Annotated in this window: 41 protein-coding genes and 1 other RNA gene; 23 read left to right on the top strand and 19 right to left on the bottom strand. The window is 55.5% G+C overall.

What is annotated here, in order from left to right; genetic code table 11:
- Positions 1 to 864: 864 nt before the first annotated feature.
- The 4 genes from AB7E06_RS18665 (at position 865) to AB7E06_RS18650 (ending at position 4333) form a co-directional block, all read left to right on the top strand.
- Positions 865 to 1830 (top strand): sulfurtransferase, encoded by a 966-nt coding sequence (locus AB7E06_RS18665; protein ID WP_094197538.1) that lies wholly within the window; start codon positions 865 to 867, stop codon positions 1828 to 1830.
- Between the two features lie 11 nt (positions 1831 to 1841).
- Positions 1842 to 2948: a YeeE/YedE family protein gene (locus AB7E06_RS18660; RefSeq protein ID WP_094197539.1), complete on the top strand. Its 1107-nt coding sequence runs from the start codon at positions 1842 to 1844 to the stop codon at positions 2946 to 2948.
- Between the two features lie 11 nt (positions 2949 to 2959).
- Positions 2960 to 3124: a hypothetical protein gene (locus AB7E06_RS18655; protein WP_162988183.1), complete on the top strand. Its 165-nt coding sequence runs from the start codon at positions 2960 to 2962 to the stop codon at positions 3122 to 3124.
- Between the two features lie 228 nt (positions 3125 to 3352).
- Complete coding sequence (locus tag AB7E06_RS18650) at positions 3353 to 4333, top strand: hypothetical protein (RefSeq protein WP_427958037.1); 981 nt, start codon at positions 3353 to 3355, stop codon at positions 4331 to 4333.
- Here the strand turns inward: AB7E06_RS18650 and msrA are convergent.
- Positions 4330 to 4860, bottom strand: a complete 531-nt coding sequence (gene msrA, locus AB7E06_RS18645; RefSeq protein WP_042489352.1) for a peptide-methionine (S)-S-oxide reductase MsrA — start codon at positions 4858 to 4860, stop codon at positions 4330 to 4332. The two genes, AB7E06_RS18650 and msrA, sit on opposite strands and share 4 nt — an antisense overlap.
- 324 nt (positions 4861 to 5184) lie before the next feature.
- Here msrA and lgt point away from each other — a divergent pair, with 324 nt between their 5' ends.
- Positions 5185 to 5982, top strand: coding sequence for a prolipoprotein diacylglyceryl transferase (gene lgt / locus AB7E06_RS18640; protein ID WP_094197541.1), 798 nt, complete (start codon positions 5185 to 5187; stop codon positions 5980 to 5982).
- A 53-nt stretch (positions 5983 to 6035) separates the two neighbouring features.
- Here the strand turns inward: lgt and ssrS are convergent.
- The 3 genes from ssrS to AB7E06_RS18625 form a co-directional block, all read right to left on the bottom strand.
- Positions 6036 to 6219, bottom strand: a non-coding RNA gene (gene ssrS, locus AB7E06_RS18635) — 6S RNA.
- A gap of 53 nt (positions 6220 to 6272) precedes the next feature.
- On the bottom strand, positions 6273 to 6584 hold the full coding sequence (locus tag AB7E06_RS18630) for a cell division protein ZapA (protein WP_094197542.1): 312 nt from the start codon (positions 6582 to 6584) through the stop codon (positions 6273 to 6275).
- A 3-nt stretch (positions 6585 to 6587) separates the two neighbouring features.
- Positions 6588 to 6992, bottom strand: coding sequence for a hypothetical protein (locus tag AB7E06_RS18625; RefSeq protein ID WP_035273300.1), 405 nt, complete (start codon positions 6990 to 6992; stop codon positions 6588 to 6590).
- Between the two features lie 340 nt (positions 6993 to 7332).
- Between AB7E06_RS18625 and AB7E06_RS18620 the strand changes: the two genes are divergently transcribed.
- The gene (locus AB7E06_RS18620; RefSeq protein WP_094197543.1) at positions 7333 to 7791 is read left to right on the top strand and encodes a tripartite tricarboxylate transporter TctB family protein; all 459 of its coding nucleotides are present in this window, start codon (positions 7333 to 7335) and stop codon (positions 7789 to 7791) included.
- Positions 7792 to 7808: 17 nt separating this feature from the next.
- Entirely contained in the window at positions 7809 to 9314 is a 1506-nt protein-coding gene (locus AB7E06_RS18615) for a tripartite tricarboxylate transporter permease (RefSeq protein WP_094197544.1), read from the top strand.
- A gap of 573 nt (positions 9315 to 9887) precedes the next feature.
- Here AB7E06_RS18615 and AB7E06_RS18610 read toward each other — a convergent pair.
- The 3 genes from AB7E06_RS18610 to AB7E06_RS18600 form a co-directional block, all read right to left on the bottom strand.
- Complete coding sequence (locus tag AB7E06_RS18610; protein ID WP_108728653.1) at positions 9888 to 11573, bottom strand: ABC transporter permease; 1686 nt, start codon at positions 11571 to 11573, stop codon at positions 9888 to 9890.
- 12 nt (positions 11574 to 11585) lie between these two features.
- The gene (locus AB7E06_RS18605; RefSeq protein WP_094197546.1) at positions 11586 to 12671 is read right to left on the bottom strand and encodes an ABC transporter ATP-binding protein; all 1086 of its coding nucleotides are present in this window, start codon (positions 12669 to 12671) and stop codon (positions 11586 to 11588) included.
- An 82-nt stretch (positions 12672 to 12753) separates the two neighbouring features.
- Positions 12754 to 13791 (bottom strand): ABC transporter substrate-binding protein, encoded by a 1038-nt coding sequence (locus tag AB7E06_RS18600; protein WP_108728807.1) that lies wholly within the window; start codon positions 13789 to 13791, stop codon positions 12754 to 12756.
- Between the two features lie 225 nt (positions 13792 to 14016).
- On the opposite strand from AB7E06_RS18600, the gene AB7E06_RS18595 reads away from it, so the two are divergent.
- Entirely contained in the window at positions 14017 to 14940 is a 924-nt protein-coding gene (locus AB7E06_RS18595; RefSeq protein WP_230019197.1) for an NAD(P)-dependent oxidoreductase, read from the top strand.
- A 1-nt stretch (position 14941) separates the two neighbouring features.
- Here the strand turns inward: AB7E06_RS18595 and AB7E06_RS18590 are convergent, their stop codons facing one another.
- From AB7E06_RS18590 to AB7E06_RS18580, 3 genes are read right to left on the bottom strand one after another with little or no spacing between them, the layout of a single operon-like run.
- Positions 14942 to 16465 carry a sensor histidine kinase gene (locus tag AB7E06_RS18590; protein WP_094197547.1) on the bottom strand — a complete coding sequence of 508 codons (1524 nt, stop codon included), beginning with the start codon at positions 16463 to 16465 and terminating at the stop codon, positions 14942 to 14944.
- A complete protein-coding gene (locus tag AB7E06_RS18585; protein WP_094197548.1) occupies positions 16462 to 17148 on the bottom strand; it encodes a response regulator in 687 nt (228 codons plus the stop codon). Before AB7E06_RS18585 ends, AB7E06_RS18590 begins: the two co-directional genes overlap by 4 nt.
- Complete coding sequence (locus AB7E06_RS18580) at positions 17129 to 17695, bottom strand: RNA pyrophosphohydrolase (RefSeq protein ID WP_094197549.1); 567 nt, start codon at positions 17693 to 17695, stop codon at positions 17129 to 17131. Before AB7E06_RS18580 ends, AB7E06_RS18585 begins: the two co-directional genes overlap by 20 nt.
- A 64-nt stretch (positions 17696 to 17759) precedes the next feature.
- Between AB7E06_RS18580 and AB7E06_RS18575 the strand changes: the two genes are divergently transcribed.
- The 9 genes from AB7E06_RS18575 (at position 17760) to AB7E06_RS18535 (ending at position 25946) form a co-directional block, all read left to right on the top strand.
- Positions 17760 to 19496 (top strand): proline--tRNA ligase, encoded by a 1737-nt coding sequence (locus tag AB7E06_RS18575; protein ID WP_108728651.1) that lies wholly within the window; start codon positions 17760 to 17762, stop codon positions 19494 to 19496.
- Between the two features lie 66 nt (positions 19497 to 19562).
- Positions 19563 to 19988 carry a tol-pal system-associated acyl-CoA thioesterase gene (gene ybgC / locus AB7E06_RS18570; protein WP_094197551.1) on the top strand — a complete coding sequence of 142 codons (426 nt, stop codon included), beginning with the start codon at positions 19563 to 19565 and terminating at the stop codon, positions 19986 to 19988.
- 2 nt (positions 19989 to 19990) lie between these two features.
- Positions 19991 to 20665 (top strand): protein TolQ, encoded by a 675-nt coding sequence (tolQ, locus tag AB7E06_RS18565; protein ID WP_009454887.1) that lies wholly within the window; start codon positions 19991 to 19993, stop codon positions 20663 to 20665.
- Positions 20665 to 21111, top strand: coding sequence for a protein TolR (tolR, locus tag AB7E06_RS18560; RefSeq protein WP_108728650.1), 447 nt, complete (start codon positions 20665 to 20667; stop codon positions 21109 to 21111). The genes tolQ and tolR overlap by 1 nt, the downstream gene beginning before the upstream one ends.
- A gap of 50 nt (positions 21112 to 21161) precedes the next feature.
- Positions 21162 to 22283, top strand: coding sequence for a cell envelope integrity protein TolA (gene tolA, locus AB7E06_RS18555; RefSeq protein WP_094197553.1), 1122 nt, complete (start codon positions 21162 to 21164; stop codon positions 22281 to 22283).
- A 15-nt stretch (positions 22284 to 22298) separates the two neighbouring features.
- Positions 22299 to 23609, top strand: a complete 1311-nt coding sequence (tolB, locus tag AB7E06_RS18550; protein ID WP_094197554.1) for a Tol-Pal system beta propeller repeat protein TolB — start codon at positions 22299 to 22301, stop codon at positions 23607 to 23609.
- Positions 23610 to 23643: 34 nt separating this feature from the next.
- Positions 23644 to 24147 (top strand): peptidoglycan-associated lipoprotein Pal, encoded by a 504-nt coding sequence (gene pal, locus AB7E06_RS18545; RefSeq protein ID WP_094197555.1) that lies wholly within the window; start codon positions 23644 to 23646, stop codon positions 24145 to 24147.
- A gap of 216 nt (positions 24148 to 24363) precedes the next feature.
- Positions 24364 to 25050 (top strand): tol-pal system protein YbgF, encoded by a 687-nt coding sequence (ybgF, locus tag AB7E06_RS18540; RefSeq protein WP_094197556.1) that lies wholly within the window; start codon positions 24364 to 24366, stop codon positions 25048 to 25050.
- Positions 25051 to 25139: 89 nt separating this feature from the next.
- A complete protein-coding gene (locus AB7E06_RS18535) occupies positions 25140 to 25946 on the top strand; it encodes an alpha/beta fold hydrolase (protein WP_427958029.1) in 807 nt (268 codons plus the stop codon).
- Between the two features lie 116 nt (positions 25947 to 26062).
- On the opposite strand, the gene AB7E06_RS18530 is transcribed toward AB7E06_RS18535, so the two are convergent.
- Positions 26063 to 26548 (bottom strand): copper chaperone PCu(A)C, encoded by a 486-nt coding sequence (locus tag AB7E06_RS18530; RefSeq protein ID WP_427958027.1) that lies wholly within the window; start codon positions 26546 to 26548, stop codon positions 26063 to 26065.
- A gap of 145 nt (positions 26549 to 26693) precedes the next feature.
- Here AB7E06_RS18530 and AB7E06_RS18525 point away from each other — a divergent pair, with 145 nt between their 5' ends.
- Positions 26694 to 27131: a PaaI family thioesterase gene (locus AB7E06_RS18525; protein WP_094197559.1), complete on the top strand. Its 438-nt coding sequence runs from the start codon at positions 26694 to 26696 to the stop codon at positions 27129 to 27131.
- A 3-nt stretch (positions 27132 to 27134) separates the two neighbouring features.
- On the top strand, positions 27135 to 28541 hold the full coding sequence (locus AB7E06_RS18520; RefSeq protein ID WP_108728646.1) for an MATE family efflux transporter: 1407 nt from the start codon (positions 27135 to 27137) through the stop codon (positions 28539 to 28541).
- Between the two features lie 189 nt (positions 28542 to 28730).
- Here the strand turns inward: AB7E06_RS18520 and AB7E06_RS18515 are convergent, their stop codons facing one another.
- The 8 genes from AB7E06_RS18515 to AB7E06_RS18480 form a co-directional block, all read right to left on the bottom strand.
- Positions 28731 to 29810: a BMP family ABC transporter substrate-binding protein gene (locus AB7E06_RS18515; protein ID WP_094197561.1), complete on the bottom strand. Its 1080-nt coding sequence runs from the start codon at positions 29808 to 29810 to the stop codon at positions 28731 to 28733.
- Between the two features lie 24 nt (positions 29811 to 29834).
- The gene (locus AB7E06_RS18510) at positions 29835 to 30752 is read right to left on the bottom strand and encodes an ABC transporter permease (RefSeq protein WP_042489288.1); all 918 of its coding nucleotides are present in this window, start codon (positions 30750 to 30752) and stop codon (positions 29835 to 29837) included.
- Entirely contained in the window at positions 30752 to 31813 is a 1062-nt protein-coding gene (locus tag AB7E06_RS18505; protein ID WP_094197562.1) for an ABC transporter permease, read from the bottom strand. Before AB7E06_RS18505 ends, AB7E06_RS18510 begins: the two co-directional genes overlap by 1 nt.
- On the bottom strand, positions 31800 to 33386 hold the full coding sequence (locus AB7E06_RS18500; protein WP_230019202.1) for an ABC transporter ATP-binding protein: 1587 nt from the start codon (positions 33384 to 33386) through the stop codon (positions 31800 to 31802). Before AB7E06_RS18500 ends, AB7E06_RS18505 begins: the two co-directional genes overlap by 14 nt.
- Positions 33387 to 33468: 82 nt before the next feature.
- Positions 33469 to 33660: a YqaE/Pmp3 family membrane protein gene (locus AB7E06_RS18495; RefSeq protein WP_003802304.1), complete on the bottom strand. Its 192-nt coding sequence runs from the start codon at positions 33658 to 33660 to the stop codon at positions 33469 to 33471.
- 134 nt (positions 33661 to 33794) lie between these two features.
- A complete protein-coding gene (locus tag AB7E06_RS18490; protein WP_094197563.1) occupies positions 33795 to 34781 on the bottom strand; it encodes a diaminopimelate dehydrogenase in 987 nt (328 codons plus the stop codon).
- 64 nt (positions 34782 to 34845) lie between these two features.
- Positions 34846 to 35481: a leucine efflux protein LeuE gene (gene leuE / locus AB7E06_RS18485; RefSeq protein ID WP_094197564.1), complete on the bottom strand. Its 636-nt coding sequence runs from the start codon at positions 35479 to 35481 to the stop codon at positions 34846 to 34848.
- 146 nt (positions 35482 to 35627) lie between these two features.
- Positions 35628 to 37151 carry an acetyl-CoA hydrolase/transferase family protein gene (locus AB7E06_RS18480; RefSeq protein ID WP_094197565.1) on the bottom strand — a complete coding sequence of 508 codons (1524 nt, stop codon included), beginning with the start codon at positions 37149 to 37151 and terminating at the stop codon, positions 35628 to 35630.
- A gap of 262 nt (positions 37152 to 37413) precedes the next feature.
- Between AB7E06_RS18480 and AB7E06_RS18475 the strand changes: the two genes are divergently transcribed.
- The 4 genes from AB7E06_RS18475 (at position 37414) to AB7E06_RS18460 (ending at position 41135) form a co-directional block, all read left to right on the top strand.
- A complete protein-coding gene (locus AB7E06_RS18475) occupies positions 37414 to 38322 on the top strand; it encodes a LysR family transcriptional regulator (protein ID WP_121739485.1) in 909 nt (302 codons plus the stop codon).
- A 399-nt stretch (positions 38323 to 38721) separates the two neighbouring features.
- Positions 38722 to 39240, top strand: a complete 519-nt coding sequence (locus tag AB7E06_RS18470; RefSeq protein ID WP_240632098.1) for a MarR family winged helix-turn-helix transcriptional regulator — start codon at positions 38722 to 38724, stop codon at positions 39238 to 39240.
- A 62-nt stretch (positions 39241 to 39302) separates the two neighbouring features.
- Positions 39303 to 40469: an MFS transporter gene (locus AB7E06_RS18465; RefSeq protein ID WP_427958021.1), complete on the top strand. Its 1167-nt coding sequence runs from the start codon at positions 39303 to 39305 to the stop codon at positions 40467 to 40469.
- A 129-nt stretch (positions 40470 to 40598) separates the two neighbouring features.
- Positions 40599 to 41135 (top strand): hypothetical protein, encoded by a 537-nt coding sequence (locus AB7E06_RS18460; RefSeq protein WP_427958019.1) that lies wholly within the window; start codon positions 40599 to 40601, stop codon positions 41133 to 41135.
- Positions 41136 to 41647 lie beyond the last annotated feature (512 nt).

Raw genomic sequence — 41647 nt, 5'->3', positions numbered from 1 at the left:
GGCGGCATCAATTTCCTGACTGTCTGTTCTTTGAATTCTGCGCTGTAGCTGGGCACTTCTTCACTCCGATCGCTCCCTCAAATATTAACGAAAAACGAGCGGACATCTATTGTGACTGAGGGGGAGAGCGGCTGGAACAACGAACGCCACCCTCTATATAGCCAGGCCTTTCATCACTGCGACTCTACTCTCTATATATAGATAGGAGACGGGCCTCTCCAAGAGGTAAACCAATCCTCTCCCCCTCTATACCTCTATACCTCTATACCTCTATACCTCTATACCTCTATACCTCTATACCTCTATACCTCTATACCTCTATACCTCTATACCTCTATGCCCTTCACTATCCCTCCGAGTCTCAGTCTCTTTGCCTTTGATACGTCGAATCTTAGAACCTTTGAGCCTCTGAACCTTTGAGCCTCTGAACCTTTGGGTCTCTAAGTCTCTAAGTCTCTAAGTCTCTAAGTCTCTAAGTCTCTAAGTCTCTAAGTCTCTAAGTCTCTAAGTCTCTAAGTCTGCATCCATGAGAGCACCAAACACATCATCCCATCCTCTCTTGTAAAGACAGCTCTGCCTTCTCTCACCTATACAACCGCCTCTCTACAGATACGCTCTTGTTATATAGAAAGCAAAAACACACTTGCCTGAGAGATAGACACAACCACAGAGACACAAGCCCACCTAACGCAGAGCGGCAAGCAAAGCCTTCCTCCTCTCTCCTCTATATATAGAGACACCCTCTTACACCCACAAGCAATAAGCTAATCCCCAATTCATTGTTATTTTCTGTTCCCGTGTTCATTACCATTCCTTATGCACTTAAACCTCTAAGCAGGACCCTGCTTACTCAAGAGAGTAATAATGATCAAACCTATCCTCATCTCCCTGGCATTTGCATTCAGCACGGTTCTGGCACCGACTGCCAGCGCAGAGCCAAGCACACCCGAAACGGCAGCCAAACCAGCCGCCTTGATCTCGGCTGCCGACCTGGCCACCAAACTGGATCAAAACAATCTGCGCGTTCTAGATATCCGCACAGACAAAGAATATGCAGCGGGCCACGTGCCTGGTGCCGTTCACACCCCTTATGGCGCCTATCGCGGCCCAGCAGATAACGCAGGTGCCTTGCGCTCCGAAGCCGACCTGTCCGCCTTGTTCAGCAAAGCCGGTATTTCCAAAGACAGCTACGTTGTCGTCACCTACGCAGGCGCCAACCCCACAGACTTTGGCGCCGCTGCGCGCGTATATTGGACATTGAAAGCGGGTGGTCTGACTCAGTTATCCGTTCTTGATGGCGGCTTGCAAGCCTGGGAAGCAGAAGGCAAGCCCCTGAGCAAAGACACTCCCACTGTCACCCCTACCGAATTTAGCTACCACTACAACAAAGACATGGTAGTCAGCACGCAAGAAGTCGCGGACTACATCAAGAATGGCCAAGCCCCCATTTTGCTGGACGCGCGCCCAACTGAATTCTTCAAAGGCGAAAAGCGCGTTGACGCCGCCGCCCGCTACGGCACCTTGCCCGGTGCACGTGAACTGGACTTCAACAGCTTCTTTCGCAGCGACAAACCTGTCTTGAAAGACACCGGTGAGCTCGTCAAGATCGTCAAAGAACAAGGTCTGGATAACAAACCCACCGTTTCGTTCTGCAATACCGGTCACTGGGCTGCTACGAACTGGTTTGTATTGTCCGAACTGGCAGGTAACCCAAACGTGAAGCTTTACCCCGAATCCGTCGTGGAATGGAGCCGCAGCAGCTTGCCCATGGACAACCAGCCCTCCCGCTTCGAGGTTCTGAAACTCGATGCCAAGCGCGCCGTTAACTAAAGAAATCGATCATGCTTTATCTGACTAGACTGGGCTTTATCCTGGCCAGCCTGGCCCTCATTGTCGGGGTCGCTCTGGTAGGTGGACTGCGCCAAGGCTTGCTTGCCTTATTAGGGATTGGCTTTGGCGCCGTGCTGCAAGGAGCCCGTTTCGGTTTCACGACCGGCTGGCGCAACTATATCGAGCGTCGCGACCCTCAGGGTATCTGGGCACAAATGCTCCTGTTGGTATTGGCTGCTGCCTTCACCCTGCCGCTGATCGCTGACAGCGGCGGCGAGTTGGTCGGTGCCATTGCCCCACTGACCATCAGCCTGGTGCTGGGTGCCTTCCTGTTTGGTGCCGCTATGCAACTGGCTGACGGTTGCGGCTCCGGCACACTTTATAAAGCAGGCGCTGGCGCACCGATTTCCTTTGCCGTGCTGCCCACCTTTGCCATCGGCAGTTTTCTGGGCGCATCGCACCAACCCGGCTGGATTGCCTTGGGTGGTTTGCCCGCTATCGACCTGACTGTATCCCTGGGCTGGCCTACCGCCTTGCTGATTACCGTCCTAGGCTGCGCAGCGGTATCCTGGTTCGTCGGCCGGGGCGCACGCCGCCATCAAAAAGAACACAACAGCGCACCCGCCAAATGGGAAATGCGCTGGTGGATGGGCGCCTTGCTGCTGGCCGTGCTGTACGCCATTCACATGATTGTTGCTGGCCAACCTTGGGGCATCGTCTACGGTATTGGCCTGTGGGGTGCAAAAGTATTCTCGGCTCTGGGCTGGACACCCGTTGGCGACGCATTCTGGGGCGTGGCTCCCCATGCTCAACGTCTGGCAGAGCCTGTTCTGGCTGACGTTACCTCCGTCACCAACTTTGGTTTGATTCTGGGCGCAATGGCCGCTTCGCGCTGGAACCATCCTGCCAATTTCAAATCGCCCAATGCCCGTACCTTGTGGGTAGGCGCGATTGCCGGTTTGGTCATGGGCTACAGTGCCCGTATGGCCTTCGGATGTAATGTGGGCGCATTCCTGGGAGGCATCGCCTCGGCCAGCATACATGGCTGGGTCTGGTTTGCACTGGCCTTTGCCGGGTCCATCATAGGCGTGCGCATTCGTCGTCGCGTTAATCCTTGAGTCGCACCACCATGAGCAAAACTACTTTCCGCCTTATCACCACTACCTTCTGGCTGGTCGTTGTCTTGTTAGTTGTCATGGACAGCCTGCAGGACTACCCCTACCGTCCCGAACCCGCTCCCATTGCCTGGGGTAGCGGACAAGCCGCCAGTGGCGGTCACTGCTCGGGTCGATAGCTAGGGCCTACTCAGTCTGCAACGCCCCTGATGGGAGAAAACCAGGCAGCCTCACTTGGCTGCACCAGGTTTCACCGTCAGGGGTTTTCTGTTGAATGAGGGAACACACATCCGCTTGTAGCGGCAAACCGACAGCCCACATCGCCCACCCCACGCAAGCGCCAGGGCACGACAAAGCAAGCACTGGGCCATGCTAGCATCAGTCAGACTTCTCAACCTTCTGCTGTCATGCTGAACTTTCTTCGCACCACACTTAGCCGCAGCCTGCGCATGTTTTATACCGTTGCACGCATCATGGTTCCCATCATGATTGCGGTGCGTATTGCGGCGCAGTTGGGCTTGATCGAACAAGTAGGCACACTGATCGGCCCCGTCATGGCGCTGGTCGGCTTGCCGCCTGAAGCCGGTATTGTATGGGCTACCACTGCCCTGGCCGGTATTTACGCAGGCATAGGATCGATGGCTGCGTTGGGCGACAGCTTGAGTTTCAACGTGGCCCAGATCAGCGTTCTGGGCACCATGATGCTGTTTGCTCACAGCCTCCCCATGGAACAAGCAATTGTGCGTCGGGCCGGGGCCAGTTTCTGGTTTACGGCCACGCTACGAGTAGTCTGCGCCCTGCTCTACGGCAGCCTGCTAGCCTGGGGTTTGAACAGCGCCGGGCTGTTGCAGGAACCTGTTTCGCTGGCCTGGCTTTACGGGCAGTCCAATGCGACACAAGGCGGTTGGCAAGGCTGGATAGATTGGTTATGGGGAACGGCCAGTTCACTGTTCATGACCTGGCTGATTATTCTTGGCCTGCTGTTAACCCTGTCAGCCCTGGAGAAAATCGGCTTCACCCGTTTGCTAACCCGACTTCTGCTTCCCTTGCTACGTTTTTCAGGACTGGAAGAACGAGTCGCCCCCACAACCACCATTGGCGTATTGCTGGGCTTGAGCTATGGCGGCGCCTTGATTATTGACGAGTCCCGTCAGCAAAACTACAGTCCCAGAACGCGCTTGCTGGCCTTGTCCTGGCTGTCGTTAAGTCACTCCCTGATTGAAGACACCATTCTTATTCTGGCTCTGGGTGCCAACATCTGGGTGGCCCTGGTTGGCCGGCTTGTCTTGACCTTGCTCATTATTGGCCTGATGGCCCGCCTGACATTACCAGGTAGCGCCCTGTACAGACGCTACCTTGCTTCTGCTTCGCACCCTCAGGATGCTTAGCTTTTGACCAGCAGATCCTGAAAACGCTGGTAGAACTTCTTGAGCTTGGGCGCAATCACCATCTGGCAATAGGCCTGCTCGGGGTTCAAGGCAAAATAATCGTGGTGATAGTCCTCGGCTTCCCAGAACGTGGAGCTGTCGAGCACATGCGTCACGATAGGCGCATCAAACTGCGATTTGATTTCTTCGATGACTTCGAAAGCCTGACGGCGCTGTTCTTCGTTTTGGCAAAAAATAGCCGAGGCATACTGCGGCCCCTGGTCAGCGCCCTGACGATCCGGCGTGGTAGGGTCGTGGGTCAGGAAAAATACCTCCAGCAAATCCCGATAGGAAATGACTGAAGGGTCAAACTCCACTTTGACCACTTCAATATGGCCGGTCTGCTTGCCACAAACCTGTTCATAGGTGGGATTTTCCACATGGCCGCCACAGTATCCGGGCACCACCGACTGCACACCTCGCAGGGCCTTGAACACCCCTTCAGTGCACCAAAAGCATCCGCCACCCAATATGGCTGTTTCCTTCATGAGTTCTCCTTTGTTGACGAATTGGCTAGACCCAGCAACCAGGCTGCAATCGCTTGCGCTTATAAGGCGCTGAGCCGGTTTTGGGTGGGTATGGGAATAGCACCCCCGTTCCCCCGACTATCTTGTTGAGCACGATATCCATCAACGCTACCGTATCAGCCTTTGTCATTGGATTAAAGATCATCAATCCACAAAAAACTACTAATGGTAAACGGCGGGCCAAGACACTGAATGCAGCACGATCCTTCCCTTACAATTTACCCAGTCCTGGTCTGGGCTCGTAGTCACGCTATTATCTGATATTCATCTCTGTAATGGGCACGCATGTTAATTCACCCGCAGTTTGATCCCATCGCCATACAACTTGGACCCCTTGCCATTCATTGGTATGGCTTGATGTATTTAGTGGGCTTTGGCCTGGTTTGGCTGGCTGGCATGGCGCGTATCCGCGCGGGCTATGCCTTGCTGACCCGCAAAGACCTGGAAGACCTGATCTTTTACTGTGTTCTGGGCGTAGTAGTGGGCGGACGTCTGGGCTTTACCCTGTTATATCAACCCTCCTACTACCTGTCGCATCCGCTGGAGATTCTGTATGTCTGGCAAGGTGGCATGTCCTTTCATGGCGGTCTGATCGGGGTGCTGGTGACGATTGCACTGTTTGCTCGTAACCGCCAACGCCGTTTTCTGGAAATCAGTGATTTCCTGGCCCCCTTGATCCCACTGGGGCTGGCGGTAGGCCGCTTGGGTAACTTTATCAACGGAGAACTGTGGGGTCGTCCTAGCGATGTGCCGTGGGCAATGGTGTTCCCGCAGATGGATGCAAACCCTCGCCACCCTTCGCAGTTGTATGAGATGGCCCTGGAGGGCATTGCCCTGTTCATCTTGCTGTGGTGGTTTACGCGCCGCCCACGCGCCGTGGGCCAGGCTAGCGCCCTGTTCCTGATCGGCTACGGTTTTTTCCGCTTCATGGTGGAGTACACCCGCGAACCTGACAGCTACCTGGGTCTGCTCAGTGCTGGCTTGTCAATGGGACAGTGGTTGTCCTTGCCCATGATTGTGGCTGGGCTGGCTCTGTTTGTTTATGCCAGCAAGCGTGGCGTTACGCCTGGTAGTCAGAAATAAACAAAGCAGCAGAAAAGGAAAAAGCCCGTCCAGATCTGGACGGGCTTTTTTGTAGGTGCCCCACCATTGCCGTCAAGACCGGCATCCTGGAACCGAAGGTCCAAGATCGGCTGTCATCAAGCCAGCTTCGGGTTCGTCGACGAGGACGATCGCTCCTACTGGCTAATCCAACAACCTGTATGCCAAAAGCATTGGTTCAAGGAATGTATGGTCGTGTCACGAACACGGCAGGGACTTACTGGGATGAAGCAGCCCGCAAGGGACAACAAGGAGCTGCTTTCAAATTTGGTTTAGCGCGATGTGCCCGAAGGCTCAATAACATCATCCATCATCGCGTGCATGTCTTCAATTTTACGCTTGAAATCGCCAAAAGCAACATTAGCCAGTGGACCATCAGGTGCTTTAGCCGATAAAAACTCGCTGGCGATCTGAATAGCAGCCATAACGGCGATACGTTCGTTGCCAGAAACGCGCCCCGAACCCTTGATAGCCTGCATACGCTGGTCTACCAGTTTGACCGCTTCCAACAAGCGGGCTTTTTCAGATGGAGGACATGCCAGGGAATAATCGCGGCCCAGTAGGGAAATATCAACTCGTTCCATGACTTACTCCTGTACGGCACCGGGTAAACGCATGAGGATCGAACCGATCTGGTCACGAGCCTGCCCTGCCACATCACGCAATACGCCCATTCCTGCACGAGCACTGTCTAGCTCACGACGCAAGGCGACCACCTGGGCCTGTTCCTGCTCAAGCAGTTTTTTCAGTTCAGCCTGATCCGCTTGTGCTTGTTGCTGCACCACATCCAACTGACGCTGATGCGAAGCAACACCGGTGGACAGGGACTCAAACTCGTCCTGTTGACGCCGATTTTGCTGGCGCAAGGCGTCCAGCTCGGCATCTTGAGTTTTCAGACGAGCTAATAATTGAGCGCGTTCAGCGTTGAGCTGACGAGATTGCTCTACCAGTTGACCGATACGGTCAGCGAGAAAGTCGAGATCTTGCAACATGGGCCTTATCGTAAACCATTGCTAGCGTTACTGGGTAGAGGAATTTCATACTAATGATAACCTTTCACCCATCTTTCCATTACCTTTCAAACTTCTTTCAAAGCATGTCATCCACCTGCGAACACGCTCCCAAAAAACCCTAATTTTCTGGATTTACCGGGAAAACCCTTAAAAACTAGGGTCAAGTCAGGGTTTTCAGTCTTCAAACGCTCCATTACCATGCGTCACCTCTGTTTAAAGCAGTCGGCACATGCAGAGTGTGGAACCCGCTCCACCATAAACAAGCTGACACAGGAAAAAGGAAAACCAATGCGCAAGGCAGACAAGGAGAATCCACCTTATGCAAATTAAAAATAAACAGGACTTCTGGTCCGGGATCATGTTCGTGGTCGTGGGCGCCGCTTTCTCGCTCGGGGCTACCAGCTACTCGATGGGAACAGCCGCCCGTATGGGACCCGGCTACTTCCCCTTCTGGCTTGGTGTATGCCTGAGCTTGCTAGGGGCGGTTGTCACCTTGAACTCATTGTCTGCCAAAGCAGAAAGCACTGAGATAGAGAAGTTTAACTGGAAAGTCGTCTTCGTTATCATCGGCGCGGTTGTCTTGTGCGGGCTGACGCTTAACTCATTAGGGGTATATGCCTCTATCTTCCTGCTTGTTGTGATCAGCAGCTTTGCCAGCCATGAGTTTAGCTGGCCGATCGCGCTGGGCGCAGCTGTATTTCTGGTGCTGTTTGTCTGGCTGGCATTCATCAAGGGCCTAGGGTTGGTATTTCCCTTGTGGCCAAGTTTTCTGGCCTGATTGGGGGGTGAACGGATATGGAATTATTTGACAACCTGATGCTGGGTTTTTCGGTCGCAGTCACACCGGAGAACCTGGCCTACGCTCTGCTCGGTTGCATACTGGGCACCTTGATTGGCGTGTTACCTGGCATTGGCCCTGTGCCAACTATCGCCATGCTGTTGCCCATCACCTATGTACTGCCCCCAGTGGCTGGCCTGATCATGCTGGCCGGTATTTACTACGGCGCGCAGTATGGCGGGTCCACAACCGCCATTCTGGTTGCCCTGCCGGGCGAAACCTCGGCGGTGGTGACCGTGCTGGACGGACACCAGATGGCCCGTAATGGCCGGGCCGGTGCCGCTTTGGCGATTGCTGCCCTGGGTTCGTTCTTTGCCGGTTGTGTTGCAACCATTTTGCTGGCGGCCTTCGCACCGCCTTTGGCTGAGGTGGCCTTCAAGTTCGGACCTGCCGAGTATTTCTCCTTAATGGTGTTAGGCCTGGTGGGCGCGGTGGTGCTGGCCTCTGGCTCTCTGCCCAAGGCCATCTGCATGATCCTGTTGGGTCTGCTGCTGGGCATGGTCGGTACCGACGTGAACTCCGGTGTAGCGCGTTACGACTTTGGTATTCCCGAGCTGCAAGATGGTATCGACTTTGCCGTGGTGGCCATGGGTGTATTTGGTTTCTCGGAAATCATGAACAACCTGGAGCTGGGCGACCAGCGTGTCGAAATCACAGGCAAGGTCGGCAGCCTGTACCCCAACAAACAAGAGTTCAAAGAGTGCTGGCCGGCCGTCATCCGTGGGACTGCAATGGGTTCGTGCCTGGGCATTCTGCCCGGTGGTGGCGCGGTTCTGTCCTCCTTTGCCTCCTACACGTTGGAGAAGAAAATCTCCAGAAATCCGGAGCGCTTTGGCAAAGGCCACCCTGCCGGTCTGGCCGGTCCCGAGTCGGCCAACAACGCCGCCGCTCAAACCTCTTTCATCCCGCTGCTGACACTGGGTATCCCCGGTAACGCCGTGACGGCTCTGATGATTGGTGCCATGACCATCCACAACATTCAGCCCGGCCCGCAGGTGATGACCAGCCACCCTGAACTGTTCTGGGGCCTGATCGCTTCCATGTGGATCGGTAACCTGATGCTGGTCATTCTGAACCTGCCATTGGTTGGTCTGTGGGTGAAGCTGCTCAAAGTACCGTACCGCCTGCTATTTCCTGCCATCCTGGTCTTTTGTACGGTCGGGGTGTACTCGCTGAACTACAACGTGTTTGACATTCTGGTCACCGCCGCTTTTGGTTTTGTCGGCTACGTATGGTCCAAACTGCGTTGTGAAGGCGCTCCCTTGTTGCTGGGTCTGGTATTGGGTCCCATGATGGAAGAGAATTTCCGTCGTGCCCTGCTCCTGTCCCGTGGTGACTACACCACCTTTGTCACTCGTCCGCTGTCCTTGTCATTGCTGGTTCTAGCCGCCATCCTGGTGGTGATTGTGGCCCTGCCCTCTGTCAAGAAAAAACGCGACGAAACTTTCGTGGAAGAGGACTAAGGCACAGCCAGTCCTCTGGTTTGAATGCCCCTGAAAGGGGGCATTCAAACTGGCGCAACAGCAAGAAGGCCTGATTTCATCTCTCCACGAAATCAGGCCTTTTTTTTATCGACTGGTTTTGCTGCCTGGTTTCAAGACAGCTCAATCCTTGCTGGGCTAAACGGAGCCACTTCCAAGAACAAACATCAAGCAGCCAGAACCGCCTGCGTACACAACCTTCCTAACAAGGGAGCCAGAATGTCGCCGGAGTGGGCTACGGCGGCAAGCAAACCATCCAAACGAAGCAGCGCTTGCACTAGGCGTACTGCGCGGACCTTGATCGATCAAGGTCACAGCGGGCACCCGCTTGAGTCAAATGCCAGGCGACCGACGCCCCCATCACGCTATCACCGACGACCAATACTTTGCATTTAGGCGTCATCGCTTTCTATTAATGAGCAAACAAAATCAAGCAGCCCATTATGCGCATGAACAAGCGAACAGCCAGCCAGGCAACAAGATACGGTCTGTTCCTAGCAAAAACAACAATGGCCTGAACCCCTTGCGGAATTCAGGCCATTGAGATCAGCCAACTTACATCGTGCCTTGACGGCGCTTGTAGAAGTTACCGATATACATGGCCAGCAGCACCAGCACAGTAGAGATCAGAATCATGATGATCCCCAAGGCCGAGAGCTTGCCCCACAAACCATCTTCGGCATAGCTCAACACCTGTACCGCCAGCACTTCTGTGCCAGGACGGGACAGCACCACGGATACCGTCAACTCACGAATGAACATGGTGGCCATCAAAATCCAGGCTGACACCACACCGGGAATCAGCAAAGGAATAATGATGCGACGCATGGTTGTCCAGGAGCTGGCCCCGGCAACGGCCGAGGATTCCTCCAGGTGAGCATGTACCTGCACAAAAGCCGCCGATAAAGGTCGGATCCCGTAAGGCAGATAGGCTGCGATATAAGCCAGCAGCAAGGCGGTCAAGGTTGCATACAAAGGCGTTTGCACAAAGAACCACATAAAACCGATACCGATCACAATCCCCGGAAAGGAGAAGGACAGAAAGCTCAAGGTATCGAGCAGCGCCGCCGCTCGCGTTCGTAACTTAACCACCACATAGGCCACAAACAGCGACAACAGCACACCCAGACTGGCCCCGAACACAGCCAGGAACAGACTATTTGTCATGGCCACTTTGGAGATTGGGTCTTGAATGACATCAATCCAGTTCGCCCAGCTCATCAAAGAGAAGGCGCGAGCGCTAGGCACCATGGAGTACGGAATCATGGAGGTGTAGAGCAGCACAGCGACAGGCAACACTACCATCAGCAAGCTGATAATGCCCACGATGATGAACAGCGGGATTTTCGCGCGACGCAGTTCCAGTTGCGTCGGTTTGAAACCACGGCTGGAGATGGTCACATACTTGCTGCTTTCTTTCGTCATGTAGCGATACAGCACGATCAGGGCAATGGAGGCCGATAGCACACTCATGCCCAGCGCTGCCGCTTTTCCATAGTCTGGCGCGAAGCCGGTTGAGATCATCTCGAACAGATACGTGGCCAGCACATCCACACGACCCGGCGTACCCAGAACACGTGGCACCGCATAAGAGGCCAGCGCCCGCACAATCGCCAAAATGAAAGCCGCCATGATGGCTGGGCGCAGAATCGGCAGGGTGACCCGCGTCAAGGTGCGCCACAGACCGCCCCCGAATACACGCGAGGACTCTTCCATGGACACGTCAAACGAGGCCATGGCAGGCGCGATGATCAGATAGGCCACAGGCATGTTCAACAAGCCCTCGACCAGAATCATGCCCCAGAGCGAATAAATATTCAGTGGTGCATCCTGCAGACCCAAGGTGTCCTGCAAGAACATATTGATCAGGCCATTGGACGGATTCAACAGCAGTGCCCAGCTAACCGAGAACAACAAGTGCGGAATCATCATGGGGACGATGGACAGCACCGTAAACACACCCTTCATGGGCATGTTGGTACGCGTATTCAGGTAAGCCAGGAAAACGGCCAGCGCGGTAGAGAACAGGGACGAGCCCAGCACGAAAACCACCGTATTGAAGGTGACTTCCAGCAAAAAGGGATCGGTGTAGGCGGCTACATACTTGGCCGTGGTGAAAGAACCAAAAGCCGTCAGGCCCTGCGAAAAACTGCCCAGCAGCAACATCAGGACCGGGCATAGCGTCAGAAAGCCAACAATCAGAATAAGCGACCAGCTAAGTGGTCTGCGTGTTTGATTCATGATGTTCCGCCCTTATGCCGACAAGAGCATGCAATGCGCAGGATGCAGGTTAAAGCGCACGGTATCACCCTGCTTTACCTTCACATCAGGATCGATACACACCAGGAGCTGCTCTTTACCCACTGTGACCTCGGCCTCGTAGGACTCGCCCACGAATTCCAAGGCCTGAACCTGCCCATGGAACAGATTCTGGCCCACTTCACTGGACTGACTACTGACGCGAATAAACTCGGGACGAATGCACAACGTGACCTCCGTGCCCACGGGCAGATCTCGCTTCTTGCAGTGCAACTGACCCAGTTCGCATTCCACAAGGGTGGAATCCACACGCTGCTCCAGCACCTTGGCGCTGATCTGGTTGGCACGACCAATAAAGTCCGCCACAAAGCGGTGGTCGGCATCAAAGTAAATTTTTTCTGGTGAGCCAATTTCCAGAATTTTGCCGCCACGCATAACAGCGATGGAGTTGGACAAGGCCAGCGCCTCGACACGATCATGCGTCACGTACACAGCGGTAATGTCCAGACGGCTCAAGAACTCGCGCAGTTCTTTACGCGTTTCTTCACGCAGCTTGGCATCCAGGTTGCTGAGCGGCTCGTCAAACAGGATGACCTTGGGCTCGGCCACCAGAGCTCGTGCCAGCGCCACACGCTGTTGCTGGCCACCGGACAGACGCGTTGCGGAACGCTGATCCACCCCTTCCAGTTGCACAAACTTCAAAATGTTCGCGACTTTTTCACGAATCACCTCTTTGCGCTCGCCACGTACTTGCAGCGGGTAAGCGATATTGTCGAACACCGTCATGTGCGGCCAGATGGCGTAGGTCTGAAACACCATACCCAGACCGCGCTTTTCTACCGGAACAGCAATATTCTTGGCGCTGGACCAGACGATCTCGTCCCCAATGCGGATTTCACCCTCGTCTGGGGTTTCCAGACCAACAATGCACCGCAGCAGTGTGGTTTTGCCGCAGCCACTGGGCCCTAACAGGGTGAAAAACTCATTCGCGGGAATCGTCAGGTTGATATTGTCCAAGGCCTTGAAGGTTTTGTCCTCTGAGACATAGGTCTTGCTCAGGCCGGTAATTTCAATTTGCATAATGAGTTAATGTTTTCAATAAAAATAAGGCGAGGCGCCAAGGCGCCCCGTTCTTGTTGAACCAGCTCTTGCCGTCGCGTGATTAACGCACAGCAAAGATACGGCTGAATTCACGACTCCAACGAATCAGTTCTGCATCGCTCAGGTCCCGGATAGGCTCGACCTTGGCTTTATCAATGCCAGCGACCGGAGGATGAATCCCGGGGGCCAGAACATATTCGCCCACCTTATTGGCCAAAATACCCATGGCTTCATTGCCCAGCCAATAATCCAGAAAAACGCGGGCAGCATCCGGATGCGGCGCATTCTTAGTCAGAGCAATAGCACGCGGCGAGCCCAGCAAAGGCTGACCCGACATGGGGCCCCAGGCCAATGGCGCAGGCGACTTGGTCACGATGTACTTGGGCATGGAAATGGCAATCAGCTTCTCGCCACTTTCAATAGGAGCGGGGGTTGGGCCAAACGACGCTACAAACATGGGTTTGTTGGCAGCCAGCCCTTTCAGGAAGTCCAGCCACTGCTCTTCGCTACTAAAGACTTTTTCCTTCAAACCAATCAGCCAACCAATGGTGGACGGGTGATTAGCCGGGTTAGCCATCACGATCTTGTCTTTCCACTTGGGATCGGCCAGATCTTCGTAACGTTGCGGCGCGTCCTCGGCTTTGAGGTGGTCCGTATTATAGATATAAGACACATATTCGATGCCAAACTGAATAATCGAATCGTCTTGAATAGCCCACTGCGGGTAGCCCTGTACGGCTTCAGACTGATGAGGAACCAACACGCCCTGCTCTTTAAGCATTTGCAACATCGGCAGAGGAGCCTGGACCACATCCGCCATCAACTTGCCGGCGTTGAACTCGGTCAGGATGGTGGGGATGAACTTGGAGCTGGAAATACGAGTGTATTTACCTTCAATGCCTTGCGCTTGCTGCAAGGCCTTCATGATGGGCTCTACAGCCGTGATATTGGCGTAAAACACAGCCTGGCCTTGAGCCTTCGCTTTTTCCAGTACCGCGGCATCTGCCGCCCACGCCGCCCACGGCAAAGAGGTCCCCATAGACGCCAATCCAGTGGCACCTGCCAGCTTCAAGAAACGACGACGATCGAAAGAGTTCATAGGATTCAAGTTCCAGTTAATTAGCCAGGAAATCATGTGTGCCCATCATGATCCGGACAGGAAAATTCCATTTATTACAGATCTATGTTTGGTTTAGAACATGAGGGGCCTGATGCCGTCAAGCCTCAAACACCTTGCCGCTTATTCCCTCAGGCGGCGATCAAGTTGGAAAAGCTGCGCTAAGCTCTACGTCTGAACATGATTATTCTTAAGGAGCCCCGTGCCATGAACCCATCCATTCAGCCCAAACAGTATGAATCTGGCCGCCCGCAAAAAGTGGCGTTCATTGGTCTGGGAGTGATGGGATATCCGATGGCGGGTCATCTGGCTCAGGCCGGCCATCAGGTGACGGTGTACAACCGCAATCAGGCCAAAGCGGAGCAATGGAGCGCACAATTCAAACAGGCCTGGGCGGCCACCCCGGCCCAGGCAGCGGCACAAGCCGACATTGTGATGGCCTGTGTGGGAAATGATGATGATTTGCGCGCCATTTTTCAGGGGCCAGACGGTGCGCTGGCAGGTATGAAAGCCGGCAGCCTGTTTATCGACCATACCACCGCCTCCGCCAACGTTGCCCGGGAACTGGGGGCACTGGCCGCCAGCAAGCAGGTCGCCTTTGTCGATGCCCCGATTTCCGGCGGGCAAGCCGGAGCCCAGAAAGGCATGCTCAGCATTATGTGTGGTGGGCATGCGCAGGATATGGAACGCGCCCGCCCCCTGATGATGAGCTACGCCCAGGCTTGCACCTTGATGGGGCCACTGGGATCTGGGCAGCTATGCAAGATGGTGAACCAGATTGCCGTCGTCGGTCTTTTGCAAGGTCTGGCCGAAGCCATGGCTTTTGGTGAGCGAGCCGGACTGGATATGGAACAAGCTCTGTCTGTCCTGACCAAGGGCGCAGCCCGCAGCTGGCAAATGGAAACCAAAGGCCCCACGATGCTGGCTAGAGACTTTCAACCCGGTTTCACCGTGAACTGGATGCTGAAAGACCTGGATCTGGTGCAGCAAGAGGCCCAACGCACTGGGGCTCAGTTGCCGGCAACCCGCTTGATTCAGGCACAGTTTGCGAAAATTGCCGAACAGGGCCACTCGGATTGGGATGTCTCTACCCTGTTCAATCTGTTGGCCCGCCCAAACGACAAGGCTTGATTCAGGAATTATCTGATTGAGGCGCTTCGGGCTGCAACAAGGGCAAGCGTAGCGTCGCCTTCAAGCCGTAGCCGCCCATATCGTTAGGCTCGCCATCAGTGAGCACAATCGTGCCGCCATTGCGCTCGGCGTAAGCCAGCGCAATGGCCAGACCCAAGCCAGAACCCGAACCACGTCCGCCCTTGCGTGCCGGGCCGCCCCGGTCAAAGCGCACAAATACGCTTTCACGCAAACTGGCAGCCAAGCCCATGCCATTGTCCGTCACACTGATCCAGGCCTGCTTGTCGTCGTGTCCGGCAGAAACCGTTATTGCACTGCCGCTACCGGCATGATTGATGGCGTTGTGAATCAGGTTGGAGACCGACTCATGGATCTCGGCATCGCTGGCGTAGACCCACAAGGGCGCTTGCTCCCCTTCTTCGCCCGGCCCGATCCAGCCCAGATCCTGGCGATGTTCGCGCGCCAAGGGCAGATATTGCAGCACTACCTCGCGCCCCAAACTGGCCAGATCGACCTGGCCCTGGCTCATGGTAGTGCTATGGCTGGCATGGGCCAAAGCCAATAACTGCTCGGTCAGGCGGGTCGCCTGCCCCAACTGCTTGATAATCGCCCCCAAGGACTCCCGGACACGTTCAATATCCGGCTCGCGGCGAGCGTACTGAGCCTGAGTATGAATAATCGCCAAGGGGGTACGTAATTGATGCGAGGCGTCGGCCAAAAATTGTGCCTGCCTATCCAGCACGGAACGGTATAGCTCTATGTGATGATTGACCGAACGAACCAAGGGGACCACCTCACGCGGCACATCGCGCTCGTCCAGGGGCTGCAAGTCATCCACGCTTCGGTTGCGCACTTCCTGACGCAAAGCCTGCAAAGGACGCAAGGCCCAGGCCACGGCGAACCACACCAGCAGCACAGCCAGCAACAACATACGCAAATTGCGGAAAATGCCTTCGCGCCAGGCTTCCTGTTGAGTGCGTAAACGCAAATCCAGGCTTTCGCCCACCATCACCAAAACCTGCCTGTGCTGGCCTTTGTAATGCAGGTCGCGCCACAAAGCCACCATACGCACGGTATCATTGCGGAAATAGGAATCGTAGAAAACCGGCACGCCTTCATGGTCGGCCAGATTGGCGGGACGCGGTAGCCCTTCCATCCCCAGTAAGGTGCGCCCTTTTAATTGATTGGCATCGGCACCACCCAGGTTACGGACCAAAGGGGTGACTTCTTCGACCCGAAAATACTTGCGATTGCCTGGTCTGGACTCCAGCATGACCTGGGCATAAAAGGGCGGATCAATGCGTAAACTGCCATCGGTATTGAACTCCACACTGGTCTCAAGCACTTTGGCCGGTTCCAGCAAAGCGCTGTCGTACACATTTTCCGTGACGGAGTTCATGGCCCGGTAATCTTCCCAACTGTCATACAACAGCAAGGCGACCACCCCCGGGATCAGCAGGACCAGCAGCCAAAAGCGCAAACTGCCTTGCCAGGCATTGGCGGGGGGTGGAGAAGGTGCTGTCATGAAACGCCGGATTCCGCCTCAAGCACTTCCAGCATGTAGCCCAAACCTCGTACCGTCACGATATGCACATCGCTATTGGCCAGTTTCTTGCGCAAGCGGTGTAAAACAACCTCGATGGCATCGGGGCTGGCATCGCTATCGTGCTCGAACACGCGGGCAAAAAGCTGGGACTTTTCAACCGGCATACCAGAACGACTGATCAGCACCAACAAAGCCGCATGTTCACGCGGAGTCAAATGCACAATGGCATTGTCCAGCATGAAAGCCCGGCTTTCGGGGTTGTATTCCAGCGAGCCGCAGCTGACTACAGGCGCCACACGGCCACGACTGCGCCGCACCAAAGCAGCCAGACGAGCCTCCAGTTCCTCCAAGGCAAAGGGCTTGGTCAGGAAATCGTCGGCGCCCAGATTCAGACCACGAACACGGTCTTGCAAGGCGCCTTGAGCGGTCAGAATCAGCACGGGAGTGTGATCACCGCGTTCGCGCATCTCACGCAAAAGCACCAGCCCGTGTTTATCGGGCAGGCGCAAATCCATCACAACCGCATCATATTCATGGGCCGTCAACAACACTTCTGCCGTTCGGGCATCATGAGCGGGATCGGGCAAAAAACCACTTTGCGCCAAAGCCCGCTCCAGCCACGCGGCCATTTCCAACTCGTCTTCAACCAATAATATGCGCATGATCCCTGCTGTCTACGGTATCGGCATCAATTGCGCTTGGGGGGCGCTGACGTAAATAACGATTTTCCTGGCGCCGCCGGAATAAAATATCCGACAGCTCGTTTAGCGCTTGCTGATAGACTTCCCGCTTGAACTCAATCACTGAATCAAGTGGCACCCAATATTGACTCCAACGCCATGCATCAAACTCCGGCGTCGAGGAAGAGCGCAGGCAGACATCGCTGTCTCGCCCTACCAGTCGCAACAGGAACCAGATTTGTTTCTGGCCCTTGTAATGGCCACGCGCCTCCCGACGTACAAAATGATTGGGCACGTTGTAGCGAAGCCAATCTCGCGTCCGGCCTAATATACGGATATGCTCTGGCAGCAAGCCCACTTCTTCGTGCAGTTCGCGGTACATCGCCTGTACGGGTGTTTCGCCGTATTTGATACCGCCTTGCGGGAACTGCCAGGCATGTTCCCGAATACGCTTGCCCCAAAAAACCTCGTTTTTGCGATTAACGAGAATAATTCCGACATTAGGACGGTAGCCTTCACGATCTAACATAGGCCACCTCTAACGAATTCAATACAATTAAATCTGATTATACGTACCTGACGAGTTCCCTACCATGCATGCTAGCCAGTATCACATTAATACCCTGAAAGAAGCGCCTACCGAGGCCGAAGTTGCCAGCCACCAGCTCATGACGCGCGCCGGCATGATACGCAAAGCCGCCGGCGGTATCTACACTTATATGCCTATGGGCCTGCGCGTGCTGCGCAAGATTGAAAACATCATTCGTCAGGAAATGGACCGCTCCGGCGCCATTGAGTTGCTGATGCCAGTAGTCCAGCCCGCCGAACTCTGGGTAGAGTCTGGCCGTTGGGAAAAATATGGCGACGAGCTGCTACGAATCAAGGACCGCCACCAACGCGACTTCGTGCTGCAGCCCACCTCTGAGGAAGTCATCACGGACATCGCCCGCAACGAAATCCACAGCTGGCGCCAATTGCCGATTAACTTCTACCATATTCAAACCAAGTTCCGTGACGAGCGTCGTCCCCGTTTTGGCTTGATGCGCGGCCGCGAATTCACCATGAAGGACGCCTACTCCTTTGACCGCAACGCCGAAGACGCCCAGGCCAGTTACGACAATATGTACGACGCGTATATGCGTATCTTTGCTCGTCTAGGTCTGGACTTCCGTGCCGTGGCGGCTGATACCGGCTCCATTGGCGGTTCGCGCAGCCATGAGTTTCAGGTTATTGCCGATACCGGCGAAGACTTGCTGGTCTACAACCCTGACACCGACTACGCTGCCAATATCGAACTGGCTCCCGCCCCTTGCCTTCTGGCTGAGCGCGCCGCTCCTGGCCAAGCGCTGGTCAAGACCGCCACACCAGAGGCCCCAAAATGCGAACTGGTCGCTCAACAACTAGGACTGGACCTGACTGCCACGGTCAAATCCGTGGTGGTGGCTACCGATGTTGAAGAAGATGGGCAAACCAAGACGACTGTGTACCTGCTGCTGATTCGCGGCGACCATGAGGTCAACGACATCAAGGTTTCCAAACTGGCCGGCTTTGAAAAAGGTCACCGTCTGGCAACCGAAGAAGAAATTGTGGCCGTCTTTGGCTGCAAGCCCGGCTATCTGGGCCCGATCGGCACACGTCAAGCAGTGCAAGTCATTGCCGACCTGACCGTTGCCAACATGAGCGACTTTGTCTGTGGCGCCAACGAAGAGGGCTTTCACTACACCGGCGTGAACTGGGGTCGCGACCTGCCCGAACCCATCAAGGCAGACCTGCGCAACGTGGTTCACGGCGACCCCGCTCCTGAGGGCGGCAAGCTGGCCATCCAGCGCGGCATTGAAGTGGGCCACGTGTTCTTCCTGGGCGATGTCTACTCCAAGAAGCTGAACGCCACCTTTTTGGAAACTGATGGTAAACCGGCTGTCATGCAAATGGGTTGTTATGGCATTGGCGTCAGCCGTATTGCGGCCGCAGCCATCGAACAAAACCACGACGAGCGTGGCATGATCTGGCCTCGCGCCCTGGCCCCGTTTGAAGTGGTAATCTGCCCGATCGGCTTTACCAAGAGCGATGCGGTACGTCAGACTGCGACGGATCTGTACACGCAGCTCAAAGAACAAGGCGTGGATGTCATTTTGGACGACCGCGACGCCCGCCCCGGCATCATGTTTGCCGACTGGGAACTGATTGGCGTGCCGCTACGCATTACGATCGGTGAGCGCGGCTTGAAAGAGGGCGTCGTTGAAATGCAGGCACGCCGTGATGCCAGCAGCACCAACGTCCCGGTCGAGCAGATTGCTCAGGTCAGCGTGGAGCGTCTGGCCTCGCTGTAAAGACTCCAAGCAGGGCTGGCCGTAGGCCATGCCCTGCCCGTCAACATAAACTCTTTTACGAACGACATGCTTACTGACAAGTGGGACACCCAGGCTCGGCTTGATATTCGCGTATATTACGAGGACACCGACGCTGGGGGGATCGTATATTACGCCAACTACCTGAAATTCTTTGAGCGTGCGCGCACAGAATGGCTCAGGAACCTGGGCGTAAACCAATCCGATGTAGCCGAGCAGAATCAACGCCTGTTCGTAGTCAAGAAGGTTGAAATACAATATCTCAAACCTGCCCGGCTCGATGATTTGATCTCGGTACGCAGCCGGATTACCCAACTGGGGTCGGCTACCATCCATTTTGAACAAGGTGCCCTGCGAGGTGGGGAACTGTTATGCCAAAGCACCATCCAAATTGTTTGCGTTGACGCCAACACGCTTCGTCCAAGCAAGCTGGACTCTGATTTACGTACCCTCTTGGAAAAGGTTCAGGACTGACCATGCAAGCTACTAGCGACCTGTCGCTGATTTCGCTACTTCTCGATGCCAGTATTCCCGTTCAGCTTGTCATGCTGATCCTGCTGGGAATCTCGATTCTCTCGTGGGCCTATATCTTCAGTAAACGGGCTGCACTTAAACGCACGCTGGAGCAGACTCGCCGTTTTGAGGACGACTTCTGGGCGGGTGGCGATCTGGCCGTGCTTCAGCAATCCATCTCCTCGCGTCGTGCTGAACACGGGGCCTTGGCCCGTATTTTTGAAGCCGGCATGACTGAATTCATCAAGGCCCGTCGCAGTCAAAGCTCGGGGCCTGCCCTGCTGGACGGCCCACGTCGTGCCATGCGTGCCAGCTATCAACGCGAAATGGATACGCTGGAAACACATCTGAACTTCCTGGCCTCTGCCGGTTCGGTCAGCCCCTACATCGGGCTGCTGGGTACCGTCTGGGGGATCATGCACGCCTTTATCGGTTTGTCGGGCATGCAGCAGGCAACCCTGGCCTCGGTGGCTCCCGGTATTGCCGAAGCCCTGATTGCCACGGCTATTGGTCTGTTTGCCGCCATCCCTGCGGTGGTGGCCTATAACCGCTTTACCAACGAGCTCGATCGTATCTCGATCCGCTTTGACAGCTTTATCGACGAATTCCTGAACATCTTGCAGCGGCAGGTGAACTGATGCCATCGATGCGTGGAAGCACCGGCCGTCATGGCCGGCGCATGAAAAATGAAATCAACGTCGTACCGTATATCGACGTGATGCTGGTGCTGCTGGTGATCTTCATGGTCACCGCTCCCATGATTACCCCTGGTTTGGTCGAACTGCCTTCGGTAGGCCAAGCCTCCGAAGTACCTGCCAAGCCGGTGGAAATCCAGGTTGATAAGGACGGCAAACTGGCCATACGCTTGCGCGATGCGGGCTCCGAGTTCATGAACATCGAGAAGTCCACACTGCTCAATGAAGTACGCTCACGTATGCAGGCCGACAGTCCGGTTGTCATCGCCGCCGACGGCAAGGTTCCCTACGAGACCGTCATGGGCTTGATGGATGAGCTGCGCTCCAATGGCATCAACCGCCTGGGTCTGATCGTCGATCGCAATAGCGACCCTGACGCTGGCAAATAACCTCTGGCCGGATAGCGTGCTCGCCGTCCGGCGCGAAAAACCTGAACTGAATGAAGCACAGAACACGCAATACCCGCAATCAGGCGCTGCGCTCGCCTGAGCAAAAGGAAGATCGGCGCGGCTTGCTCATCGCCCTGGGTCTGCACGGGCTGTTGCTGCTCGCCATTTTGGCGGGAGCCCTTTTTTCTACTGCGCCCAAAACACCCAATGCGGTGCAGGTCGAATTGTGGATGGACGGTGTCGCGCCCGACGCGGCCGTCAATGCGGATCCCGAAGCCCCCGAGGCCGAGCCAGAGCCACAACCTGAGCCTGAACCAGTTGCAGAGCCAGAACCCAAGCCTGAACCGGAACCCGAACCGCCTCCGGCACCCAAGCCACCTCCTGAACCTGAAAAGGTCACACCTCCTGCTGAACCCGAAGTCGATCCCGAGATCGCTTTGGAGCAAGCTCGCAAAGAACGCGAGCAAAAAGAACGTGAAGAAAAGCTGGAACAAGAGCGTCAGGAAAAACAGCGTCAGGACAAGCTAGCCGCTGAACGACGTGAACGTGAACAGAAGGAAAAGCAGGAACAGGAACGCAAGGACAAGGCCGAAGCAGAAGCTAAAGCCAAGGCGGAAGCCGAACGCAAGGCCAAAGCAGAGGCCGACGCCAAAGCCCGTGCTGATGCCGAACGCAAAGCCAAAGCCGAGGCAGAAGCCAAGGCCAAGGCAGACGCCGAGGCCAAAGCCAAAGCGGATGCTGAACGTAAGGCTCGCGCTGCTGCTGCCGCCAAAGCCAAGGCGGACGCCGAGCGCAAGGCCAAGGAAGAAGCGTTCCGTCGCGCCATGCGCGAAGGTGCTCCTGGCCGCCCCGGTGGTACCGCAGACCGCAACCAGGCTGGCGGCGGCGGTGGTGACGGTGGCTATGCCGCCAAGGTGCGCGCTTGCGTGCAACCTGGCGTGGTTTACAGCACCCCTGCGCGCTCCGAAGTACGCGGCAACCCTACTTTGCAGTACCGCGTGGACCTGAATGCCGATGGCACCCCTAACCGCGTTCAAATCAAACGATCGTCCGGCATCGCTCTATTCGATGATGCCGTATCCAAGGGACTTGCCCGTTGCAGCCCTTTCCCCAAACCGCCTAGCGGGCAGTATCCATCGTATATTGATGGCGAATACCGCATGTTCGATTAATCAGGAGATTGCATAATGACCGCCGCTACCCCTGCCCTGGCGACCTTAGGTCGTCATTGGCGCGCCACGGCCACTGGAGCGTTTGCCCTGGCCGCTGGCATGTTCGCCAGCCAACCGGCTCAGGCCCAACTGCGGGTCGATATATCGGGTGTGGGTGCTACCCAGTACCCCATCGCGATCGCCGATTTTGCTGATAACCCGGCCAGCCAGTCCCTGGCCGAAGTGATTCGCGCCGACTTGACTCGTTCGGGTCAATTTCAATTGATCAATGCCACCGGTGCTGGTCTGAATGCAGAAAGCACCATCGCCTACGACGAATGGCGCAACCGGGGGGCTGATTACCTGGCCTACGGCTCGGTCGCCCAGACCGGCGGGCAATACTCCATCAGCTATCGCCTGGTGGATTCCGTTCGTCAAACACAGCTGGATGGGGTGGCTTTTGCGGGCAGCGAGAAAGAGTTACGTCGCATATCCCACCAGATTGCCGACCGTATCTACGAAAAAATCACCGGTGTACGGGGCGTTTTTTCGACACGCCTGGCCTATGTGTTGCAAACGGGCAACAACTACGAGTTACAAATTGCTGACGCCGACGGACAAAATCCACAGGTAATGTTGCGTTCTCGACACTCAATCATCTCGCCAGCCTGGTCCCCTGACGGTAAAAAGCTGGCTTATGTGAGCTTTGAGAACGATAAACCTGTTGTATATGTGCAAACTTTGGCCACTGGCCATCGTGAGCCACTGGCCAATTTCAAAGGCAACAACAGTAGTCCAGCATGGGCTCCCAACGGCAATCAGCTAGCTGTTGTGCTCTCCAGAGACGGTATTTCGCAGATTTACACGCTAAATGCAGACGGTTCGGGCTTGCGTCGTGTGATGCGTTCGCCCCTGATCGATACTGAACCGAGTTTTATGCCTGATGGCAACTCCCTTGTATTTGTCAGTGATCGTGGTGGCGCTCCCAATATTTACAAAGTAAGCCTGGGAGGAAACGACGCACAACGCATTACCTTCAACGGGAGTTACAATATTTCACCGGAGGTCTCTGCGGACGGTACTAGGCTTGTATACGTCACACGCAGAAACGGTGCTTTCCGAATTGCCACTCAAGATATGGCATCAGGGTCTGAGCAACTGCTGACGACAGGTCCCGACGATCAGTCTCCGAGTTTCGCCCCTAATGGGATGCAGATCTTATATAGTTCTGTTCAGGGGGGGCGCAGTGTCCTAGCTGTAACATCCGTGGACGGTCGCGTTCGTCAGACCCTCTCGTCATTGAATGGCAAAGTACGCGAACCCACCTGGGGACCATTTACCAACTGACATCCTGTGTGACTCTTTTTCAAAAGGAATTCAAATGAGCTCGCGCATTCTTAAAAGTCTTACCCTCGCCGCCATGGCTGTAACCCTTGCTGCTTGCAGCTCGGTGCCTTTGGATCAATCAGGCTCCGGCTCAACCGGCGGTACTGGATCAGACTCTGCTAGCGCAGGCCAGATCATGGACCCTTTCAATCCTCAAAGCCCACTGGCACAACAACGCTCGGTATATTTTGACTACGACAGCTACGTTGTGAACGAACAGTACCGTGGCCTGGTAGAAATGCACGCCTCGTACCTGAGCAGCCATCCTCAGCAAACCGTGCGCATCGAAGGTAATACCGACGAGCGTGGTGGTGCTGAGTACAACCTGGCTCTGGGTCAGCGTCGTTCCGATGCCGTGGCACGTATGCTGGGTCTGCTGGGCGTGAGCAACAGCCAGATCGAAGCTGTGAGCTTTGGTAAAGAGCGTCCAAAAGCCTTGGGTAACACCGAAGCTGATTACGCCGAAAACCGTCGCGCAGACATCGTTTACCAACGATAATTTCTGCATCGACCAAGTGGTTCCGACGCCGTGGCGGTTGTTAACGCCGCGGCGTTTTTTATCGGCGCTGTGCCCGATCCACTGAAAATTCGTTATGCTGGACAACGGGCTCGCCAGGCCGGCCAAAGCCCCCCAGATCACAGCCCCCGACAGAGGGGAAACCGGCAGGTGAGGAGCCTGCGCATTGCGGATGCACATTTTTTAACGGACTTCACTATGCACGCTTATAAAAAGCCTTTTCGTCTTGCGACCGTTGCCCTGTTCGCGACGGCCGCCCTATTTGCCAGCCTGCCGGCCAAGGCCTTTGCCGATGACGAGGCCCGACGCGCCATTTTGGAGCTGCGTCAGCAAATTCGTCAGATGCACGAGCAAAATACCCAGGCTCGCCTGCAACTGGCAGATCAAATTGACACCCTGCGCTCTGAAGTTGTCTCACTGCGCGGCCAAGTCGAAAAACTGAGCTGGCAAGCCAGCGGTCAGGGCCAGAACAATGCGCCTGCCGGACAGCAAAGCCCTCATGCCGCAGACCCACAAGAACAAGCTGTCTTTGACAGCGCCATGGACGCCTATCGCGCTGGCCAATACAAACCCGCAGCCGATGCTTTTGCCGGTTTTCTGGCCGCCTACCCCTCCAGCGTTCTGGCCGATGAAGTGCGCTTTTACGAAGGCAGCAGCCTATATGCCATCAAAAGCTTCAAGACATCCATCCAAAAGCTGCAGGCTTTTGTGAAAGCGTCCCCACAAAGCCCTCGCGCTGCTGATGCTTTGATGGTGACGGCATCCAGCCAGATCGAACTGAACGATCTGAGCGGTGCCAAAACCACCTTGCAGCGTATCGTCAAAGACTACCCACAATCTGAAGCAGCCGAGACCGCGCGCAGCCGCCTGAAGCTGCTGGAATAATTACCCCGCGTGTAACGCCATACGGACCGGGTTCAAACCCGGTCTGTTTTTTTAGGCGACTGATTCTTGCCTGACTTGTACTGCTTGCCATGACACCCCCCTTTGCCGACTTCTCCACCCTTGAACTGACCGCACAAGGCTATCGCCACACATTTGTAGACCAAGGGCAAGGCGCAGCCGTTTTGCTGGTTCATGGTTCTCTGTGCGACTGGCGATACTGGCGTTGGCAGATCCCCGCCTTTGCCACCCAGTATCGGGTTCTGGCTCCCAGCCTGCGCTCCTACTGGCCCGGCGCACCCAGCCCCGGTCACTTCAGCACAGCGCAACACGCCCAGGACTTGCAGGCCTTGCTGGACCAGCATATTCCTGGCGAGAATGTGCATATCGTAGGGCATTCTCGCGGCGGTCATGTTGCCCTGCTGCTGGCTCAACGAATGCCCGAGCAAGTGGCCAGCCTGACCTTGGCAGACCCCGGTTTCCCGACTCCTGGCGCCTATTCCTATGCCCCTTTGTTCCAGCAAGTGGCCGAACGCCTGGAACAGGGCGATCGTGATGGTGCCATGGCTCTGTTTGTGGATACGGTCAATGGCTCGGGAACCTGGAAGCAAATGACGCGCTGGTTCCGCGAGATGATTCAGGACAACGCCCATACCATGCTGGATCAGCAGCAGGAGCCCAACCTGGGGCCGAGTCTGGAATGGCTCAAACAGCTGGATGCGCCCTTGAGCTTCATCACGGGCGAGAACAGTCCCACGCGCTACCACCATTGCATGGACATCATTCGTCAGCACCGGCGCGAGGACCAGTTGCACCGCATCCCTTTGGCGGCCCATGGCATGAATCTGGCCAATCCAAAAGCATTCAACCAGGCTGTACTGACAGCACTACAAGCCTGAGCACGAAAGCAAAACTGCACGCTTGATTGAACTGCCCCCAAAAAAGTTAGACAGCCGTCCAAGCTTTTGGGGGCAATTCAGAGACGCTCCTTTTTCTATGGAAGTGCCAGCCTGAATCAGTAAGCCTGTGTCTTGGCGGGCCGTAACTCGCACTCGGCCTGGACCTGGGTATCGTCAGACAGATGCAGACTCAGGATAATGCGTTCGCCCAGCGCCAGATCCTCTTTCGCCTGCCCCAGCATCACATGAAAAGCGCCGGGCTTCAGACGTAATGTGCCACCTGCTGGAATCTCCACCTCGGACGTATGCGACATGCGTGACATGCCATCGTGTTCGGTCGTCTGATGCAGCATCACATGCCCGAACGACAAGGTGCTGGCCCCTACCAAAGCCACACTCTGCTCACCCTTGTTTTCCAGCTCCAGATACGCGGCCAAAGGCGCAGGTTCCGGCAGCATACGCACCCAGCATTGACTGGCATGGACCTGTGTGCTCAAGGCACGTACCGCTTGGGGCTTACCATGGCCTGCATGCCCCTGTGCCATCACGGTGCTGGTCAAAGCCAGCACACTTAAGCCTAGAACAACTGCGCTGCGTTTCATGATGCTCCTCACTTCTTTCTGGTCGATTGGAATTGGCCCCACTTTGAGCAGCCTGCCGCCGAGCTCCCCCGATACGCGAGGCGATCTGATACAGTACCAGCCAGTCTGCCTCTCTTACAACGGCCTTCTTTTCAGTAACGATGTCATGACCAGCACACACACTGCACCCGAACCCAAAATCGATATTGTTCAATTTCGTGATCTTTTAGAACGCCTGCATCCCTTTGCCGCCGTTCTGGGTATTGATGTCGTGCACATTGGCCACGACAACGCCTGTTTACGCCTGCCCGAACGCAATGCACACCAACGTATGGGTGGCATGGTGGCAGGCCCCATGTTGATGGGGCTGGCGGACCTGGCGCTCTATGCCGCTGTGGTCGGTGCCACCGGCAACCCCGATGCCGTCACCTCCAGCCTGACCATCAACTTTCTGCGCAAAGCCCCTCCCGGCGATATTCTGGCGCACGCCCGGATTCACAAGACAGGCCGTACCTGTGCGGGTGATGTTCTGCTGGAACCGGCCAACGGCGGCCCGGCTGTTGCACAAGTGATCAGCACCTGGTCTTTGCCTCGCCCCCAATAAACCATGTTTGCAAAGTCTCACACTCCCGGCCCGACCCAGCTCTGGCTGGCGGAGCTGCAATCGTCCATGCGCTTGGGCGGCCCCCTGATTCTGACAAATCTGGCGCAAGTCAGTCTGTTGGCAACGAATATGATTTACATGGGCCGACTGGGCCCTGATGAGCTGGCTGCCGGCTCTCTGTCCGCCAGCCTATACCAAGCCTTCATGATTTTCAGCATGGGGCTGGTATCGGCTGTCGTTCCCATGCTGGCCACGACACTGGGACGACGACTGCGCAATGTACGCGAATCCCAGCAGATCATTCGCCACGGATTTCTGACCGCTTTGCTCATTACCCTGCCGGCCTGGATTGTGCTGTGGAATGCCGAGCACATCTTGCTCATGATGGGCCAAGACCCTGTCGTCGCGGCGCGGTCCGTGACCTATATGCATACCCTGCAATGGGCCCTGCTGCCCTACTTGGGTTACATCGTGCTGCGCTCATTTCTGGCGGCCATGGAAAAACCTGGATGGACCTTGGCGGTGGCGATTACGGCCATTGGTATCAATGCCATACTGGGCTGGCTCCTGGTCTTCGGTAAGCTGGGCTTGCCTGCCATGGGATTGGCGGGCGCGGGACTGGCCACGACCGTATCCAGCGTATTCATGTTTGCAGCGTTAAGCTGGATCGTGCTGAGTGACCCGCGTTTTAGACGCTACTACCTGTTCAACGAAGCCTGGCAGTGGAGTTTTAAGCGTCTGTGGAAAATGTGGGCACTGGGTATTCCCATTGCGATTACCTTCACCCTGGAAACGTTGGTCTTTTACGCCGCCGTCATGATGATGGGCGTGCTGGGACAATCTGATCTGGCTGCGCACGCGATTGCCATGCAGATTTGCGCGGTGTCCTACATGATTCCTTTAGGTTTCAGCCAGGTCGCCACCATCCGTGTGGGACTGGCGGCAGGCCGGGTCGATCCTTTAGGCGCACGTCGTGCCGGCTGGATTTCCTACATCCTGGGCGTAGGCTTTATGGGCTTGGCTGCCTTGGTATTCTGGTTCGCCCCCTTGACGTTGATCAGCCTGTTCCTGGACCTGGATGTCGCCGAAAACCAGGACGTTATTGAACTTGCCATTACCTTCCTGGCGCTGGCCGCTTTGTTCCAGATCAGTGATGGTGCCCAGGCTGTAGCTGCAGGGATGCTACGTGGCCTGCATGACACGCGCATACCCATGCTGCTGGCCTTGCTAGGGTATTGGGTGCTGGGTGTTCCTACGGGTTCTTTACTGGCCTTCCAGTTCAATATGGGAGGGATGGGAATCTGGATCGGACTGGTAACAGGTTTGTCTGTGGTTGCCGTGCTGATGACGCTACGCTGGATGCGGGCCTCGGCGCGCTTGGGACGCAAGCGGCCTGCACGAACGGCATAGTCTGGGGTCTGCTCGGTGTATCGACTCTGTCGTCATAGGCTGACTACAAACCCGCCCCAGAGGCAATACCGAACGCACTTGGGCTGAGCCTGAGCAACAGCCAGAAAAGCCGCCGCAGCCACACATTGCAAAGCCCCTTGCTGGACTATCCAACAAGGGGCTTTGTGTATCTACAAACTGCGGGGCAGATTACTGCTTGGGCAGTTTGCTGGCCACGCCTTCCACGTAGTAGTCCATGCGGTTCAACGCATCGTCATCCAGGAAACCGGATTCCAGACGTACCTTGCCGTCGTTGTCCTTGATAGGAGCGGCAAAAGGTTGCAGCGTACCAGCCTCGATCTCGGCCTGCTTGGCCAGAACAAACTCTTTCACGTCAGCGGGCACTTCGGGACCGAAGCCTTCCAAAGCCGCCATACCGGACTTCAGGCCACCCCAGGTGCTGTCGTTCTGCCACTTGCCATCCAGAACTTCAGTGGCCTTGCGAGTGAAGTAGTCACCCCAGTGGTGGGTCACAGCAGCCAGTTGGGCTTTAGGGCCGAACTTGCTCATGTCGGAGTGGTAGGCAATAGCGTACTTGCCCGCTTCTTCCGCCGCTTGCACGGTGGCAGTGGAGTCGGTGTGGTGAGTCACCACGTCTGCGCCCTGACCCAGCAAGGTCACAGCCGCATCACGTTCTTTACCTGGGTCGTACCAGCTATTGGCCCACACCACGCGCACCTGGGCTTCGGGGTTCACGCTCTTCAAACCGATAGCAAAGGCGTTGATACCTTGCAACACTTCAGGAATGGGATGAGCACCCACGTAACCGACCACATTGGATTTGGTCATCTTGCCCGCCAGCACGCCAGCCAGGTAACGGGACTCGTAGAAACGGGCGTTGGTGGTCGCCACGTTAGGCGCTGTTTTGTAGCCAGTGGAGTGGACGAATTTCACGTCTGGAAACTGCTTGGCCACTTTTTGCGTCTGGTTCATGTAGCCAAACGAGGTCGTGAAAATCAGCTTGTTGCCTTGCTGGGCCAGATCACGAATGACACGCTCTGCATCGGCGCCTTCAGGCACGTTTTCCACGTACTGAGTAACCACACGGCCTTTCAGGGCCTCTTCCATTTGCAGACGGCCAATATCCTGCTGCCAAGTCCAACCGGCTTCACCGATAGGGCTGACATACACAAAACCGATTTTCAGGGGTTCTTGATCGTTTGCCTGAGCGGACACAGGCAAGGCGGCCAGGGGGGAAGCGATGGCAGCGGCCATCAGGGCCTTGCGCATAAAGTTTCCAGTCATGTCAGTCCTCTAGTTGTTGGGATTGAAGTTTTTGCCAAGCGATGCAGGCATATTCAACCTGATCCAGTTAGCGTTTCGAGAAATTAAAACCAGCACAATAATCGTGGCCAGATACGGCATCATGGCCAGCAATTGCGAGGCTACCGGAACACCCAGAGCCTGCGCATGATAGGTCAGGATCGTGACCCCACCGAACAAGTAAGCGCCCAGCATGACGCGCCAGGGACGCCAGGTTGCAAAGGTCGTCAACGCCAGAGCAATCCAGCCACGCCCAGCGACCATATTCTCTACCCACATGGGTGTGTAGACCAGACAGATGAAGGCACCGGCCAAACCGCAGCAGGCCCCCCCGAACATCAAGGCGCCCAGGCGAATGTAGCGCACGTTATAACCGAGCGAATGCGCTGAAGCAGGCGACTCACCCACTGCGCGCAAGACCAAGCCAGACCGTGTACGAGCCAAAAACCAGGCCACTGCAATGCACAGCACCCAGGAGACATACACCATATAGTGTTGCTGGAAGAACGCCGGCCCAATCAGGGGAATATCTTTCAGAACCGGAATAGATAGCTTGGTGACAGTCAGAGAGTTGCCGGTGAAAGGCAGACCGATATAGGCCGAGGCCCCGACCCCAAATAGCGATAAGGCCAAGCCACAAGCCACCTGATTCGCGCCTAGCCAGACCGTCAACCAAGCAAAGGCAGCGGCCATCACGGCCCCCACAACCGCGCCGAGCACAAAGCCCAATGCCGGGCTGCCTGTTTGCACGGCCACAGCAAAGCCCACAATGGCGGCCATCAGCATCATGCCTTCCGAGCCCAGATTGATAACGCCCGATTTTTCATTGATCAGCAAACCCAAGGCCGCCAGGAGCAATGGGGTGCCTGCGTTGATGGTTGCGGCTAGCAAAGGTGCAATCGCGTCCATTACTTTCTCCAGACCAAACGCTTGGTGATGAGCACGTCACAAGCCAACAAGGAAAACAAGAGGATGCCCTGGAAAATGCCGGTAATCGCATTGGGCAGGCCCAATCGACTTTGAGCCAGTTCCCCACCGATATACAGCAAAGACATCACAAACGAAGAGAAAATCAGTCCCAGTGGGTGCAGTCGCCCCACAAAAGCCACGATGATGGCCGCAAAACCATAGCCGGGTGAAATAGAAGGGGTCAATTGCCCGACTGGCCCCATCACCTCTGCGGCTCCGGCCAGACCGGCCAGTGCACCTGAAATCAGCAAAGAACTCCACAAAGCCTTACGGGAAGAAAAACCCGCGTAACGAGCCGCCAACGGCGCCATACCGCCCACTCGCAAGCGGAAACCGGCCATGCTGCGTGTCAGGAAAAGCCATGCAGCAACCGAGGCAATCAGCGCCAGCACAATACCAGTATGCAAACGCGTACCCGGCAAGACGGCAGGCAAGAGAAACCCATCAGAAAACAGACTGGATTGCGGAAAACCAAAACCGTCAGGATCACGCAAGGCACCATGCACCAGGTAGCTGAGCAGGTGCTGGGCCACATAGACCAGCATCAGGGACACCAGAATCTCGTTGGCATTGAAGCGATCTTTCAGGAAAGCCACAATCGCCGCCCAGGCCATGCCACCGAGCATGCCGCAGGCCAAGGCAATGCTAATCAGAAAAAAGCCGCCGTTCTCGCCATTGTCTACCTGCAAAACAAAGGCTCCGGCTGCCAAAGCGCCCATCACCAACTGCCCTTCCGCCCCGATATTGAAGATATTGGCCCGAAAGCAAATGGCCAGACCGACAGAAATCAGCAGCAAAGGAATCAGCTTGACGCCTACCTCTGCCCAACCATTCAGGTCACGCAAAGGCTCCAGAAAAAACACATTCAGGCCCGCCAGGGGATCTTTGCCCAAGGACCAGAACAAGGTTCCGGCAACCACCATGGTCAACAAGACCGCCAACAAAGGCGAACACCAGGCCATCAAGGTAGAGGGCGTGGCACGAGTCTCAAGCCTGAACATGCTCACCCTCCTCCCACAAACCGCTCATCCATTGCCCAATCTGATCAACACTGGCTTGCGCCACGGGAATAGAAGGAGACATACGACCTTTGGAGATAACAATCAGGCGATCGGCAATCGCAAACAATTCGTCCAGCTCTTCGGAGATCACCAGCAAGGCACAGCCCGCATCGCGCAGAGCCAGTAGCTCGGCGTGAATCTGGGCAGCGGCCCCGACGTCCACGCCCCAGGTTGGCTGGGCAATCACCAGAATGCGGGGCTGACGGGTGACTTCACGGCCAATAATGTATTTTTGCAAATTCCCGCCTGACAGGCTGTTGGCAGCGGCCTGCTCGTTGGAGGTTTTGACGCGGAACCGCTTGATAATCCCGCCTGCCAGACGGCGGATGCTGGAAAAGCGCAGAAAACCCCGTTTTACCGTTTCCGGGTTTTGATGAGATAGCAGCAGATTTTGGGCCAGAGACAACTCTGGCACCGCACCGCGCCCCAGGCGCTCTTCGGGGACAAAACCCATGCCCTGGTCACGTCGCCAGGCCGCATCACGCTGGCCAATCGCCTGGCCGTCCAGCAAAATCATGTCTGCCTGCGCACGGGTATCTTCACCCGACAAGGCCGCCAGCAACTCCTGCTGACCATTGCCGGAAATACCGGCCACACCCAGAATTTCGCCCTGGTGCAGATCAAAACTGACGTCCTGCAATTCGCAGGCAAACGGATGAGATTTGTTCAATTGCAGATGACGTACCTGCAAGAGCGTGCCGCCTTGCTGCATGCTGCGCTCACCCAGCGACTGAGGTTCAGCACCAATCATCAGGCGCGATAGGCTGGCCGTGGTTTCCTCGCGGGGATCGCAATAACCCGTGACCTTGCCCATGCGCATGACCGTACAGGCATGGCACAGCTCGCGGATCTCATCGAGCTTGTGGCTGATATAGACAATGCTGCAACCTTCTGCGGCCAACTGACGCAAGGTGCCGAACAAACGGCGCACCGCCTGCGGCGTCAGTACCGATGTCGGTTCATCCAGAATCAGCAGCTTGGGCTTGCCCAGCAAGGCACGCACAATTTCCACCCGCTGGCACTCCCCCACGGACAAAGTATGAATGTGGCGTTGCGGGTCCAGATCCAGCCCGTATTGACTGGCAGTCTCGCTAATGCGGCCCGCCAGCTCCTGCATATTGGTGGAAGCAGGCAAACCCAGCGCAATGTTTTCCGTGACCGTCAGGGTATCAAACAAGGAAAAGTGCTGGAACACCATACCAATGCCTAGTTGTCGGGCGGCCGCCGGGCTGCTGATCTGAACGGGCTGACCGTCCCACAGAATCTGGCCCTGATCTGGTTTGACCACCCCGTAGATGATCTTCATCAGGGTGGACTTGCCCGCGCCATTCTCTCCCAGCACGGCATGAATTTGCCCCGGCAGAATAGACAAGGAAATATTGTCGTTGGCCACCACCGCCGGATAGGCCTTGGTGATAGCGCGAAGTTCCAGGCGTGGCACAGCCTTGGGGTCTACGGATACCGTTTGCTCACCAGACTCAGAAGAATGGCCCACGGGAGACGATGGGGTCATGGCTGTATCAGCAAAAAAATATAAAACGTCTGAGCAAGCCCATCATGGCCTGCTCAGACGTAGAAAAAGAAAAGCTCAGGGTTTAACGCTTGCCCAGGGCTTGCTCGATTTTCTTATCAGTCTTGTATTGGCTAAGAGCGTATACCGCCCAAATCGCGGCAGGGATCCATCCGATAAGGGTCAACTGCAAGATCAGGCAAATAATACCCGCCACTGGACGACCAATCGTGAAAAATCCTAACCACGGCAACAATAGTGCGATCAGTAAGCGCATGAGAATACTCAAAATAATAAGAAGTGGGCGCTATTTTACCCTTTATTGGCGCACCGAATCATTCGCCTGAAATCAAACAAGACAAATGGCCCGGATCAGGCAGGCTGAACCGGGCCGATACTTGGGCACAGAACTTACAACAGCTCTTTACGCAACTGTGCGGCCGACTTGGGCGAGAGCAGGCCTGGGGCCACATCCAGGACAGTCTGGGCACCAATCTGACCGCTCTTGTTCATGCGGTATGCAGCGCGCGCGTAAGCGACCAATACGCTGGACGTGAACTCCGGATTGCTGCCCAGATTCAGCGCATACTCCACCACTTGCTGCGAGCCCGAACCCGATTGGCCGCTACGGATCACGAACCCCCCGTGTGGCATGGCTGCGTGGTCACGAGCCAGTGTTTCAGCGTCGATAAAGTTCACTTCGGTGTCGTAGTCAGCAAAGTAGTCAGGCATGGTGACAATCGCTTCTCGCACCGTATCGGCATCCGCGCCCTGCTCCAGCACCACAAAACACTGACGCTTATGCTTTTCACGGGTGCTAAGTTCAGGCTGCTCACCGTTGCGTACGCGCTGTACCGCGGCCTCGATAGGCAGGGTGTATTGCACGCCACCGGCCACACCGGCGACACGACGAATTGCATCGGAGTGTCCTTGGCTCAGCCCCTTGCCCCAGAAGGTGTAGGTCTGACCAACGGGCAAGACACATTCGCCATACAGACGATTCAGCGAGAACAGGCCCGGGTCCCAACCCACCGCGATCAAAGCCGTGGTACCAGCGCCTTGAGCGGCCGCATCGACAGCTGCGTAGTACTCGGGGATACGGGCGTGGGTATCAAAACTGTCCACGGTTGTGAACCAGCGTGCCAGGGCCGGGCCTTGCTCGGGCAGGTCATTTTTAGAGCCACCACAGAGAATCAGCACATCGATATCATTGCGGTACTGTTCGATCTGGTCCAGGGCACGTACGGGCACGCCTGCACTTTGCAGTTGCAAGGAAGCAGGGTCGCGACGAGTAAAAACGCTGACCAGCTCCATGTCCGGGTTTTGTGCCAGGGCCAGCTCTACGCCTCGTCCCAGATTGCCGTAACCTGCAATACCGACACGGATTTTGCTACTCATGGGTGTTTTCCTTAAATCTGATAAATAAGTGCTGTCAGAACTGCTGCGCTCTGAAGCGGCTGGCCTAGTCGCTGATCATACGGGCAGCAAAGCCCATGAACAGCAGCCCCACCGAGCCATTGCCCATACGGGACAGACGCTGATGACGTCGAAAAATTCCTGCCAGGCGATTGCCGCCAAAAATCAGCAAAGACAAATAACAAATACTGATCAGCTCCACCACCAGACCCAGCAGCATAAAAGCCAAGCCCGTGTGACCTTTGGACGGGTCCACAAACTGCACGAAAAAGGACAGGAAGAACAGGATGGCTTTGGGGTTCAACAAACTCAGGAGCAAGGCCTTGCGAAAGCGAGTGTCGTGGCGCAAACGCGTGTCTACGGACTGCACCGGGCCGCCTTGCCTGAAGGCCGACTGCAAGAGCCGCACACCCAGATACAACAAATAGGCCGCACCCAACCAACGTATACCCGTATGCAACATGGGTAGCGTCTTGAGCAGCGAGGCGGCGCCCAGGGCTGTCAAGGTCATCAAGATGCCATCGCCCACGACAACGCCAAAGGCCGCTTTATAGCCTTCACGCACACCATGCCCGGCGCCACTGGCCAAGACATATAAAGAATTGGGACCGGGTAACAGTACGATAAACACCGTACCCACGACAAAGGCCCAAAAATTGACTATACCGATTTGTTCAAGCACGCCGGCCTCGCGAAACGCAGCAGAATCAGCAATTTTAGCGCTAAAAAAATGCCCCTGACACGGGTGGAGTGCCAGGGGCGATCAGGTCAGCTTGTAAGGTCTACGCTACCGGACTGACTCGGCAACGCATTACCAGACCTGATGGACTACGCAGTAGCAAGCTCCTGTGTCTGGAACTGCTCCTGTTTCATCGTGCCTTCCTGCTGGAAACGAACGTGCCAGGACAGGGCCTCTTCCAGGATGTGGGGCGTGTGACCGCCACGTTGGCTGGCGCGTTCAACATAGTCCAACAAAGCGGGACGGTAGTCAGGGTGGGCACATTTCTCGATGATCACGCGGGCACGCTCACGGGGAGCCAGACCACGCAAATCCGCCAGACCCCATTCAGAAACCAGTACGGCTACATCGTGCTCGCAGTGGTCTACGTGCGAGGCCATCGGCACCACACTGGAGATGGCGCCATCTTTGGCGACAGACTTGCTGACAAAAATAGACAGGTGTGCATTGCGGGCAAAGTCGCCAGAGCCACCAATGCCATTCATCATGTGGGTGCCACAGACGTGGGTGGAGTTCACATTGCCGTAGATATCAAATTCCAGGGCGGTGTTGATCGCAATGATGCCCAGGCGACGCACCAACTCTGGATGATTACTGATTTCCTGAGGGCGCAGCACCAGCTTGTCGCGGTAGTTATCCAGACCTTCCAGGAACTGCGCCATTTTGGGAGCGGACAAGGTCAAGGACGAGGCCGAGGCAAAGCTCAACTGGCCTGAGTCCAGCATGGCAATTGCACTGTCCTGCAAGACTTCCGAGTACATCTTCAGGTCAGTGAAGGGAGAATCCAGCAGGCCATACGTCACGGCATTGGCAATCGTACCGATACCCACCTGCAAGGGCAGCAAAGAGTGGCTCATACGGCCAGCATCCACTTCGCCTTTCAGGAACTCGATAATGTGACCGGCAATCGCCTGCGTTTCCTCATCCGGTGGCAGTACACTGGAGGGGCTGTCCATCGCATCAGTCACCACAATACCCACGATGCGGGAAGGATCCACCTGAATGGCGGTGGTGCCAATACGTTGGTCCACATCCGTCAGTTCAATCGGCTGGCGATTGGGGCGGGCTTCGGGCACATAGATATCGTGCAAGCCTTCCATCTCTACCGGCATGCTCAGATTCAGCTCAACAATGATGTGTTTGGCTTGCTGGGCAAAGCTGGCCGAATTGCCTACCGAGGTCGTCGGCACAATCGCGCCGGTTTCAGTAATGGCAACCGCTTCAATGACGGCAATGTCGATGGCAGGCAAGTTGCCCGAACGCATGTGCTCCACTGTCAGCGACAAGTGCTGGTCAGTAAACAGGACTTTGCCTTCATTGATATGACGGCGCAGCACCGAGTCCACTTGAAACGGCGAGCGGCGGGCCAGAACACCGGCCTCAGCCATCAAGCCATCGCTATCATTACCCAGCGAGGCGCCGGTCACCACATTCAGTTTTAATGGCTCAGTCTGGGCCCGCTCGGCCAAGGCACGAGGCATGACCTTACAGTCTCCGGCGCGGGTAAAACCACTCATCCCGACATTCATCCCGTCTTTAAAGAAGGCGGCTGCCTCCTGAGCGGTCATGACCTTGCCTTCCAATTCGGGGGAACGAATGCGATCCTTGAACATCGTGTGCTCCTGTCTCTGTGTCATTGATCTACCTGTTGTTGCTTTCGGAAGGAGCCAGGGCCGAAAGCGCCAGGCGAGATCTTCACGCAACAGAACGACATCACGCTTTAAAAATAGTGGCTGTATGAGCCGGAGAGAAAAAGCCGAAATCGCCCTGACAACAGGCGTTTATGTTTTATGAACAAAGCCAGCATAGCATCGCCATAATGAATAAAATAACTAGCAATAAGTCGTAAAAATCATAAACAAAGGCCAGCCAATCATGGATATCCGATCCTTGCGATACTTCATTGAAACCGTTAAACATCAAAGCTTTACGCAAGCTGCGCAGAGCCTGAACGTGACGCAATCGACCATCAGCAAGATGGTCAAGCAGCTGGAAGATGAACTGGGCGAGCCCTTGCTGATCCGCGATCATCGGCAATTACAACTGACCGATTGCGGCAAAATTGTGCTGGAGCGCGGACAGGAGGTTTTGCAGAGCATGCAGGGCTTGCTGCGAGAAGTTCACGAAGTTCAGGCCTTACAACGCGGTCGCCTGGATCTGGGCATTCCGCCCATGATTAATGTGCTGTTCACAGAAGTGCTCAAGACCTTCAAGAATCGACATCCGCAGATCGAGCTGATCCTGCACGAAGAGACCGGCATGGGGATTGAGCGCATGGTAGCTGCAGGCACAGTTGAAATGGGCCTCAGTATTCTACCCTTGGGACCGGAGTTGAATGTATCGGCTACTCCTGTGGCCAAACATGCGGTTTGGGCAATAGGCCACAAAGACACGCTGACGGGGACACAAAAAAAGATCAAGCTGCGGGAGCTGGAAAAGCATCCCTTGATTTTTCTGGGTGAAGACTACGCCTTGACCCGTATGTTGCGGCGTGCCTTTGCCCACGCCGGCTTACAGGCGAATATTGCGGCGCAAAGCAATCAGTGGGATTGGGTGGCTTCCATGGCACAGGCGGGAATGGGGGTGGCTTTGCTGCCCCAGCCGTTTCTGTCTCGGCTGGAACCGGGGGACTGGGTTGCCAAAGAAGTGGTGGAGCCGGCGCTGAACTGGGAAGTGGCGCTGCTATGGAATGGACGGTATCTGTCGCAAGCCGCCCGAGCATGGCTGCAGGTTTGTACGGATGTGCTGGGGGGGAACTGGCCTGAGCTTGAAGGAGATTCATAGCAAAGGTGCGCTACTGGTTGGCCCTTGAGTGCTCATTGCAGAATAATCAGGTCTAGCTTGCAACGGTACTGATCCAGTTCCACCAGGGTGCCGAACAGTTACTGACTCAGTGCATGTGGCTTGGCAAACGCTCCTGATGCAAGTCCTGCATAGAAAGACTCCTTGCCGCATCGTAAAGACGGCAGTTCATCTTGCTATTGTACGAGGCCAGGCGGATGGCTGTTTGGGGTGGCATGTTTTTTCCAGACCTGGATACTGTACAAGGATCGTTTATTTAAAAAGGTGGATGGATCAAGCAAAAATGAGGATCTGCGTACCCTCAAATCTGCGCCTCAACAATTCACTTGACCAACATATAGGTAGTCAGCTACATTTCAGCCTTAATGATTATGTGGCAGCATGATGTTTGAACTCAAGGATCTTCCTAGCTACGACACGCTGGTCAAAATGGGCGTCGAGTACAGCAACCCAGATGTAGATGGGCTGCAGACTTGGCTTATCTGGGCTTCGGCTACCAGTGAAATGTTGTCGGCTTTTGAAGCCAATCTTGATCGCACTTCCGGCTTATCGCAGACACAATTTTTCGTGCTGATTCTGCTTAAGCGCAATCCGGATGGTTTGAGCATAGGTACGCTGGCAGATGGGGTGTCGGTCACATCGCAGACGATGACTCGCATTATTGATCGCATGGAAATCGCCGGTTTATGCAATCGGGAGCAGCACCCTCAGGATCGTCGTGCCTGGTTGGTTCGCCTGACCGAGCACGGGGTCGAGGTTTTGGGTAAAGCCTTGCCGGCTCACTATGTATGGGTTGCCGAACTGATGAGCCATTTCGACGCGCAAGAACGCGATGTGCTTGTACGCTTGATGCTCAAGCTCAATCAACAAGGGATCTTGCCCAAGACACACGGCGGCTGATTGTCAGCCGTTTTTTTTAAGTATATATGTAGCTTACTGCATAACAGCTAGGAACATTTACCATGAAAGTATCTGCCAGTGATCCGCACGCTATTGGGATAGGTTTGCGTGCCTTGATGGTTATCTGCGCTTTATCGGTTGTGTCTTTGCTGTACCTGCCTTTACCGATTTTGGGGACGTTGAAACATACCTATGGCATTGAAGCTACGGGCATGGTGAGCAGCTTTGGATTTGCCTACGCAGCCGGATTTTTGATTTTTGGTCCACTTTCGGATCGCTTGGGTCGTCGCAATGTCATGGTCGGAGGCCTGCTGGCCTTGGTGGGCGCGACAGCGGTACTCGCATTGGCAAGCTCCCCTCTGTTCCTAACGTTTGGCCGCGTGTTGCAAGGCCTGGCAGCCTCTTCCTTTCCCCCCGTAGCGATTACCTACCTGGCAGAGCGAGGCAACCCACGCCAAAAAATGTGGAGTGTGGCCTGGATGAGTACGGCCTTTCTTTCCGCCGGTTTGCTAGGGCAGATTTATGGCGGATTGGTGGCCGGGCCTTGGGGCTTGGGGGCGGCTTTGGGGCCACTGTGTGGTGTGTTCGCCTTGACTGCGTGGAGCTTGTGGAAGAAACCAGCAGATAGGCTGGCAGGCCAAGGTTTAAGCGGGTTTTTCAGCAATTACAAAGCCATAGGCAGTTTGTTGGCGGATGCACGATTGCGCCGTGTTTACCTGCCTGCATTCTTCCTGCTGATGTGTTTCGTTGCTTTCTACATGATCTTGGATAGCAAACTCGGAATGCAATTTGAGCAGTTGGGCATTTCTCCTATGACGACACGAGCTGTGGTGGCGCCTGCTTTTTTGATGCCTTTGCTGGTTGCTGTCGTGATGCCGAAGTTAGGGCCGCCGCGAACCTTGTGCGCTGGATTAGTGTGTGCTGCCACCGGCTTGGCCTTGAGTGCATGGGCTGGGGAAGAGCACCTGATGGCTTTGCTGGGTGCCAGTTTCCTGTTTGTGGCCGGACTGGGTATCAGCGTTCCTAGCCTGATTGCCCGAGTGGCAGGGGTCAGCGATATCTCGGTGCGGGGATTGGCCGTGTCGCTCTACACCTTTGTGCTGTTTATTGGCGCAAGTCTGGGGCCGTGGCTGGCTCAACAGACTGCGGATATGGCTTTGGCCAGTACCTATTTGCTGCTTGCTGGCGTATTGGCCATCTGCGCGATCTACGCCGCTTTTCCCAACTAGGAGTCTGCAACGATGCGAGTTTATTTTTCTGTTCCTGCTGTTCCTGCTGTGCTTGCTGCAGTAACGCTGCAAGCGGTTTGGCTTGTTCCTGTGCAGGCACAGACTAGCCCCTCTTCTACGGAGAATGTCATGAGTACCACAATCAATAATCCGGCTGCCGCCTTTGTTCCAGAAGCTTACGTTCAGGTGGCCCAAGGTGCTGTCAGCGTAGATGGTGAAGCTGTTGTATTGACTCGTTATGAGCGTGAGGATGGTCGAAACTCAGGTTTGGAAGGTGAGCATTTCAGCTCTGTTGTCTCTGAGTCCGGGCGGCTGAAAGGCTTTGCGCATATTTCTTTGGACCTGGTGGACCGGCCCTTGCCCAGCGCCGAACGTAGTGAGGCGATCGCCCGTGCTTTCTTGCAGGAGCATGCCCCTGACTTGTTGCCTAAAATGGAGATTCATTGGGTGGATACCCATGATGAGCCCATTCGCATAGAACGAAACGGTCGTACAGAAACCGTGACCTTAACCGGTATGAAAGTGAAGGCCCGCAACTTGGAGGACCGCTTGTGGTTCTGGGTCATTGTTGGACCTGATGAGCAGCCCATGGTGTTCGAGCGCGACATTACCTGGATTACCTTTCCCGGTCACCGCAAGACTGAGAAATGGCTGCATGATAGTTAGCTTAAGCAGCAAAAGACGGATCTTGGCAACGGCAGCAAGCGCGTTTAAGCTGCCCCCATGGTGTATTTCATGCCTATGTGACAAGGCCTTAACGTCGGTTTAGACGTCCCTTGGACAAGCGCAGCTTTAGCCTTTCAGGCTAAAGCTGTCGATCGCCTCGAGAATCGCGGGGGCTGCTTGGTTAAAGTACAGTGTTTATCGACACAGCTTCAGAGCCGGTACGGTGGTAGCGTCCTCTAGCCTGTGCAAGCAGAATATGCCTGATAAGCCTGAACGCTAGACGCGATGGTACGCCTGAATCGACACTACTTCACATAATGTTCAATCGGCGAATGATCATCCAGCCTCAACACCCGACCATCGATTAATAACGATGGCAGTCGCGTCCCCCCTCAGTCACAATAGATGTCCGCTCGTTTTTCGTTAATATTTGAGGGAGCGATCGGAGTGAAGAAGTGCCCAGCTACAGCGCAGAATTCAAAGAACAGACAGTCAGGAAATTGATGCCGCCG

This window comes from Alcaligenes sp., assembly GCF_050255915.1.
Taxonomy (GTDB): Bacteria; Pseudomonadota; Gammaproteobacteria; order Burkholderiales; family Burkholderiaceae_B; genus Alcaligenes; species Alcaligenes aquatilis.
Note: the sequence above shows the minus strand (reverse complement) of the source record. Positions and strands in the feature narration are given on the sequence as shown.

Bases quoted from the DNA above. Each gene is read 5' to 3' on its own strand.
- AB7E06_RS18665 (WP_094197538.1), top strand. From the start codon at position 865: ATGATCAAACCTATCCTCATCTCCCTGGCATTTGCATTCAGCACGGTT.
- AB7E06_RS18660 (WP_094197539.1), top strand. From the start codon at position 1,842: ATGCTTTATCTGACTAGACTGGGCTTTATCCTGGCCAGCCTGGCCCTC.
- AB7E06_RS18655 (WP_162988183.1), top strand. From the start codon at position 2,960: ATGAGCAAAACTACTTTCCGCCTTATCACCACTACCTTCTGGCTGGTC.
- AB7E06_RS18650 (WP_427958037.1), top strand. From the start codon at position 3,353: ATGCTGAACTTTCTTCGCACCACACTTAGCCGCAGCCTGCGCATGTTT.
- msrA (WP_042489352.1), bottom strand. From the start codon at position 4,860: ATGAAGGAAACAGCCATATTGGGTGGCGGATGCTTTTGGTGCACTGAA.
- lgt (WP_094197541.1), top strand. From the start codon at position 5,185: ATGTTAATTCACCCGCAGTTTGATCCCATCGCCATACAACTTGGACCC.
- AB7E06_RS18630 (WP_094197542.1), bottom strand. From the start codon at position 6,584: ATGGAACGAGTTGATATTTCCCTACTGGGCCGCGATTATTCCCTGGCA.
- AB7E06_RS18625 (WP_035273300.1), bottom strand. From the start codon at position 6,992: ATGTTGCAAGATCTCGACTTTCTCGCTGACCGTATCGGTCAACTGGTA.
- AB7E06_RS18620 (WP_094197543.1), top strand. From the start codon at position 7,333: ATGCAAATTAAAAATAAACAGGACTTCTGGTCCGGGATCATGTTCGTG.
- AB7E06_RS18615 (WP_094197544.1), top strand. From the start codon at position 7,809: ATGGAATTATTTGACAACCTGATGCTGGGTTTTTCGGTCGCAGTCACA.
- AB7E06_RS18610 (WP_108728653.1), bottom strand. From the start codon at position 11,573: ATGAATCAAACACGCAGACCACTTAGCTGGTCGCTTATTCTGATTGTT.
- AB7E06_RS18605 (WP_094197546.1), bottom strand. From the start codon at position 12,671: ATGCAAATTGAAATTACCGGCCTGAGCAAGACCTATGTCTCAGAGGAC.
- AB7E06_RS18600 (WP_108728807.1), bottom strand. From the start codon at position 13,791: ATGAACTCTTTCGATCGTCGTCGTTTCTTGAAGCTGGCAGGTGCCACT.
- AB7E06_RS18595 (WP_230019197.1), top strand. From the start codon at position 14,017: ATGAACCCATCCATTCAGCCCAAACAGTATGAATCTGGCCGCCCGCAA.
- AB7E06_RS18590 (WP_094197547.1), bottom strand. From the start codon at position 16,465: ATGACAGCACCTTCTCCACCCCCCGCCAATGCCTGGCAAGGCAGTTTG.
- AB7E06_RS18585 (WP_094197548.1), bottom strand. From the start codon at position 17,148: ATGCGCATATTATTGGTTGAAGACGAGTTGGAAATGGCCGCGTGGCTG.
- AB7E06_RS18580 (WP_094197549.1), bottom strand. From the start codon at position 17,695: ATGTTAGATCGTGAAGGCTACCGTCCTAATGTCGGAATTATTCTCGTT.
- AB7E06_RS18575 (WP_108728651.1), top strand. From the start codon at position 17,760: ATGCATGCTAGCCAGTATCACATTAATACCCTGAAAGAAGCGCCTACC.
- ybgC (WP_094197551.1), top strand. From the start codon at position 19,563: ATGCTTACTGACAAGTGGGACACCCAGGCTCGGCTTGATATTCGCGTA.
- tolQ (WP_009454887.1), top strand. From the start codon at position 19,991: ATGCAAGCTACTAGCGACCTGTCGCTGATTTCGCTACTTCTCGATGCC.
- tolR (WP_108728650.1), top strand. From the start codon at position 20,665: ATGCCATCGATGCGTGGAAGCACCGGCCGTCATGGCCGGCGCATGAAA.
- tolA (WP_094197553.1), top strand. From the start codon at position 21,162: ATGAAGCACAGAACACGCAATACCCGCAATCAGGCGCTGCGCTCGCCT.
- tolB (WP_094197554.1), top strand. From the start codon at position 22,299: ATGACCGCCGCTACCCCTGCCCTGGCGACCTTAGGTCGTCATTGGCGC.
- pal (WP_094197555.1), top strand. From the start codon at position 23,644: ATGAGCTCGCGCATTCTTAAAAGTCTTACCCTCGCCGCCATGGCTGTA.
- ybgF (WP_094197556.1), top strand. From the start codon at position 24,364: ATGCACGCTTATAAAAAGCCTTTTCGTCTTGCGACCGTTGCCCTGTTC.
- AB7E06_RS18535 (WP_427958029.1), top strand. From the start codon at position 25,140: ATGACACCCCCCTTTGCCGACTTCTCCACCCTTGAACTGACCGCACAA.
- AB7E06_RS18530 (WP_427958027.1), bottom strand. From the start codon at position 26,548: ATGAAACGCAGCGCAGTTGTTCTAGGCTTAAGTGTGCTGGCTTTGACC.
- AB7E06_RS18525 (WP_094197559.1), top strand. From the start codon at position 26,694: ATGACCAGCACACACACTGCACCCGAACCCAAAATCGATATTGTTCAA.
- AB7E06_RS18520 (WP_108728646.1), top strand. From the start codon at position 27,135: ATGTTTGCAAAGTCTCACACTCCCGGCCCGACCCAGCTCTGGCTGGCG.
- AB7E06_RS18515 (WP_094197561.1), bottom strand. From the start codon at position 29,810: ATGCGCAAGGCCCTGATGGCCGCTGCCATCGCTTCCCCCCTGGCCGCC.
- AB7E06_RS18510 (WP_042489288.1), bottom strand. From the start codon at position 30,752: ATGGACGCGATTGCACCTTTGCTAGCCGCAACCATCAACGCAGGCACC.
- AB7E06_RS18505 (WP_094197562.1), bottom strand. From the start codon at position 31,813: ATGTTCAGGCTTGAGACTCGTGCCACGCCCTCTACCTTGATGGCCTGG.
- AB7E06_RS18500 (WP_230019202.1), bottom strand. From the start codon at position 33,386: ATGACCCCATCGTCTCCCGTGGGCCATTCTTCTGAGTCTGGTGAGCAA.
- AB7E06_RS18495 (WP_003802304.1), bottom strand. From the start codon at position 33,660: ATGCGCTTACTGATCGCACTATTGTTGCCGTGGTTAGGATTTTTCACG.
- AB7E06_RS18490 (WP_094197563.1), bottom strand. From the start codon at position 34,781: ATGAGTAGCAAAATCCGTGTCGGTATTGCAGGTTACGGCAATCTGGGA.
- AB7E06_RS18480 (WP_094197565.1), bottom strand. From the start codon at position 37,151: ATGTTCAAGGATCGCATTCGTTCCCCCGAATTGGAAGGCAAGGTCATG.
- AB7E06_RS18475 (WP_121739485.1), top strand. From the start codon at position 37,414: ATGGATATCCGATCCTTGCGATACTTCATTGAAACCGTTAAACATCAA.
- AB7E06_RS18470 (WP_240632098.1), top strand. From the start codon at position 38,722: ATGATGTTTGAACTCAAGGATCTTCCTAGCTACGACACGCTGGTCAAA.
- AB7E06_RS18465 (WP_427958021.1), top strand. From the start codon at position 39,303: ATGAAAGTATCTGCCAGTGATCCGCACGCTATTGGGATAGGTTTGCGT.
- AB7E06_RS18460 (WP_427958019.1), top strand. From the start codon at position 40,599: ATGAGTACCACAATCAATAATCCGGCTGCCGCCTTTGTTCCAGAAGCT.